49 protein-coding genes (1 of these 49 running past the window's edge) are annotated in these 57,671 nt (G+C 36.5%); 32 read left to right on the top strand and 17 right to left on the bottom strand.

The genetic code is table 11. The features are described from left to right. Together L1967_RS17115 and L1967_RS17110 are read left to right on the top strand one after the other, a co-directional pair. Positions 1-447 carry the 3' portion of an alpha/beta hydrolase gene (locus tag L1967_RS17115; protein WP_249602724.1) on the top strand. Its footprint begins 189 nt before the window's first position, so the window shows 447 of its 636 coding nt (coding positions 190-636); its start codon lies off the left edge, out of view; its stop codon occupies positions 445-447. Positions 448-1,126: 679 nt separating this feature from the next. After that, on the top strand, positions 1,127-2,413 hold the full coding sequence (locus tag L1967_RS17110) for an NRAMP family divalent metal transporter (RefSeq protein WP_249602723.1): 1,287 nt from the start codon (positions 1,127-1,129) through the stop codon (positions 2,411-2,413). Positions 2,414-2,494: 81 nt separating this feature from the next. Here L1967_RS17110 and L1967_RS17105 read toward each other — a convergent pair whose 3' ends face one another. The 4 genes from L1967_RS17105 to dnaK all read right to left on the bottom strand — a co-directional run bounded on the left by L1967_RS17105 (position 2,495) and on the right by dnaK (position 6,336). Further along, entirely contained in the window at positions 2,495-3,136 is a 642-nt protein-coding gene (locus L1967_RS17105; protein WP_249602722.1) for a hypothetical protein, read from the bottom strand. Positions 3,137-3,240: 104 nt separating this feature from the next. Beyond that, the gene (locus tag L1967_RS17100) at positions 3,241-3,822 is read right to left on the bottom strand and encodes a hypothetical protein (RefSeq protein ID WP_249602721.1); all 582 of its coding nucleotides are present in this window, start codon (positions 3,820-3,822) and stop codon (positions 3,241-3,243) included. A gap of 139 nt (positions 3,823-3,961) precedes the next feature. Beyond that, a complete protein-coding gene (locus L1967_RS17095; RefSeq protein WP_249602720.1) occupies positions 3,962-4,312 on the bottom strand; it encodes a hypothetical protein in 351 nt (116 codons plus the stop codon). A gap of 104 nt (positions 4,313-4,416) precedes the next feature. Beyond that, complete coding sequence (gene dnaK / locus L1967_RS17090; protein WP_249602719.1) at positions 4,417-6,336, bottom strand: molecular chaperone DnaK; 1,920 nt, start codon at positions 6,334-6,336, stop codon at positions 4,417-4,419. A gap of 232 nt (positions 6,337-6,568) precedes the next feature. Between dnaK and L1967_RS17085 the strand changes: the two genes are divergently transcribed. The 4 genes from L1967_RS17085 to L1967_RS17070 all read left to right on the top strand — a co-directional run bounded on the left by L1967_RS17085 (position 6,569) and on the right by L1967_RS17070 (position 10,356). Beyond that, a complete protein-coding gene (locus tag L1967_RS17085) occupies positions 6,569-8,002 on the top strand; it encodes an L-serine ammonia-lyase (protein WP_249602727.1) in 1,434 nt (477 codons plus the stop codon). A 43-nt stretch (positions 8,003-8,045) separates the two neighbouring features. Then, positions 8,046-8,504, top strand: a complete 459-nt coding sequence (locus L1967_RS17080; protein ID WP_249602718.1) for a GNAT family N-acetyltransferase — start codon at positions 8,046-8,048, stop codon at positions 8,502-8,504. A gap of 153 nt (positions 8,505-8,657) precedes the next feature. Then, positions 8,658-9,293, top strand: coding sequence for a CPBP family glutamic-type intramembrane protease (locus L1967_RS17075; protein WP_249602717.1), 636 nt, complete (start codon positions 8,658-8,660; stop codon positions 9,291-9,293). Positions 9,294-9,351: 58 nt separating this feature from the next. Further along, entirely contained in the window at positions 9,352-10,356 is a 1,005-nt protein-coding gene (locus L1967_RS17070; RefSeq protein ID WP_249602716.1) for an alcohol dehydrogenase, read from the top strand. 57 nt (positions 10,357-10,413) lie between these two features. Here the strand turns inward: L1967_RS17070 and L1967_RS17065 are convergent, their stop codons facing one another. Further along, a complete protein-coding gene (locus tag L1967_RS17065) occupies positions 10,414-10,866 on the bottom strand; it encodes a nuclear transport factor 2 family protein (RefSeq protein WP_249602715.1) in 453 nt (150 codons plus the stop codon). A gap of 84 nt (positions 10,867-10,950) precedes the next feature. On the opposite strand from L1967_RS17065, the gene L1967_RS17060 reads away from it, so the two are divergent. From L1967_RS17060 to L1967_RS17045, 4 genes are all read left to right on the top strand, one after another. Beyond that, positions 10,951-12,072: a glycoside hydrolase family 18 protein gene (locus L1967_RS17060; RefSeq protein WP_249602714.1), complete on the top strand. Its 1,122-nt coding sequence runs from the start codon at positions 10,951-10,953 to the stop codon at positions 12,070-12,072. A gap of 368 nt (positions 12,073-12,440) precedes the next feature. Next, positions 12,441-13,259: a 3-methyl-2-oxobutanoate hydroxymethyltransferase gene (gene panB / locus L1967_RS17055; RefSeq protein WP_249602713.1), complete on the top strand. Its 819-nt coding sequence runs from the start codon at positions 12,441-12,443 to the stop codon at positions 13,257-13,259. A gap of 27 nt (positions 13,260-13,286) precedes the next feature. Beyond that, positions 13,287-13,787, top strand: coding sequence for a cupin domain-containing protein (locus tag L1967_RS17050; RefSeq protein ID WP_249602712.1), 501 nt, complete (start codon positions 13,287-13,289; stop codon positions 13,785-13,787). A 54-nt stretch (positions 13,788-13,841) separates the two neighbouring features. Next, positions 13,842-14,540 carry an RluA family pseudouridine synthase gene (locus tag L1967_RS17045; protein WP_249602711.1) on the top strand — a complete coding sequence of 233 codons (699 nt, stop codon included), beginning with the start codon at positions 13,842-13,844 and terminating at the stop codon, positions 14,538-14,540. A 278-nt stretch (positions 14,541-14,818) separates the two neighbouring features. Here the strand turns inward: L1967_RS17045 and L1967_RS17040 are convergent, their stop codons facing one another. Further along, the gene (locus L1967_RS17040; protein ID WP_249602710.1) at positions 14,819-15,685 is read right to left on the bottom strand and encodes a DMT family transporter; all 867 of its coding nucleotides are present in this window, start codon (positions 15,683-15,685) and stop codon (positions 14,819-14,821) included. Positions 15,686-15,696: 11 nt separating this feature from the next. Continuing rightward, positions 15,697-17,241 (bottom strand): hypothetical protein, encoded by a 1,545-nt coding sequence (locus L1967_RS17035; RefSeq protein WP_249602709.1) that lies wholly within the window; start codon positions 17,239-17,241, stop codon positions 15,697-15,699. 147 nt (positions 17,242-17,388) lie between these two features. On the opposite strand from L1967_RS17035, the gene L1967_RS17030 reads away from it, so the two are divergent. The 4 genes from L1967_RS17030 (at position 17,389) to leuB (ending at position 21,774) form a co-directional block, all read left to right on the top strand. Continuing rightward, on the top strand, positions 17,389-18,561 hold the full coding sequence (locus tag L1967_RS17030) for a 2-isopropylmalate synthase (protein ID WP_249602708.1): 1,173 nt from the start codon (positions 17,389-17,391) through the stop codon (positions 18,559-18,561). A gap of 70 nt (positions 18,562-18,631) precedes the next feature. Beyond that, positions 18,632-20,014 carry a 3-isopropylmalate dehydratase large subunit gene (leuC, locus tag L1967_RS17025; protein ID WP_249602707.1) on the top strand — a complete coding sequence of 461 codons (1,383 nt, stop codon included), beginning with the start codon at positions 18,632-18,634 and terminating at the stop codon, positions 20,012-20,014. Beyond that, on the top strand, positions 20,014-20,628 hold the full coding sequence (gene leuD, locus L1967_RS17020) for a 3-isopropylmalate dehydratase small subunit (RefSeq protein ID WP_249602706.1): 615 nt from the start codon (positions 20,014-20,016) through the stop codon (positions 20,626-20,628). Before leuC ends, leuD begins: the two co-directional genes overlap by 1 nt. Positions 20,629-20,661: 33 nt before the next feature. Then, on the top strand, positions 20,662-21,774 hold the full coding sequence (leuB, locus tag L1967_RS17015; protein WP_249602705.1) for a 3-isopropylmalate dehydrogenase: 1,113 nt from the start codon (positions 20,662-20,664) through the stop codon (positions 21,772-21,774). Positions 21,775-22,110: 336 nt separating this feature from the next. On the opposite strand, the gene L1967_RS17010 is transcribed toward leuB, so the two are convergent. Further along, positions 22,111-22,530: a nucleoside-diphosphate kinase gene (locus L1967_RS17010; RefSeq protein ID WP_013071167.1), complete on the bottom strand. Its 420-nt coding sequence runs from the start codon at positions 22,528-22,530 to the stop codon at positions 22,111-22,113. A 78-nt stretch (positions 22,531-22,608) separates the two neighbouring features. Beyond that, entirely contained in the window at positions 22,609-23,613 is a 1,005-nt protein-coding gene (locus L1967_RS17005) for an alkaline phosphatase D family protein (RefSeq protein WP_249602704.1), read from the bottom strand. A 287-nt stretch (positions 23,614-23,900) separates the two neighbouring features. Here L1967_RS17005 and L1967_RS17000 point away from each other — a divergent pair, with 287 nt between their 5' ends. From L1967_RS17000 to L1967_RS16990, 3 genes are read left to right on the top strand one after another with little or no spacing between them, the layout of a single operon-like run. Then, positions 23,901-24,917, top strand: coding sequence for a DHH family phosphoesterase (locus L1967_RS17000; protein ID WP_249602703.1), 1,017 nt, complete (start codon positions 23,901-23,903; stop codon positions 24,915-24,917). Continuing rightward, complete coding sequence (gldI, locus tag L1967_RS16995; protein WP_249602702.1) at positions 24,914-25,468, top strand: gliding motility-associated peptidyl-prolyl isomerase GldI; 555 nt, start codon at positions 24,914-24,916, stop codon at positions 25,466-25,468. The genes L1967_RS17000 and gldI overlap by 4 nt, the downstream gene beginning before the upstream one ends. A 39-nt stretch (positions 25,469-25,507) precedes the next feature. Next, complete coding sequence (locus L1967_RS16990; RefSeq protein WP_249602701.1) at positions 25,508-26,626, top strand: peptidylprolyl isomerase; 1,119 nt, start codon at positions 25,508-25,510, stop codon at positions 26,624-26,626. Between the two features lie 60 nt (positions 26,627-26,686). Here the strand turns inward: L1967_RS16990 and L1967_RS16985 are convergent, their stop codons facing one another. The 3 genes from L1967_RS16985 to L1967_RS16975 all read right to left on the bottom strand — a co-directional run bounded on the left by L1967_RS16985 (position 26,687) and on the right by L1967_RS16975 (position 31,597). Further along, positions 26,687-27,877 (bottom strand): Pycsar system effector family protein, encoded by a 1,191-nt coding sequence (locus tag L1967_RS16985; RefSeq protein ID WP_249602700.1) that lies wholly within the window; start codon positions 27,875-27,877, stop codon positions 26,687-26,689. 146 nt (positions 27,878-28,023) lie between these two features. Beyond that, entirely contained in the window at positions 28,024-29,484 is a 1,461-nt protein-coding gene (locus L1967_RS16980; RefSeq protein ID WP_249602699.1) for an aminoacyl-histidine dipeptidase, read from the bottom strand. A 250-nt stretch (positions 29,485-29,734) separates the two neighbouring features. Beyond that, positions 29,735-31,597, bottom strand: coding sequence for a DUF4859 domain-containing protein (locus L1967_RS16975; RefSeq protein ID WP_249602698.1), 1,863 nt, complete (start codon positions 31,595-31,597; stop codon positions 29,735-29,737). A gap of 155 nt (positions 31,598-31,752) precedes the next feature. Here L1967_RS16975 and L1967_RS16970 point away from each other — a divergent pair, with 155 nt between their 5' ends. From L1967_RS16970 to L1967_RS16935, 8 genes are all read left to right on the top strand, one after another. Next, complete coding sequence (locus L1967_RS16970; protein WP_249602697.1) at positions 31,753-32,826, top strand: DUF3810 domain-containing protein; 1,074 nt, start codon at positions 31,753-31,755, stop codon at positions 32,824-32,826. An 82-nt stretch (positions 32,827-32,908) separates the two neighbouring features. Continuing rightward, positions 32,909-35,902: an amidohydrolase family protein gene (locus L1967_RS16965; RefSeq protein WP_249602696.1), complete on the top strand. Its 2,994-nt coding sequence runs from the start codon at positions 32,909-32,911 to the stop codon at positions 35,900-35,902. A 12-nt stretch (positions 35,903-35,914) separates the two neighbouring features. After that, on the top strand, positions 35,915-37,228 hold the full coding sequence (locus L1967_RS16960; protein WP_249602695.1) for an amidohydrolase family protein: 1,314 nt from the start codon (positions 35,915-35,917) through the stop codon (positions 37,226-37,228). 74 nt (positions 37,229-37,302) lie between these two features. After that, positions 37,303-38,109 carry a TrmH family RNA methyltransferase gene (locus tag L1967_RS16955; RefSeq protein ID WP_249602694.1) on the top strand — a complete coding sequence of 269 codons (807 nt, stop codon included), beginning with the start codon at positions 37,303-37,305 and terminating at the stop codon, positions 38,107-38,109. A gap of 42 nt (positions 38,110-38,151) precedes the next feature. Next, positions 38,152-39,384, top strand: coding sequence for a M48 family metallopeptidase (locus tag L1967_RS16950; protein WP_249602693.1), 1,233 nt, complete (start codon positions 38,152-38,154; stop codon positions 39,382-39,384). A 216-nt stretch (positions 39,385-39,600) separates the two neighbouring features. Then, entirely contained in the window at positions 39,601-41,811 is a 2,211-nt protein-coding gene (locus tag L1967_RS16945; protein ID WP_249602692.1) for a RelA/SpoT family protein, read from the top strand. Positions 41,812-41,841: 30 nt separating this feature from the next. After that, on the top strand, positions 41,842-42,297 hold the full coding sequence (locus tag L1967_RS16940) for a Fur family transcriptional regulator (RefSeq protein ID WP_249602691.1): 456 nt from the start codon (positions 41,842-41,844) through the stop codon (positions 42,295-42,297). 11 nt (positions 42,298-42,308) lie between these two features. Then, positions 42,309-43,583, top strand: coding sequence for an adenylosuccinate synthase (locus L1967_RS16935; protein WP_249602690.1), 1,275 nt, complete (start codon positions 42,309-42,311; stop codon positions 43,581-43,583). A gap of 108 nt (positions 43,584-43,691) precedes the next feature. On the opposite strand, the gene L1967_RS16930 is transcribed toward L1967_RS16935, so the two are convergent. Next, positions 43,692-44,537 carry a ferritin-like domain-containing protein gene (locus L1967_RS16930; protein ID WP_249602689.1) on the bottom strand — a complete coding sequence of 282 codons (846 nt, stop codon included), beginning with the start codon at positions 44,535-44,537 and terminating at the stop codon, positions 43,692-43,694. A gap of 28 nt (positions 44,538-44,565) precedes the next feature. Further along, on the bottom strand, positions 44,566-45,351 hold the full coding sequence (locus L1967_RS16925; protein ID WP_249602688.1) for a ferritin-like domain-containing protein: 786 nt from the start codon (positions 45,349-45,351) through the stop codon (positions 44,566-44,568). Between the two features lie 262 nt (positions 45,352-45,613). On the opposite strand from L1967_RS16925, the gene L1967_RS16920 reads away from it, so the two are divergent. The 7 genes from L1967_RS16920 to L1967_RS16890 all read left to right on the top strand — a co-directional run bounded on the left by L1967_RS16920 (position 45,614) and on the right by L1967_RS16890 (position 55,138). Continuing rightward, positions 45,614-47,455: an OstA-like protein gene (locus L1967_RS16920; protein WP_249602687.1), complete on the top strand. Its 1,842-nt coding sequence runs from the start codon at positions 45,614-45,616 to the stop codon at positions 47,453-47,455. After that, positions 47,448-48,635, top strand: a complete 1,188-nt coding sequence (locus L1967_RS16915) for an aspartate aminotransferase family protein (RefSeq protein ID WP_249602686.1) — start codon at positions 47,448-47,450, stop codon at positions 48,633-48,635. The genes L1967_RS16920 and L1967_RS16915 overlap by 8 nt, the downstream gene beginning before the upstream one ends. 99 nt (positions 48,636-48,734) lie before the next feature. Next, positions 48,735-50,132, top strand: a complete 1,398-nt coding sequence (locus tag L1967_RS16910) for a tetratricopeptide repeat protein (RefSeq protein WP_249602685.1) — start codon at positions 48,735-48,737, stop codon at positions 50,130-50,132. A 37-nt stretch (positions 50,133-50,169) separates the two neighbouring features. Next, positions 50,170-51,108, top strand: coding sequence for a DUF368 domain-containing protein (locus L1967_RS16905; RefSeq protein ID WP_249602684.1), 939 nt, complete (start codon positions 50,170-50,172; stop codon positions 51,106-51,108). Continuing rightward, a complete protein-coding gene (locus tag L1967_RS16900; RefSeq protein WP_249602683.1) occupies positions 51,095-52,132 on the top strand; it encodes a DUF368 domain-containing protein in 1,038 nt (345 codons plus the stop codon). The genes L1967_RS16905 and L1967_RS16900 overlap by 14 nt, the downstream gene beginning before the upstream one ends. A gap of 63 nt (positions 52,133-52,195) precedes the next feature. Next, entirely contained in the window at positions 52,196-52,927 is a 732-nt protein-coding gene (locus tag L1967_RS16895; RefSeq protein ID WP_249602682.1) for a shikimate dehydrogenase family protein, read from the top strand. 117 nt (positions 52,928-53,044) lie between these two features. Then, entirely contained in the window at positions 53,045-55,138 is a 2,094-nt protein-coding gene (locus L1967_RS16890; protein ID WP_249602681.1) for a DUF349 domain-containing protein, read from the top strand. 197 nt (positions 55,139-55,335) lie between these two features. Here L1967_RS16890 and lgt read toward each other — a convergent pair whose 3' ends face one another. From lgt to L1967_RS16875, 3 genes are all read right to left on the bottom strand, one after another. Then, positions 55,336-56,166 (bottom strand): prolipoprotein diacylglyceryl transferase, encoded by an 831-nt coding sequence (gene lgt / locus L1967_RS16885; protein WP_249602680.1) that lies wholly within the window; start codon positions 56,164-56,166, stop codon positions 55,336-55,338. A 28-nt stretch (positions 56,167-56,194) separates the two neighbouring features. Beyond that, complete coding sequence (gene mazG / locus L1967_RS16880; protein WP_249602679.1) at positions 56,195-56,968, bottom strand: nucleoside triphosphate pyrophosphohydrolase; 774 nt, start codon at positions 56,966-56,968, stop codon at positions 56,195-56,197. 64 nt (positions 56,969-57,032) lie between these two features. After that, entirely contained in the window at positions 57,033-57,494 is a 462-nt protein-coding gene (locus L1967_RS16875; protein ID WP_249602678.1) for a hypothetical protein, read from the bottom strand. Positions 57,495-57,671 lie beyond the last annotated feature (177 nt).

Raw genomic sequence — 57,671 nt, 5'->3', positions numbered from 1 at the left:
AAATATTACCTGAAAGATGATTACCGGCATGTAGGCGCTTCCTGGTTAACAAAAGAAAATACAGAAAGTGAAATTGACAATGTGCTGAGTTATTTAGACGAAGTCTATGCTGAAGAAAACTTAGCAGAAGTTCCAAACCTCATCATTTTGGGCTATTCGCAAGGTGTTTCTGTAGCTACTCGTTTTTTAGCTAGACGGAAAATAAATTGCGATCAACTGATTTTACATTCCGGCAAAGTTCCTGCTGAAATCACTGCTGAAGATCTTGAATTTCTGAAAGATACTAAAGTGACTTATCTCTACGGAACAGAAGATGAATATCTAAAAAAAGGTATTATTGAAGTGGAAGAAGAACGCCTAAAATCCCTGTTTCCGCATAATCTTGAAATCCTAACCTACCACGGCGGACACGAATTTAATACTGAAATTATTGAAAAACTGAGTTGATTTGAAAATCTGATAATGTATTGAAAAACAATCAATTAAAAGTAAACAATTATCAATAAATCATGTTCAGTTTTTCGCTGAACGCTGAAAGCTTAAAAGCTTTTCTGCTAACTTTGATTAAAATTTGTCTTTTCGAGCGCAACGAAGTGAAGTCGAGAAATCTTTACTCTGTTTCAAAAAAGATCTCTCCACTTCGGTCGAGATGACAAAGCCTGGTTCTATTGCTTTCCCTTTTTCTATTGAAATGTAATCATTATTTCACGTAAATCTAATCATCACAAACATAAGGTGACAAATTCTAAAAATGTCACTTCCAGTGTTTTATTGTATAGCGTAGCGAAGATATAAAATGTATCGAGAAGTCTGTTACAGTTAGTAGGCGCAGTGGACAATAAGCGATGAGCAATTAACAGTAAACAATTATCAATTAACGTTTTTCGTTTTAAAGACTATTTTTGGGCTGAAAGCTGAAAAACTTTTCTATTGATAACTAAACCTAAACTTTAGTTAGCACTTGCAACGGCAAGTCACTAAAAATAATATATACCTCTAAAATACCAAGATTCCAATATTCTAATCTACCTTTCTCTTGTCTCCTAAAGAACTCAACTCACAAACAGATTTCCATTTTTTTCTGAATAATTTTAAATATTTTCGCTAAATCTGATTTAGAACTATAATGCAACCACAACAAAATTCAATAAAAGCAAAAAAGACTTCAATTTTAAAGAATATCGGTCCGGGTTTTTTACTTGCAGGTGCCGCTATTGGTGTTTCACATTTGGTGCAATCTACCCGAGCAGGAGCCGATTATGGTTATATTCTTATTTGGGCGTTGTTATTGGCCTGTATTTCTAAATATCCATTTCTAGAATTTGGCCCAAGATATGTTGCGGGAACAGGGAAACATCTGATCGCTGGTTATAAACAGCTGGGGAAGATTCCCTATTATCTATTCATATTTATTACTGTAGCCAGTATGTTTATCATCCAGGCAGCGGTAACGATCGTAACCGCTGGTTTAGCCGAACGTCTTTTTAATTTTGGACTTTCGCCTTTTATATGGAGTTTTATCATTTTTGGAGCCTGCATTGCGCTTTTACTAATCGGTAAATATCCGGGGTTAGATAAAAGCATGAAAATTATCGTGAGTTTACTTACACTTGCGACTTTAGCCGCTGTCTGTATGGCATTAGGAATTCATAAAGATCCGGTAGAAACCATTGAAGTTCCGTCTTTATGGACTACCGCCAGCCTCGGCTTTATTATAGCTTTTATGGGCTGGATGCCTATTCCTTTAGATGCTGCTGTTTGGCATTCGATCTGGACCAAAGAAAAAGCACACGGAAATAATGAAAAGCTCAGTTTAAAAAGCGCTTTTTTAGATTTTAATATTGGTTATTTATCTGCCTGCTTTATTGGAGTTTTGTTCTTCCTGCTAGGTGTTTTGGTGATGTTTGGAAGCGGAGAAAGTTTTAGCAGTAATAGCGTAGAATTCTCTTCTCAACTTATTAATCTTTACGGAAGGACTTTAGGACAATGGAGCAAACCGGTGATTGCCATAGCTGCTTTTGTAACTATGCTGAGTACCGTAATTACAGTTACCGATGCTTATCCGCGTGTAATCTCTGAACTTTTTCATCCAGAAAAACCGAATGAAGCTGATAGCGATAATCGGAAAAAGCGTTGGCAGTTTTATAAAATATCGATATTTATCATCCCCATACTTTCATTGGGCATCCTTTATTTTACCTCAGGATCGTTTACCATTCTTGTCGATTTTGCCGCCGGTTTATCTTTTTTATCTGCCCCGATATTGGCCTGGTTTAATTATAAACTGGTTACGGGTAATGAAATGCCAGCAGCAGATCGCCCGGGTAAATCCTATAAGATTTTCACGATAATATGTTTTGTGTTGTTGCTGATTTTTAATGCCGTTTATCTGGGATATCATTTTATGGTATAAAGTCATAAAGAAGCTGGTGCAGCTATTTCTTTTTTTAATAATATCAAGGCAAGACTTGCTGAATCAACCATCAGAAAAGGATTAAACACAGGCATTTTTATCAAATTCTGCAACCTCTTCTGCCAAAATTGAAATAGTACCATCATAATCTATTTTTAAATGAAATCTATTGGTCTGGAGTGGTGTACAGTATTTCACCGTTTGTAACATGATTAATTCAAATCCATCCTCGGTTTCTTTTATCGCTCCGTTAGCAATATCGCTTAAGTCCCAATAATAACCATTAGTACGAACCCACAATAGCGCGTCGCCAGCAGTATCTATTGTTCCCAAGAAGTCTTTTAATCCTTCTTTAGAATTAATAACGCTGAATTGATCGTTTTTTTGAGTTTTTATATAATTAAAACATGATCCTGGCAAACAATCGGGTCCAAAACCTCTATCCGCAGTCATTTGCTCAAAATTGGTTTTACAGGTTTCTGCTGAGCACAATTCCCCTGATGAAGACAAAATGTATTCATTATTTGGTACTTCTGGAGAATTAACAATTGCTCTTATCAACTCAAAATAATCAAAATTCGTTGCAGGATGAAGATCTTCAAAAGGAAAGTCTTCGGTTATTGCTTCAAAATCATCCAGGTTTACTTTAATTCCGTTGTCATCATCGTCTGAACAAGAAAACAGGAAAAATGTAAAGGCTAAAATTGATAATTTTTTGATCATAATAGTTAATTAATTTTTAAGTAAATGCAGAAAACTCAAAGAGGTTATCTGTAAAAAGTCACTGAAAAATCAACGTTTACTCATCTAAAATTATTTTTCAAAGCTTACTCAAAACAAAAACTTAAATCTATACTATATTTTATATCTGCATCAATAGTTTCAGCACACATACCACCAACGTCACCACTGTAACAATCTGCATCATCCGAGATAGTTGTTTTTGAAATCTTATTTGTATACCCAAATAATGTTACATTTAAAACTCCATTTTCAAAACTATTGATTCTGAAGTTAGCTCCTTCTCCAGTAGTTTCATTTAAAGTTCTGATAGGATTTAGAGTACTGTAATAATAGCTAACATTTTCGTTCGAGTGCTCTGGAAAACGAAATACAAAATTCATATAATTAAAATTTTCACGAATACTCTCTTCAGAAAAATTATTAATGATGTCTGTATCGAAACTTATATAAATTTGAAAATCCTCATCCGAATAGCTATAAGCACGATAACTATAGTTCTCGTCACAAGTGACGCCACTGGGGCAAGCAACTTCAAGCATTGAACAATTACTTAAAGAACCAAGGCTCAAATTATATGGCTCATACCTAAAATTTGTTGAATCATCATCATTACTACAAGATAGGCTAAGACAGGTTAATAGACATAGAAGTAAAAGTTTTTTCATTTGTAATTTGAATTTAGTTATTTGATATTTTTAAGTATTTCTTTAAAAGATACTAGTTTTTTAATCCTAAGAATCTGTACAAAGCGTGTAAATTTAAGTGAGTTAAAGTATGGAAAAGTGGACATCACTGTGTTATCGTTTAATCTGAAGAAGAGCAGGTAAAAACCTTTATATCATCCCGGCCTTCATTTTCTAAGTACGCATTACTTTCTTTTGCAGTTAATTCGGCTACAACATTTCCGCTGCAGTCGTAAAATGTTATTATTGCTTGAAAATTTACTGTAGGATCAGTTATTAATTCATAGTAAACAATCTGTCCCTCATAATCACCTCTAAAAATCGATACTTCAGTTCCGCAATTAGCGTTCAGTTCAGATTTAAAACTAGTAAACCAAGTTTCATTTATTCCACCGGGACAATTAGAATCATCATCGTCTGAACATGAAAATAGTAACATTGCTACTATTAAAATTGGTAGTTTTCTGATCATAACATTTGATTGATTTATAAGTAGATGCTAAAAATCCTAAAAGGTTGCGTACAAAAAAAGCCGCTGAAAAATCAGCGGCTTTTTATCAAATATCTGGATGAAGCTTATTTCACTTCCTCGAAGTCAACATCTTCTACATCATCTCCACCTTTGGCTTCTCCGCCTCCGGCTTGACCTCCTTCAGCTCCGGTTGCTCCTTGTTGAGCACCACCCTGAGCTTCAGCTTGTGCCTTATACATTTCTTCTGAAGCTGTTTTCCATGCTTCATTCAATTTGTCTAATGCTGGCTGAATAGTTTCAACTTCTTTAGTTTCGTAAGCTTTCTTAAGTTCTGCTAAAGCGTCTTCGATAGGCTTTTTCTTATCATCAGAAAGTTTATCTCCAAACTCTTTTAATTGCTTTTCTGTCTGGAAGATCATTCCATCAGCTTCATTAAGCTTATCTACTTTTTCTTTCGCTTTCTTATCGGCATCAGCATTTGCTTCAGCTTCCTGCTTCATTTTAGCGATTTCTTCTTCGGTTAATCCAGAAGAAGCTTCGATACGGATATCCTGAGATTTTCCGGTTGCTTTATCTGTAGCACTTACTTTGATAATACCGTTGGCATCGATATCGAAAGTTACTTCAATTTGAGGAGTTCCTCTTGGCGCTGGTGGAATACCATCTAAATGGAATCTACCAATCGTTTTATTATCGGCTGCCATTGGACGCTCACCCTGTAGTACGTGAATTTCTACTGATGGCTGATTATCTGCCGCGGTAGAGAATGTTTGGGACTTTTTAGAAGGAATAGTTGTATTCGCTTCGATAAGTTTAGTGTTTACACCACCCATAGTTTCAATACCTAAAGAAAGTGGAGTAACATCTAATAACAATACATCCTTAACATCACCAGTTAGTACACCACCCTGAATTGCAGCACCAATAGATACTACCTCATCTGGGTTTACTCCTTTAGAAGGTTTTTTTCCGAAGAAACTTTCTACTTCTTCCTGAATTTTAGGAATACGGGTAGAACCACCTACTAAAATTACCTCATCAATATCGCTTTTAGAAAGACCTGCATCCTGAAGCGCCTTTTTAACCGGCTCCATAGATCTTGTAACTAGTTCGGCTGCTAACTGCTCAAACTTAGATCTTGTTAATGTCTCTACCAGGTGTTTTGGTCCACTAGCTGTAGCGGTAACATAAGGTAGGTTGATCTCTGTTTGAGAAGATGAAGACAATTCGATTTTAGCTTTTTCCGCAGCTTCTTTTAGACGTTGTAACGCCATAGGATCTTTTCTAAGATCGATATCTTCAGCTTTCTGGAACGTATCTGCTAACCAATCGATAATTACTTCATCAAAATCATCACCACCAAGGTGGGTATCACCATTTGTAGATAATACTTCAAATACACCATCACCTAGTTCCAGGATAGAAATATCGAAAGTACCACCACCAAGGTCATAAACCGCGATTTTTTGGTCAGTTGATTTTTTATCCAAACCGTAAGCAAGTGCAGCAGCGGTTGGTTCGTTAATAATACGTCTTACTTTAAGACCAGCGATTTCACCGGCTTCTTTGGTAGCCTGACGCTGAGAATCATTAAAATAAGCTGGTACTGTAATAACAGCTTCAGTAACATCCTGCCCTAAATAATCTTCAGCAGTTTTCTTCATTTTCTGAAGGATCATTGCTGAAAGTTCCTGCGGAGTGTAAAGACGACCATCGATATCTACCCGAGGGGTATCATTATCTCCTTTTTTAACTTTATAAGCCACACGTCCTGCTTCTCTTTCAGATTCAGAGAATTTATTTCCCATAAATCTTTTAATCGAAGCGATTGTTTTCTCTGGATTGGTTACGGCCTGTCTTTTTGCAGGGTCCCCAACTTTTATTTCACCACCTTCTACAAAAGCAATTACAGAAGGTGTTGTTCTTTTACCTTCGGCATTAGGGATTACCGTAGGCTCGTTACCTTCCATAACTGAAACGCAGGAGTTAGTTGTACCTAAGTCAATTCCAATTATCTTACTCATAACTTTATACGTTGATTTAATATTTTATTCATTGTTTCGCTCTCTAAAAGTCAATCTTTATGCCAGCAAAAAACTTATGACAGGTTGGCAGAAACATTGTTGAACACATCGATTTTGAAGAAAAATCAATGAAACTTTTGCAGAGTCTTCAATCAATTGTGTATAATTAGGCAGTTACTACTAACTTTTTATTTCTGAATCTGTGCCTTAAATTATACATTTGTTTGCATAAATTTTCGATATGGAATGTATTAGCGTATTCGACATGTTAAAGGTTGGCGTAGGCCCGTCCAGTTCTCACACTTTAGGACCATGGCGTGCTGCCCAACGATGGATCTTAGAGCTTAAGGCTAAAAATCTATTTAATGAGGTAGAAAAAATTCATATCGATCTTTACGGCTCGCTTTCTTTAACAGGAAAAGGTCATGCTACAGATGTTGCGACTTTATTAGGTTTATGCGGTCACGACCCGGTAACAATGGATATTTCACTAATTGAAACCGAGATTTCAGCAATAAAAGAACAAAAGATCCTTTCCTTTAATAAAGAAATAGATCTTCCTTTTAATTTTGAAACCGATATAAAATTCAATCGTAAATTTCTGGATTTTCATCCTAACGGAATGATTTTTAGGGCCACCCTTAAAAATGGCAAAAAATGCTCGTCGTCTTTCTTTTCTATAGGAGGTGGATTTGTAGTTAAAAAGACCCGAAAAAATGCGAAAAAGAAACAGGATAAATTTGAGGAATTTCCTTTTCCGGTAGAAACTGCGAATCAACTTTTAGATTACTGCAACGCTGAAGACCTTAGCATCTCTCAATTGGTATTGCAAAATGAACGTTCTTTAAGAAACGATGAGCAGATCGATGCCGGCCTTCAACAAATATGGAATACCATGCTGGAATCGATGTATATTGGCTGCCATACTGAAGGCACTTTACCAGGTGGATTAAGTGTAAAACGTCGCGCTTTCGAAATGCATCAACGTCTTATTGGCGAAGAACAATACGATTCTCCTGAAAGCTGGATAAATGCCATTAGAAATACCGAAGTAAAATTTCGCCAAATCTTAAAATGGGTAAGTTGCTTTGCCCTAAGTGTAAACGAAGTTAATGCCAGTTTAGGGCGCGTGGTAACGGCACCAACAAATGGTAGCGCCGGTACAGTTCCTGCCGTGATGATGTACTATATGGTCATCGAAAATCATGAGGCTACTTTTGAAGATATGAAACGTTTTATGCTGGTTGCCGGAGAAATTGGTAGTTTATTTAAAAAAGGAGCCACCATCTCTGCCGCAATGGGTGGATGCCAGGCAGAAATAGGTGTCTCCTCGGCGATGGCCGCCGGTGGATTAACCGAATTACTTGGCGGGACACCAGCGCAGGTTTTAATGGCCAGTGAAATCGCTATGGAACATCACCTTGGTTTAACCTGTGATCCTATTGCCGGATTGGTGCAGGTGCCATGTATAGAACGTAATGCCATGGGAGCCATTAAAGCGATTAATGCTGCCGAAATTGCCCTAGAAAGCGATGCTACAAAAGCAAAAGTGCCATTAGACAAAGTAATCGCTACCATGTGGGACACGGCAAAAGATATGAATTCTAAGTATAAAGAGACCAGTGAGGGCGGACTTGCAGTAAAAGTAAGTCTTAGTGACTGTTAATCGTACTAATGCATTTATTTTTTGATCTTAAAAATATGGTGTCTTGAATATAAATGTTAGAGAAGCAAATTATAGTGATCTGGAAGAAATGCAAGACTTATTTTTGGAAGCTATCAAAAATATTCCCAACAGCGATTACAGCGAAAAACAGACTGAAGCCTGGGCGAGTACTGTGAAGAATAAAGAACGTTGGAAATCCATGCTGGCTAACCAGTATGTTTTAATTGCTGAAATTAACCGTAAAATAGTTGGATTTGGATCCTTAGATAAGGATTATATCGATTTTATGTATGTTCATAAAGATTTCCTGAGGAAGGGAATTGCCAGTAAGATATTTGAAGGCCTTCAACGTAAATCGATAGAACTTGGTTGTAATCAACTAACTTCCAACGTTAGTAAAACGGCAAGACCATTTTTTGAACGTAAGGGCTTCAGCATCATTAAGGAAAATAATAATATAATTAATGATGTAGAAATTATTAATTATTATATGAGTCAGTAAATTACCTAAGAGCAAGCCCATAAGGTAGTTATTAGAAAATTATTTTTTTATTTCGAGTCATCTCGATTATCGAGCAAAATACAGCAAAAATCATTGTACACATTAAGCCCAGCTTCCAAAATAAAAAACCTTTTTCGTCATTATTTTCTAACTATGGCGTGCTACTTTCTGTTTTTTATGGGAATGGGCGTTTTAAATACGATATTTCCTGAATTAGATTTCGATCGTTATCAGCAGACAGAAATCTATGAGATGATGACCGACAATCCGTTGGTATTTTTTATCCTGGCTGTAATCATCGCGCCAATCATGGAAGAGTGTCTTTTTAGAAGTCTCATTAAGCCTTCGCAAAATGAAATCCTGGTCTTTATCTGTTCGTGGATTTTATTTATAAGCCTTCCTTTTATTCCTGCCGAAGCGCATTTGATTTTAAAATACAGTTTACTCCTATTAACTGTTTTTATCATCTTTTTATTCCTGAAATCGATTATTCCTGAAAAGAAGATGAAAAAACTCCAATATTACCTTCATAAGTATTACCGGTTAATCTGGATACTTTCAGCCGTAATTTTTGGCTATGTGCATGTTTGGAATTACGTTTCAGGTTTCGAATTTAATCTTATTTTATTTATCCTGATTTTCCCCAGAATCATTGCAGGATATTTCTTCGGAAGATTAAAGGTCCAAAATCGGGAATTATATTGGCCTATGTTGCTTCATGCAATGAATAACGGTATCGTAGTACTTATCTCTTCTAAAGCTGATGAAATCACCGATATATTTATTTAACAAAGACTTAGAAATCTTCACTATCTGATTTTGTAAATTAAGTCAGTAAAAAAAGTGAATGATGAAAGCAGTACAAGTAAAAGAAAAAGGTGGTGAATTTGAATACGTCGATGTGGACAAACCTTCACCAAAAGAAAACGAGGTTTTAATTAAAATTGAAGCATGTGGTATTTGCCATAGCGATGCCATTACCAAAGAAGGGGTGATGCCTATTGAATATCCAAGAATCCCGGGACATGAAGTTGTAGGAATCGTCGAACAAGTAGGAGAACGTGTTACCCAATGGAAAGAAGGACAACGTGTTGGTGTGGGTTGGCATGGTGGTCATTGTTTTGAATGCGAACCCTGTCGACGTGGTGATTTTATCAATTGCCAGAATGCAAAAATTAGTGGTATTTCTTATGATGGCGGCTATGCCGAATTTATGACGGCACCACAGGAAGCGATTGCCAGTGTTCCGGATGAGTTATCTTCTGCTGAGGCTGCTCCGTTACTTTGCGCAGGGATCACGGTTTTTAATGCGCTAAGAAATTCAGGAATCAAACCCGGTAATGTAGTCGCTATTCAGGGAATTGGTGGATTGGGCCATTTAGCCATTCAATATGCCGCAAAAATGGGCATGCGTACCGTTGCCATCTCCACCAGCGATGATAAAAAATCATTAGCTTCAGATCTTGGTGCGCATCATTTTATAAATGCAAAAGAGCAGGATACTGTAGACGAATTACAAAAATTAGGAGGTGCATCATTAATTTTGGCAACAGCACCAAATAGTGAAGCAATTAGTAGTGTAGTTGATGGGCTGGGACCAAACGGTAAACTTCTTATCGTTGGTGCTACCGGCGATCCACTTTCGGTTTCTCCATTTCAATTAATCATGGGAAAAAATGCGGTTGCAGGTTGGGCAAGCGGAACAGCCATGGATAGTGAAGATACTTTAAATTTTAGTGCCTTAAGCGGTACAAAACCAATGATCGAGGAATATCCGCTTTCTGATGTTAAAAATGCTTACCAGAAAATGATGGATAATGAAGCCCGGTTTAGAGTGGTTCTAAAACCATAAAAAGAATAAATCCAAAAGTTTATATTAAAGCCATCATTTATTTTATTTGATGGCTTTTTATTCACATCCTTCTTTTCTGCGCGTATCAATAATATAAATTATTTGCCATTTACCGTTGATCTTTACTAATTGAAAAGAATTTACTCCACAATGACTAAATCTGCCTTTAAAATAAAAATTATAAGGTGTCCAAACATTGGCCATATTCCCATCAATCGAAATTTGATAATCCAAAAGCTCTTCTTTAAAACTAACCTCCTTGGGAATACTGGCAATTGCCTTTAAAAAGTCTGAAAGCGAAGTTTTGTGTATCCCCACTGCACCTTGCTGATTCTCTCCTACCGATTGGATGATTACCTTTTGGGAGACAAAACTTTTCATGCCAACAGAATCCTGAGCGTGGAAAGAATCAAAAAAAGAATCGATCGTTTTTTTTACATTTTCGGTTTCACTTTGTGCATTTACCACACTAAAAGCAAACAGAAAAACTACGTATAAAATCGCTTTCATATAAAACAAAGTTAAGATTATCCAGCTTTATCAAACTTAGCCTATATTTTTTCTAAATTTAAAAAAATCTTGAAAATCGGCTTAATGAAAATCGCAAAGCATACCTTCCTTTTCTTCATATATTTCTTTGGAAATCTACTTGTTGCACAGCAACACACCTCTAAAGAATACAAAATTATTGGCTATGTTTTTGGAGACCTGATGGAAAAATCTGAACATCCTATTCATGCTGAAAAACTAACGCATTTAAATTATGCTTTTGCCAAAATTGAAAACGGAGAAATAAACATAACCAATGAAGATGACCCTAAACATTTTAAAACCCTAAATACCTTAAAGTCTAAAAATCCAACCCTAAAACTGCTAATTTCGGTTGGGGGTTGGGCCAATGCAGCAAGTTTCCCTTCTGTAGCCAGTAGTGATAGTTCCAGAACACGATTTGCCAATAGTGCGCTTCAGTTTTTGCAGAACTATCGATTAGATGGAATCGATTTAGATTGGGAATACCCTAAAAACAAAGAAACCAGCGCATTTCTGCCAGAATACAAAGAAAATTTCACGCTCTTACTCGCTAAAATTCGGCAAAAATTAGACTCTTTTTCAGCAAAAACAAACAATCAATATTTATTAAGCGTAGCTACTGCTCCTAAACCGGATTATTTAAAACATATTGAAATCGATAAAATTGCTAAAGTTGTGGATTTCATTAATATCATGTGTTATGATTATCATGACGATTGGCATACTTCAACCGCTCATCATACCAATTTATCGACTTCAGAAACAGACCCTAAAAAATATAAACAAAGTACCGCACAGGTGGTTAAAAGCTATATCGAGGCTGGTGCAGATCCCTCTAAATTAGTTATTGGCGCACCTTTTTATGGGCGCGGCTGGAAGAAAGTAAACCCTAAAAACAATGGATTATATCAACCAGCAAAAGGCCAGACATTTTCTTTAAATTATTCTTCGATAAAAGATAGTTTACGTTCCGGGAAATATCATCGTTACTGGGACGAGGCGGCACAGGCCCCTTATTTATGGAATGCGAAAGACCAGATCTTTATTACGTACGATGATCCTGTATCTTTAAAAAAGAAAGCCGAATTTATCAAAACTGAAAACCTGGGTGGTGCCATGTTTTGGCAGTATCATGGTGATGATGGGGAACTTTTAGAAAGCCTTTTTCTCTATTTAAAAAAATGAAAATCGAGAGGAATAAATTAAACAACTGGAGCTTTAATTTCAGAATCTATTGTTGCACCGCCTTGGTTACATTCTTTGTCGCATGCAATACGTATATGCCGCCGAGTTCTAATCATGCTGGTATAATTCCTTATGTATTCCCCTGGATCTTACTATTTGTAGGGTTTCTCCTTTTTGCCATCAGTAAGGTTTTTCTAAAAAAATGGAATTGGTTCATCACGCTGATTACAGTTTTATATACGCTGTATTTTTCTTTAAATTTCTATTTTAAAAATCGTATTTAAAACTTTGACTTTCCAAATTCTTGGCAATATCTTAATTAGTCTCTCATTAAAATCCTATTTTTACGCATATAAAAATTTAGATGAATGTCTGTTGCTAAAAAAGAATATAAAAGAATTACCGTTAAGTCTTTAGTTGACATGAAAAAACGTGGAGAGAAAATCTCTATGTTAACCGCCTACGATTATTCCATGGCAAAAATCATGGATGGCGCCGGGATCGATGTGATTTTGGTTGGAGATTCTGCCAGTAATGTGATGGCCGGATACGAAACTACCCTCCCAATGACGCTAGATCACATGATTTATCACGCTACAAGTGTGGTAAATGCTATTAACCGTTCTTTGGTCGTTGTGGATCTTCCTTTTGGTACTTACCAAAGTGATCCTAAAGAAGCTTTACGATCCTCGATAAGAATTATGAAAGAAAGTGGTGCACACGCCATAAAACTTGAAGGTGGTAAAGAAATAAAGGAGTCTATAAAACGAATCTTGCATGCCGGGATTCCGGTGATGGGACATTTAGGATTAACGCCGCAATCTATATATAAATTTGGTACTTACACTGTTCGTGCAAAAGATGAAGAGGAAGCAGAAAAGCTTAAATCTGATGCTAAACTTTTGGAAAGGTTAGGATGTTTTGCAATAGTTTTAGAAAAAGTGCCTGCAAAATTAGCCAGAGAAGTTGCTGAGAGCGTAAGCATTCCTATTATTGGTATTGGTGCCGGTAATGGTTGTGACGGACAGGTTTTAGTGGTGCACGATATGTTGGGAATGACCAAGGAATTCCATCCACGATTTTTACGCAGGTATTTAGATCTTCATACCGAAATGACAGGGGCTTTTCAGCGGTATGCTGAAGATGTAAAAAGTGGTGATTTTCCTTCTGAAGATGAACAATATTAAAGCTTTTGTTTAAAAGATTTTTACAGAATGAATACTGCTGAAAAAATTATCGATCGGTTAAATTTACAACCTCATCCAGAAGGTGGTTACTTTAAAGAAGTTTATCGAAGCTCAGATATCATCGAAGCCGATGCTTTACCTGAAGTTTTTAAAACCGAACGACATTATTCTACCAGTATTTATTTTCTGCTGACTTCAGAGAATTTTTCAGCATTTCATAAAATAAATCAGGAAGAGGTTTGGCATTTTTACGATGGCTCTCCTCTTCTTTTATATAGCATTTCCCCTTCTGGAGAACTTTCAGAAATAAAAATTGGTCGCAATCTGGAAAACGGTGAAGTTCCTCAATATGTGGTTCCAAGAAATTACTGGTTTGCGGCAAAAGTTATCGAACAAAACCAATTCTCTTTTGTAGGTTGCACCGTGGCACCGGGATTTGATTTTAATGATTTTACTTTAGCGGATCGTGCATCTTTAATTAAAGAATTCCCTAAGCATGAGGAGATCATCACTCATTTTACCCGATAATCAGATTAGCATTCACTGAAATTAGTTGTTTATCTTTAAGTTTTAAATTCAATTTTGGCAGATAAGTTACTTTCCAATAAAAACAACCTAAAGGTTTTACACGAAGATAATCATATAATCATCGTTAATAAACGTGTGGGTGATATTGTACAGGGCGACAAAACCGGTGACAAACCACTCAGTGAAGTGGTAAAATCTTATATTAAAGAAAAATACAACAAACCGGGTAATGTATATTTGGGCGTAGTACATCGTTTGGACAGGCCAACCACTGGTATCGTTTTATTTTCTAAAACTTCAAAAGCTTTACCCCGACTGAATAAATTATTTCAGCAAAAAGATGCGAAAAAAACCTATTGGGCCGTGGTAAAAAACCGACCGCCAAAAGATCATGACACCCTGATACATTATCTTAAGCGCAACCCAAAACAAAACAAATCTTTTGCCCATAAAAACGAAGTTCCAGATAGTAAAAAAGCGATTTTGGAATACCGAATTTTAAAAGAATTAAACAACTATTTTTTACTGGAAATCGATTTACAAACCGGAAGACATCACCAGATCCGTAGTCAGCTTTCTGCCATTGGCTGTCCTATAAAAGGCGATTTAAAATACGGTTTTGATCGCAGTAATAAAGATGCCGGAATCCATTTACATGCACGAAAATTAGAATTTATACATCCGGTTAAAAAAGAAGCTATAAAAGTAATTGCTGAAGTTCCAGATGAACCCTTATGGCAGGCTTGTAACTAGATAATAGTTAAAAGTTGAAGGTTTCAAGGTTAAAAAGGAATTATTACCGTATTAAAAACATACAATTTTAAGGTAGACCACAACTTCACTAATTATCTTCATGTTCAGAGGAAATCATGAAAAGTTGACGATTAGCATAAGCTTTTAGTTTCAGGCCTAACAATTTTTCATTGCTTAAGAAAAGATTTCTCCATTCCGCTTCTCTTCACCTGCCGGCAGGATTGGAATAACGAAAAAAATGCATAGAAAAAACAATAGCTAATATTATATAATTTCAGCTACTTTTTAAAACTCCTAAAAATTTCTGCAAAAACAGCGGTAGCAATTAATACTCCGCCTATCATCGTATTTGTGGATGGAATCTCATTCAGAATAAAATAACCCATTACAATACCATAAATAGGCTGAGCACTGCTTATAATACTGGCGGTAGTGGCAGAAAAATATTTAAAACTGCTCACTAAAAGAGTGTGCCCAACCGACGTAGTAAATAACCCCAATATTAAAACAGGCGCCAGTTGCGATGGAATAACCGATAAATCAAAGAAAAACAAGACCGGCAACAACAAGCCGCTAACCACAAACATCTGGTACAGCATTAATACCGAACCATTATATTTAGCAGATTCCTGTTTCATTAAAATATTGCGAAGCGAATATAAAAATGCCGAACCAACCCCAAAACAAACTGCAATGGTTTGCTGGTTATCTAAACTAAATTCTGGCACCAAAAAGTAGACGCCCATTAAGACCAAAATCCCTAAAAGAAAGTGTATTTTATTAAAGCCTGTTTTTCGAATAAGAGGCTCTAAAAAAGTGGTGATTACGGGATAAGTATAAATAGAAAGCATCCCAATGGCTACACTGGATAATTTTAACGACTGAAAATAAGTAAGCCAGTGAGCGCACATTAAAACACCGGCAAATAAAACTTTTAGAAGGTCTTTTTTATTTGCAAAACCCAGATTAAAACCCCTAATCTTACAAAAAATGAGCAACGCCCAAACAGCGATAAAAGACCTAAGGAAAATGATTAAAAAAGGGCTTAAATCTATATATCTGCCCAAAGTACCAGACGTACTAATAATAATAACCGCCAGGTTTAATTGGAAGATATGTTTTAAATAGGCTCTTTCTTCAACCAAATTATAGCATTTTATCTTGCGTAATCACTTACTTTTTCTTTAATCACATCGGCCACAGGGCGATTATCGATTTTACTTTCCAGCCACGAAATAATATCAAGATATAAAAAAGCACGGCGTTCAAATGGATGATCTTCATACTGTTTTAATGTGGCGTGAAGCTTTCTAAATTCATCTTTGATATCAAGCGGACTAACATCTGGAAGATTCCTAAGAAACTTGATCATTTCTTTTTGAACCTCGTGCAAATCGTTCATCCTGATTAAAAATTTATAGGTAGATTTTATAAGGCGCTCTAAATGATAATCCATACCCGCCTCATAATGCGCAACCAGACTCAGGATCCGGGAAAAACACATTAAATCTTCTCGCATTTCTAAAGATTTATTATGAATGATTTTCCCTAAATATTCGATACATTTTTTATTATTACCATCACCAAAATAAAGCGATGCGATTTTATAATAAAACACCATAATATGATGTTCGTCGATTTTCCCTTTAAATCGTTTAATTTTCTGATCGATTTTTTCGACAAGTGTTTCTCCGCCATGAAACTCGCCTTTCATAAACCTTAGGTTCAGCTTATTTTCATATAAGTATAAAAAGGACAAAGAAGCTATATTATCGTCATCAGGAATTTTTGGGTTCTTAAGCGTATCCTCAAAGCGATGTAAAACCTTCTCGAAAGTTGGAGTATGGTTTAAATAGAATAACGATTCTAATAAGTAATGATTTCCTTTTAAATAAAAAACAGGATGTACCGGGATTAAATGCGGATTATCATTAAAAAGATCGATCCATTTGGAAGAATATTTAAAAGCATTTAAGAAGTTCTGCGTAATAAAACTATACCATAAATGGGCCTGAAAAAGCCACAATTTCTCTTTAAATCCTAAATCTGCGAATGTATATTCAGGTAAATGCGTTTCAAAATAAGTATTTATCGTTATGGCCTCATCTTCAGTACGTGCATATCCCATTTTTAAAAAAATACCGTACAGCTGAAGCGACAGGTTAGACAATTTACTGGAAATCTGATTAAGATAAGTAAGTTCTTCTGTTTGCTTGATTAAAATTTCGGCCCTGTTTTCAATACTTCTGGTAATGTATTGCGACTCGATGATTTTTTCGAGCTCCAAAATCTCATAAGCAATATTTTTCTCTTCGTATGCCAAAGCAGTGGCCTTGGTTTTATCCAACAGTTTTAAACTTTGCTTGTAAAGTCCTTTTCGGTATAAAATAATGGCAAAATCCAGTTGTTCTCTAATCTGAATTGGAATACTTTGATGTGCCGGGTTAAGGCGCAAACTAATTAAGATCTGCTTATAAAGATGAGCCTTAATATTCGATAATTGTAGCTTGGTGATATTGGTGTTTTTAAGCACTAATTTTTCATCGTATTTCTTTTGCTTGCTTAAAACCTTAAACAGGTTAAGAAATTTACTGTCTGAATTCACACCAATTCTTCCAACATACAACGAAAATTGTCTTTTTTCAGAAGGAGAAAGTGATTTAATTAAAGAAAATAGGTTATCCGTTAAATCGTTGGTCATTGTAACAAGATACTTTTTAAATAACTGATTATCAGATGTATTACAAAAATACAACTCATTTAATTATCGTAACACCTAAATAGGTTCACTACGCCAGCAACAGGCTTTATTATACTTTAGTTAAAGATAAAGCAAAAAAATACTCTTATGAGCGCAGAAAAGGTAGAAATTTTTGACACAACTTTGAGAGACGGTGAACAAGTTCCCGGATGTAAATTGAATACGGCACAAAAATTAAAAATTGCGGCAAGACTGGATGAACTGGGTGTAGATGTAATAGAAGCCGGATTCCCTGTATCAAGTCCTGGTGATTTTCAATCTGTTACCGAAATATCAAAAATCGTAAAAAACGCTGCCGTTTGTGGACTCACCAGAGCCGTAAAACAAGATATTGAAGTTGCTGCCGAGGCATTAAAATATGCCAAAAAACCTCGTATTCATACGGGTATAGGAACATCAGAATCTCATATTAAATATAAATTTAATGCCACGCCAGAGCAGATTATAGAACGCGCGGTAGAAGCTGTTGCTTACGCTAAAAACTTTGCTGACGATGTCGAGTTTTATGCAGAAGATGCCGGTAGAACAGATAATGCGTTTCTTGCGCAGGTCTGCCAGGAGGTCGTCAATGCCGGGGCTACAGTTTTAAACATTCCCGATACTACAGGATATTGTCTTCCTGAAGAATATGGGAAAAAGATAAAATATTTAAAAGATCATGTGGTAGGTATCGATAATGTTACCATTTCCTGTCACTGCCATAATGATTTAGGTTTAGCTACAGCTAACGCCATTGCCGGGGTGGCTAATGGTGCCCGCCAAATTGAATGTACTATTAATGGTATAGGTGAACGCGCCGGAAATACCGCCTTAGAGGAAGTGGTGATGATTCTTCGCCAACACCCAACTTTAAATCTTAATACAGACATTAACCCAAAATTACTATTTGAAGTAAGTAAAATGGTTGCTAGAGAAATGGGAATGTTTGTTCAGCCAAATAAAGCTATTGTAGGAGCAAACGCTTTTGCTCACAGCTCTGGAATTCACCAGGATGGCGTAATTAAAAATCGTGAAACTTACGAGATTATCGATCCGGCTGATGTTGGTGTAACCGAATCTGCCATAGTTTTAACTGCCCGAAGCGGTCGTGCTGCCTTAGCCTATAAAGCTAAAAAAGTAGGTTATAACCTTACTAAATTAGAATTGGATGCTGTTTATGCCGAATTTCTTAATTATGCAGATATGAAGAAAGAGGTACTAGACGAAGATATCCATGAAATTATGGCTATCTCTAAAGATAAAATTAAAGCAACCGCATAACTACATCATAATAAGTTACAGAAAACTTATCATAACACAGCCCTCGTGCTGTGTTTAAAAATTTAAAGAAATGAAGAAAACCCTTTTTGATAAAATTTGGGATGCCCACGTGGTAGAGTCGATTCCTGATGGTCCAGACATTTTGTATATCGACCAGCATTTAATACATGAAGTTACGAGTCCGCAAGCCTTTAACGAATTAAAAGAGCGGGAAATCCCTGTTTTTAGACCTAATAAAATCGTTGCTACGGCAGATCATAACACACCAACAGAAAATCAGCATTTACCGGTTAAGGATCTGCTATCCAGAAAACAATTAAAAGAACTTTCGCAAAACTGCGAAGAAAATAATATTACACTTTACGGATTAGGACATCCTTATAACGGGATTGTTCACGTAATGGCTCCTGAACTGGGGATTACCCAACCAGGAAAAACAATGGTTTGTGGCGATAGCCATACCTCTACGCATGGTGCTTTTGGTGCAATTGCTTTTGGTATAGGTACCAGTCAGGTAACTCAGGTTTTCGCTTCACAATGCTTATTAGTAGAAAAACCAAAAAGACTGCGTGTAAATGTAAACGGAGATCTAAGAAAGGGAGTAACTCCAAAAGATGTTATTCTTTATGTGATCAGTAAACTGGGAACCAACTCAGGTACAGGTTATTTTTGTGAATATGCCGGTGATGTTTTTGAAAACATGTCGATGGAAGGTCGTATGACGGTTTGTAACATGAGTATCGAGATGGGAGCTCGTGGCGGATTAATAGCGCCAGACCAAACCACTTATGATTATGTTGAAGGAAGGGAATTTGCACCCAAAGGAGAAGAATTCGATAAATTAAAAGCGTACTGGGAAACCTTAAAAACCGATGAAGGCGCCGAGTTTGACCAGGAATATTCTTTTGATGCCGAAGATATCGAACCAATGATTACCTACGGAACCAATCCTGGAATGGGAATTAAAATTACGGGTTCCATCCCGGTTGAAGGTGGTAAAAGTGATGCCAAAGCATTAAGTTATATGGGCTTTAAACCCGGTGAAAGTTTAATCGACAAACCTATTAATTATATCTTTATTGGCAGTTGTACCAATAGCCGTATTGAAGATTTTAGAATGGCTGCAAGCTATATCAAAGGAAAGAAAAAAGCTGAAAATGTAAATGCATTAATCGTTCCGGGAAGTAGACAGGTTGCCGCTCAAATTCAACAAGAAGGTTTAGATAAAGTTTTTGAAGAAGCAGGATTTAAACTTAGACAACCTGGATGCTCTGCGTGTCTGGCCATGAACGATGATAAAATTCCGGAAGGCGAATATTGCGTTTCTACCAGTAATAGAAATTTTGAAGGAAGACAGGGACAAGGTTCAAGAACCATCTTAGCCAGCCCGCTAACCGCCGCAGCAACCGCCGTAGCCGGAAAAATAACCGACTTTACAAAAAGCTTGAATTAATGGAAAAATTCACCACACTACAAGATACAGCCGTCCCATTAGAGGTCGAGAATATAGATACAGATCAGATCATTCCTGCCCGTTTCCTAAAGGCAACAGATAAAGCAGGTTTTGGCGAAAATCTTTTTAAAGACTGGCGTTTTGATAAAGATGGAAAACCTGTAGAGGATTTCTCTTTAAATCAGGATCAATATTCAGGGCAAATTTTAATCGCCGGTAATAACTTTGGTTGCGGCTCTAGTAGAGAACATGCTGCATGGGCCTTAAAAGCTTATGGGTTTAAGGTAGTCGTTTCTAGTTATTTTGCCGATATTTTTAAAGGCAATGCGTTGAATAATGGTTTGCTTCCTGTTCAGGTTTCACCTGAATTCTTAGAGGAACTTTTCCTGGCCATAAGAAAAGACAATAAAGAAAGCTTTAAAATTGATCTTGAAAATCAAAAAATTGAAATTTTAAGTAGCGGAAAATCCGAGAATTTTGCCATCGATGCTTATAAAAAGACCTGTTTAATTAATGGTTTTGATGATATTGATTTTTTAGTGAGTAAATTAGATGCCATTAAGAAATTTGAAGAAAAACAAACGCAAATGCGTGAAGCAGCGATTCAGGAATAGGAACTGAATCTAAGAACTTTTAGAGAAAAAAATATGAAACTTAAAATAGCCGTATTAGCCGGAGATGGGATTGGACCGGAAATTACTCAGCAATCCATCAAAATACTTAAAGCTATCGCCGATCGTTTTGATCATGAATTTGAATTTGAAGAAGCGATTGTAGGTGCCGCTGCAATAGATTTACTGGATAATCCACTTCCTGAAGCTACTTTAGATCTTTGTAAAAAATCTGATGCTGTTCTTTTTGGTGCGATTGGTCACCCTAAATATGACAACAATCCAGATGCTAAAGTACGACCAGAACAAGGATTACTAAAACTAAGAAAAGAGTTAGGTCTTTATGCCAATATCCGTCCTGTAACCACTTATCCTAAACTTATCGATCAATCCCCGCTGAGACCAGAAAGAATTCAGGGAGCAGATTTAACGATTTTTAGAGAGTTAACTGGCGGAATTTATTTTGGTGAAAAAAGCCAGAGCGAAGATGGACAAAGTGCTACAGATGTATGTACCTATTCTGTAGAAGAAATCGAAAGAATAGCACATTTAGCGTTTAAAGCAGCACAACAGCGCCGTAAGAAATTAACGCTGGTTGATAAAGCGAATGTTTTGGAAACTTCCCGTCTTTGGAGAAAAACCGTGAAGAAAGTTGCTGAAGAATATAAGGATGTAGAACTTGATTTCTTATTTATAGATAATGCTGCCATGCAAATGATCTTAAATCCTAAGCAATTTGATGTGATTCTTACTGAAAATATGTTTGGGGACATTATCTCTGATGAAGCCAGTGTGATTGGCGGAAGTATTGGTTTATTAGCTTCAGCTTCAGTTGGTGGCGCTAATGCCATGTTCGAACCTATTCACGGCTCTTATCCACAAGCTACCGGTAAAGGAATTGCCAATCCCGTAGCATCCATCCTTTCCGCAGCAATGCTACTGGATCATTTTGGCCTTGTTGAAGAAGGTGATGTGATTAGAAAAGCAGTGGCTACAAGTATAAAAGTAAATGTATGTACCGAGGATATTAATAAAGATAATCCCTACAGTACTGAAAAAGTTGGAGACTTCTTAGAAGGCTTAATTAGTGAGTCTGAAAATAATATCAATGACGAAAATCTAAATTTTGGTCAAATGACCATTATCTAGTTTAGCGTTTGTAGTCTTAGTTATATTTAAAAACGGGTTAAGCCATACGACTCTAAAATTGTTTAAAGTTTATTTAGGAAAAGGGTTAGATTTATTAAAGTCTAGCCCTTTTTTCATAATAAGCATTTAAAATTGAGAAACACTAATTGAAAAGAGAAACTTCTTTAAAGGGCATAAAAAAGAGGCTGTCTAAAAACATCCAAAAACGTCATTCTGAACTTGTTTCAGAATCTCATCTCATTGATTTAAAAATCGTTATGAGAACCTGAAACAAGTTCAGGTTGACTAAAATTGAGTTTTTAGACAGCCTCTTCCTTTGTTTTATTAAAAATGTTCTTAGAACATTTCTCTTCCTGCAAAATGAAATGCACCTTCGATAGCAGCATTCTCATCGCTGTCACTACCGTGAACTGCATTCTCTCCTACAGAAGAAGCATATTTTTTTCTGATAGTACCTTCAGCAGCATCTTCAGGGTTTGTTGCACCAATTAACGTTCTAAAATCTTCAACTGCGTTTTCTTTTTCTAAGATTGCGGCAACGATTGGACCTCTAGTCATAAATTCTACCAATTCTCCAAAGAACGGACGTTCTTTATGAACCGCGTAAAAAGTCTCTGCATCTGCTGTTGTCATTTGCGTTAACTTCATGGCTACGATTCTAAAACCTGAAGCATTGATCTGATCTAAAATTGCACCAATATGCCCCTTTTCTACAGCATCAGGCTTAATCATGGTGAAAGTTCTGTTTCCTGCCATTTCGTGTTTTTTAAATTTTCAGCAAAAATAACCAATTCTCTTCCAAATACAAGGTTATTAAAACTTTATATCAACTTTCTAAAATTTCACGCTGGTTTCTTGCAAAAGCGCATTTTCAACACCTCGCATTTGCATATTAACGATCTCATTTTCAAAATCAAAGTTTAAAACACCAAAACTCAACTGAAAAACCACGTCACCTTCACGATATCTGTTAGGCTCACCATCAAAATCTTCATAAACGTGCGTCATTCCGCTAGAGGTGAAATCATAAAGTGGAGCTCCCAAACCTTCAATATCCATTTTAGAGAATTCTGAAATATGACGATCTCCGCTAATTATAATCGGTTTTTTAATTCCTGAACTCACAATTAAATCAAGTAAATGTTGCCGATCTTCCGGAAAATTCGCCCATTTTTCAAAACGATGCTGCCTGCTTAGCACTTGTATACTACTCATAATAATATGATAATCGGCAGTACTACTATTTAATTCATCTTCTAACCAATCCCACTGTGCATCTCCCAGAATAGTACCTTCCCTACCCTCATCTATAGGATCCCTAAAATAGCGGGTATCCAGCAAAATAACTTTTATCGTTTTTCCATCAGTCATTAAATCCTGTGCATAGTAAACACCTTCACGATTACGACGTACATCATCCTGTGGTACATTCATAAAATCAAGGAATAATTGCTGACTTTCAGCCTTTTTCTCCCATTCTTTTCCAGCATTATTTTTACCAAAATCATGATCGTCCCAAGTGCCCAACATTACAGCAGTATTTACCAGTTTTCGATAGCCTTCTACATTTTTCTGAAATTCATACATAGCTTTCATCTTCTCCATATCTGGTGTATCGGCATAAATATTATCGCCACCCCAGATAAAAGCATCGGGATGATGAGCTAATATAGGCTCCCATAATGGTTGGGCATTATCCTGATCGTTACAACTACCAAAAACAATAGTGAAGTCATAATCTTTTTGCGGTTGTTCCTGTTGTTCATTTTCTACTATCCCAGAAGTAGAATTACAGGCAACCAAAAATAAAATAAAAGAAAATCGTAAAATTTTAAGCATTTTTGTTGTTTTATATTTCATAAAAATACACATTGCCTGGGTAAGTTTTTAAAAGAAGCCATAGGTTTAACGTAATGGTAAATTATAATGGATTAAACTTTTATGATTTTAAAAACAACTTAGATTGCAGATGCCCTACTGGACCCTAATACCAGTATTTAAAAGGTGTTAATAATTTTAGGGCAAATATGCGAAGTAAGGACTGGAAAACATTTTATAAATCACAAACCAAGCTTCGAGGGAATTAACCCCTCTATGAGGCATTAAATTGTATCTTTACCAATCTTATGATAGAACAATATATTTTAGAAATAACGGCCGAATTATCTAAATCGAACAATATCGTTATTGTTCCTCACAAAGGCCCAGACGGTGATGCCATGGGAAGCACATTGGCTTTAATGCATTTCCTAAAAAACAAAGGACATAATGCCAATGTTATCGCCCCTAATGAATATCCAAATTTTCTAAAGTGGTTACCTGGCAACGACGAGGTAATTATATATGAAGAAAATAAAAAACAGGCAGACGATATTATTGAAAAAGCAGAGATTATTTTCACTTTAGATTTTAACGATCTTTCTCGTTGCGGTGATATGCAACAAGCATTAGAAGCTAGTGAAGCCACTTTTATAATGATCGATCACCATCAGGAACCGGCAGATTATGCCGATTATACCTATAGTGATACCAGCATGAGCTCTACCTGTGAGATGGTCTATCATTTTATAGAAAGGCTTCGTGCTAAAAACAAAATCACTCCTGAAATTGCCAGCTGTCTGTATACCGGGATTATGACCGATACCGGTTCATTCCGGTTTTCCAGCACGACACCAAACACCCACCGCGTGGTAGCCGATCTTATTGAAAAAGGGGCTAAAAACAGCAAAATTCATCAGGATGTTTTTGATACCAATTCTGAAAGTCGCTTACAACTTTTGGGCGTTGCGCTTCAAAATTTAAAAGTCAATCGACAGTTTAGAACCGCTTATATTACCATTTCTCAAGAAGAATTAGATGCCCATAACTTTAAAAAAGGTGATACTGAAGGTTTTGTAAATTACGGACTTTCTTTAGATGGAATTATTTTTGCAGCTATTTTTATCGAAAACAAGCAAGAAGGGATTATTAAAATTTCATTCCGTTCTAAAGGTGATTTTTCAGTAAATACATTCGCCAGAGCTCACTTTAATGGTGGCGGTCATAATAATGCGGCCGGTGGTAGAAGTGATTTATCTATGAACGATACGATTGTAGAATTTAATAGATTGCTTCCTGAATATAAAGAACAACTTCAGGCATGAAAAAAATAATCTTTAGTTTCTTAATTATTTCTGTAATAATTTCTTGTAAATCTCCAGAAGCTCGCTATCCCGTGAGTCAAAATTCTGGAAGTTATATCAACGAATCTGTGGCCAGAAATAAAAAGCTACTGGCACAGGAGGAATCTTTAATAAAAGATATAATTGCAGAAGATAGTACTACAAATTATATCGCAAGCAATGGCGGATTTTGGTATTTCTATAATAAAAAAGTAGCTGATTCGGTTTCTACCATAAAACCAGAATTTGGCGATATTGTTAATTTCGATTATCATATTAAAACTCTAAACGACCAGACCATCTACGCTGAAGGCGAAAAGCCCACAAAAGAATATGCGATAGATCAGGAAAATTTATTTAGTGGTTTAAGGGATGGTTTAAAATTAATGAAAGCCGGGGAAACCGTTACTTTCTTATTCCCATCCTATAAAGCTTTTGGATATTACGGCGATAAAGATAAAATTGGGACCAATATTCCTATAAAAACCACCGTTACGCTGCATTCAATCAGAAAACAGGATACTATAAACTAAAAATCTTATTTATTTTTACCTAAAATTAAAATCAACATAATGAAGAAATTTAGCCTTTTACTTTTAAGTGCTATTGTTTTGGCCTTTACAGCCTGTAAAGACGACTACCCAGATTTAGAAGATGGGATGTACGCGAAGTTCGATACCTCTATGGGGCCTTTTATAGCTGAACTTTATTACGAGCAAACCCCAATTACTGTTGCCAGCTTTGTGTCTCTTGCTGAAGGAACCAGCACCATGGTAGACAGTACTTATAAGAATAAGAATTTTTATGACGGACTCATTTTTCACAGAATAATTGATGGTTTTGTTATTCAGGGTGGTGACCCTACCGGAACGGGACGTGGTGGCCCTGGGTACCGTTTCCCAGATGAAACTATCGATAGTTTAAGTCATGATTCTAAAGGGATCCTTTCTATGGCCAATGCCGGCCCGGGAACTAACGGAAGTCAGTTTTTTATTACCCTTGCTCCTACTACAAATTTAGATGGAAGACATACCGTTTTTGGAAAAGTAATAAAAGGGCAGGATGTAGTTGATGCGATAGGAAAAGTAGAAATAGATGGTAATGATCGACCTATAAAAGATGTGGTTATCAACGAGGTTGAAATTATTCGAAAAGGAAAATCGGCCAAAAAATTTGATGCGCCAAAGGTTTTTGAAGAAGAGCTTGAGAAAATTAAAGAAGCTGAAGAGGAAGCTGCCAGAAAACTTGAAGAGGCAAAAGCTGAAAATAAAGCCATGTTCGATAAATATCGGGATGAAGCAACAACTTTAGATAGCGGACTGGGAATTTACATTCTTAAAGAAGGTGATGGACCAAAACCTAAAATTGGGCAAAATGTAGGTGTAGATTACGAAGGTTACTTTTTAGATGGTGGCATCTTCGACACCAGCAAAGAAGATTTAGCTAAGAAATGGGATATTTTTAACGAGATGCGCAGCATGCAGGGTGGCTATGCGCCACTAAATCTAGTTTATGGACCAGATTCACCAATGATCGCAGGATTTAAAGAAGGCATTATGGAAATGAAAATTGGCGATAAAGCTATTTTATATATCCCAAGTCATTTGGCTTATGGAGAAAGAGGAATGGGACCAATAAAACCTAATACCGATCTTGTGTTTATAGTTAAATTAACTGAAATTCAGGAATAAAAAAGATCATCATCGATATTCTTTAAAAGCCGGACATTTTTTTGATTCGGCTTTTTATTTTTAATACGTTATGTTATAAGCGATAGCATAAGCAATTACAGATACCACAATACCAATTACAAAAACGGTATATGCAATTCGTAAAACCTGATATTTTCTAGCCACTACCTGCCCTAAATTATATAAATCCCTGGTTAATGAATGGTAAATTAAATCTTTATCTTTCATGATTTCGCTTAATCCGAGTTCAAAATCATCAAAATCCATATTATAAAAATTTCCAAAGAATAAAATATTCTTATTCCTTTCTGAAATATCTTTTTTACTGAACTTGCCTGAATTTACCTGAGGTCGCGTAGCTATAACCGATAGAATAATACCGATAACTGCTGAAGTTAAAAAAATTACTGTAGGAATATACAAATATTGATTAGAGGGGCTATCGAGCTTTGGGAAAAGTCGCGACAGCAGCAAAGAAAGTATTATCGAATTTACCGATAGTAAAATATGAGCTTTCCGATCAGCATTTTCGCTTAACGAAATATGGTTTCTTAGCGTAATTCGGTATAAATTATTTACCCCTTTGTCGGTTTCTTTGGATTGTTGTTTCTTTTGCTTTTCTTCTAATTTAGCATCTGAATTTTTAGTTGCCTTTTTAAGTAATTTCAACAGGTTTTTCTGCTTTCCGATTTGCCAGTTAGTAATGGCATAGGTGGTTTGAAAATGATGCCGTTTCTCAAGAAAATCGACCGCATTTTTAGTCACATCCTGTTTTTCATTGCTATGGGAAAGTCTTTTTTGCTCTTCTTCAAGCAATGCCAATCGATCTCGATAATCAGAGAAAGTGATATAAACCGTCGCTAAATCGAATATGGCTTTATCGACCATCGATTGTAGGTTTTCTTCACTTTCTGAAACCAAAATGGCATGGGTAACCGTCTTTATTTGTTGCTTCGGAATATGGTGCTCTTCTAAAAAATTAGTTACAATATTTACAGCTTCTTGAAGCGGATTTTTTCCTTTCTTCACATAGCCGGTATTCAGAAACCAACAGGCTAGAAGTACTAATTGAGCATCTGTGGGCGATAAGTCTTCTGCATTAACTAATTTTTCAGCTTCAGAAATTATTTCAACGGTATACGAATAATTATGAAAAAAAAGATCAACAGTATAATTACTATTAAAAAAATCGAATACAAATTGCTGAGCGCTGGCTAGTAATTCATCGGAATAAGTATCAATATTAGCCAATTTTACATCATTTTTTTACATCCAGTTAATATCCTTAAAATTACACTCATTTATCTAAAAAAACTAAAATTTATTATTTCTATTTAAACATAAAAAACCGCCCGAAAAGGCGGTTTTTGAATCTATAGGATACTTTTTATTTATTCTTATTTCTTCGGAATATTTTTTAGGACCTCTAATGTAAAATCCCAAAATTTTTGAGTCGAATAAATACTTGCCCTCTCATCGGGAGAGTGCGCTCCTTTAATGGTAGGGCCAAAAGAGATCATATCCATCTCTGGATAATGATTTCCTATAATTCCGCATTCCAAACCTGCATGGCAGGCAGCGATATTGGCCTTTTCCCCATGTTGTTTTTGATAAATTTCATCTAAGACTTTTAAGATTGCTGACGCTGGATTTGGTGCCCAGCCAGGATATTCACCAGATTGCTTTACTTTAAATTTAGCCAGCTCGAAACTTGCCTGTAAACTATGGGCAAGATCACTTTTTGAAGATTCTACAGAAGATCTTGTAAGACATTTAATCTTAGCTTTTCCATTAGCCACCACAACATTCGCAATATTATTAGAAGCTTCAACCAAAACTTCAATATCGGGACTCATTCTATAAACGCCATTATGTGCAGATGCGATCCCTTTTAGAATTTCCATTTGATCTTCAACCTTCATCAACTTTCCATTAATTTCAGCTTCAGAAATGCTAATATCCATATTGGGTTCCAGACTGGCATATTCTTTTTTAATCTCGTCTATCCAAACCAGCATTTGCTGTACAAAAAAGTTGGTATCTTCTTTATCAACAACTACAAAAGCTTCACTTTCACGCGGAATGGCATTTCGTAATCCACCGCCATGTAATTCAGATACCCGTAATCCAAAATCGCGATAAGCCGTATATAATAATCTGGCCATTAACTTATTGGCATTTGCCAGACCTTTGATGATATCCATGCCTGAATGTCCGCCCTGCAATCCTTTTACTACAATTTTATACCCAACACTATTATCTGGAATATTCTCTTCTTCGTATTCCCGTAAGGCCGTAATATCGATACCACCGGCACAGCCTATACCAATTTCGTCATCTTCCTCGGTATCCAGATTCAATAAAATATCGCCATTTAATAAATCTGGAGAAAGTCCTTTTGCGCCGGTCATGCCTGTTTCCTCGTCGATGGTAAAAAGGGCTTCGATCGCAGGATGTGCAATATCATCACTTTGCAAAATAGCCATAATCGTAGCAACACCAAGACCATTATCGGCTCCAAGAGTGGTCCCTTCAGCTTTTACCCAGTCGCCATCTACATACATTTTTATTCCCTGTGTATCAAAATCGAATTTGGTATCGTTATTTTTTTGATGCACCATATCTAAATGGGATTGCAAAACTACCGTTTTTCGATCTGCTAAACCTTGAGTTGCCGGTTTGCGAATCACCACATTACCAGTGTCATCAACCTGAGTATCCAGCCCTAACTGCTCCCCAAAGTTTTTGATAAACTCGATTACCTTTTCTTCTTTTTTAGACGCTCTGGGCACTGCATTTAAATCGGCAAAGTTATTCCAAAGTGCTTTGGGTTGTAAATCCCTTATCTCATCATTCATTTTTATATTTTTTGATGTATTTTCAAAAATAACGCTATTTAACTGAGAATTAAAGACAAGAATTATAATAATATCTTAATTTAAGCATGAAAACTAAATAGGCTGTCTAAAAACTCAATTTTAGTCAACCTGAACTTGTTTCAGGTTCTCATAACGATTTTTAAATCAATGAGATGAGATTCTGAAACAAGTTCAGAATGACGTTTTTGGATGTTTTTAGACAGCCTCGTCAATTTTTAGAATAAAAAAATTATTCTATCGTGATATTAAATGTTATCATAGCCTGAGTAAATTTGCCAGATTCGTATTCATATACCAGCACCTGTTTTATAGTATACGTGTCTCCTAAAACAGAATGTCCCGGATATTGCCCAATTTCAAAATTAAAGTTGATTTCATCAAATTCTGAATATACTTTTGCGGAATCGCCCCAGCCTATTACATCGCCCGCTGCATCGAACCAGTGACCATATCCATTGGCTGTAGTTTCAGAAATTAAATCTCCGTTACTGTTCATTGCATAAAACATAATAGCGTTACCTATTTCATCTGAGATTTGCTTAGGCTGCATTAAAAAAGCTTTCGCTAACTTTTCTTTATTTAAAGAAACCGTAGTGCCGGTATAATTCTCATTATCTAAAGGAAAAGAAACATCATAATTAAAATCTACATCTTGTGGCTCTTCCCCTTCATCAATATCTACTACTCCTAACATATTTGTGTCAGAAAAAGAAACTTTATAGGGCCATTGGTCATCGTTACTGTTATCATCGTCCCAGGCATGGGGTTTATATTCGGTTGGTGCACCGGTCACCACTAACCAAAGATGCGTGGTATTTTCGGGTACCACAAACGAAGCGTTTCCCAGACTTGCCTGATTCATCGTTCCATAAACCCTTGTTGCGTTTTCCTGTAAGGCTACAAAACCGTAACGCCAACCCGCTATAGAAGCATCTACACTATTAAACCCACTTGCATTGGGAAGCCCTGTAAAATCTACACTTACTTCAGTATTAGCTTGGGGAACGTTTAGCGGAATTACATTATAACCTGTAGTTTGTGGAACATAATCCGGGCTTACGATATGGCTACCATCATCCTGGGTAGTATAGTTATAATGCTGTGCTCCTATATGATCCTCGCCATAAGTTCTTAATGGCTCTAAATCCCAGGTTACAAATCTTGTAGCAGCCTCATAAATTTCATCATTAAATTCGCTCACACTAATTCCTGTTAATCGCATATAAGCCTGTACAGGATCTTCTGGCTCCTGAGCTTCTCTCCATAAACGACCAATAAAATCATGACCATGCAAAAAGGTCCAGTAATAGTGAATAAAATAGCTCGCATATCTATAATCTTCGTGATGAATATGCTTATTATAATTATTGATGTATTCACTAAAATCGTATGTTTCAAAAACTTGTTCTGGATAAGATTGAAAACCCTGCCATTGGGCTGTTTGCTCCCAAAATGCATTCCCTCCATTACCGCCAAAACCGTATCTAAATCCGTGTCCGTTGGCCAGATCTGCAAACACCTGATACTGGAAACTATGTCCTATTTCGTGTGCGATGGTATGCCCTACAGGCTGGGCGGTATTGGGGCTAATCCATAAAGCACCAATGGTATCATCGTAACCCGATCCCGTGGCAAGCCAATCCTCCTGATAATACAAGAAAATCATCATTTTGTATTGATTCAAATTCGAATTCCCTGTCCCCGTTTCTGCGAATCCTAAATCTCCGGTATTAAGTGCATAAAAGTCCTCAGCTTTTGCTAAAAGGTCATCGATATCTACACGATATTTTGAGGCTGTGCTTTGAGATCCCGGATCATTATCGCCATAGCCTTTGCCCCAAAACATAATAAAATGTTCAGATTCACGGCTTCGACTATAAGCCCAGGTACTTTCTGGGTCTTCAAAATCCATATCACTAAATTCGTTAGGAATGTAAATTGAAAGCCCTTCTTCTGTGGAGACCTGCTGCTCCCCGGTTCCTTCTTCTGTTGGTGCTGGTTGCTCTTCTTTAACAACCTGTTCATCAGAAGAACAATTCACAAGCAAAAGATTCAAAAACAGAAGAATAGTAAATTTTTTAAGCTTTATCATACATAAAAAGTATTAAATTGGTTAAATTCTCATATCAATATTATAAACTATCCCAAATTTAAACTGCTACTATATTCCCTTATGGTTCAATTAAATTAGCATATACCTAAAAAGTAGTACTATATTCTCCATATAAAAGTCCTATTTTTGAAATTGTGAAAAAGAAATCTCAAATAATTCTGGCTATTTTACTGCCTGTACAAATCATTCTCATTAAACTATTAGCAGGGAACGAATGGCTGATAGAAAGTTGGTACAGTCGTGGGATTTATCCATATATCTCTAGAATGATGCGATGGTCACTGGGTATTCTTTCATTTTCGTTTGGAGACCTGTTATATACGATTCTTATCATCTTTATCATCCGATGGCTATTAAAAAGGATTAAAACACGCTTTAAAAAACCAAAGGAATGGATGGCCGAAATGTTTGCTACTCTTTCTATCGTCTATTTTTGTTTTCATCTTTTTTGGGGGTTTAATTATTACCGTTTGCCCCTTCACCAATCTTTAGATATTGATGACGAATATTCTAAAGAAGAGCTTGTTTTGCTTACAGAAAAGCTAATTAAAGAATCCAATAAAATTCATCTTGAAATTGTACAAAATGACACTATAAAAGTTGATATTCCCTATTCTAAAGCAGAAATTTTTGACGTTACCGTTCAGGGTTACGATCATATAAAAAAAGATTTCCCAGAGTTAACTTACACAGGACGAAGTTTAAAAAGATCGTTATTTAGCTGGCCGCTAACCTACATGGGATTTAACGGATATTTAAATCCGCTTACTGCAGAAGCTCAGGTAAACACTACTATTCTCCCCTTTAAAATACCCACTACAGCAAGCCATGAAGTTGGGCACCAGTTAGGTTTTGCCAAAGAGAATGAAGCCAACTTTATCGCCTGCCTGGTGACCATTAATCATCCCGATCCTTATTTTAGATATTGCGGATTCACTTTCGCACTTCGCTATTGTTTGGCAGAACTCTTTAGAAGAGATAAAGAAATGGGCGAAGAATTAATTAAAAAATTACATCCCGGGATTCTAAAAAACTATCAGGAAGTCGAAGATTTCTGGCTTCAGCATCAAAACCCATTCGAGCCTTTATTTCAGGCGTTTTACAACCGCTTTCTTATGGCAAACAATCAACAGGATGGCTTACGTAGTTATAGTTATGTGGTTGCTCTTCTTGTTAATTATTATGAAGACACAGAAAATGCTTTTTAAAAATATTAAGCTTTCATTAATTTTTTCTTAATTTTCTGCTTTTTATAATTTCAACCACATTTTAACCAAACCCCTAACATTTATGAAATATAAATTTCTACTATTTTTTTTATTTCTGGGAATGATCAATTTGTCTGCTCAGGAATATTTTCCCACCAACTCGGGAGTCAAAACAACCAACACCAATTACACCGTATTTAAAAATGCAAATATTCATGTAGATCCCACGGCTACTATAGAAAATGGAATGCTTGCCATTCAGAAAGGAAAAATTACCGCTGTTGGAAAATCGATCACCATTCCCAAAAACAGCGTAGTTATCGATCTAAAAGGCAAAGATGTTTATCCTTCTTTTATCGATCTTTACAGTGAATTTGGGATTAAAAAACCAGAACGGGAATCTGGCTCTGGAAGATCGGGACAATATGAAGCCAGCCGAGAAGGTTATTACTGGAACGACCATATTAGGCCAGAGCAAAATGCGATAGAAAGTTTTAGCTACGACCCCAAAGAAGCCGGTAAATATCATAACGGCGGATTTGGAGTGGTAAACACACATATACCAGACGGTATTATTCGCGGAAGTGGCGTTTTAGTAGCGCTAAACCCTAATGGAACTGAAGGTGATCGAATCTTAAAAGATCGTTCTGCTCAATATTTATCATTCGATAAAAGTGTAAAATCTCAGCAATCTTACCCTTCATCAGTAATGGGAGCTATGGCTTTAATAAGACAGGTATACCTGGATGCAACATGGTATGCAAAAGGTAATGCAACTAACAGAGATCTTGCTTTAGAAGCGGTAAATAGAAACCAAAACCTTACCCAGATTTTTACAACAGATAATCTTTTAGACCAGCTAAGAGCAGCCAAAATAGGTAACGAATTTGGTATTGCATACACCATTCTTGGGAGTGGTTTTGAATATGAAAAACTAGATGAAATCAAATCATCGGGAGCCACTTATATTGTTCCGTTAAGCTTTCCGGCAGCTTATGATGTTGAGGATCCCTTTATGGCAGAATATGTGAGCCTTTCTGAAATGAAAAGATGGAATCAGGCGCCTGCCAACTTAAAAATGCTTGCCGATGCCGATGTGCCATTTACCATCACCACAAAAGGTGTAGATCCCGCAAAAGAATTTAAGGAGAATCTATTAAAAGCCATAGAATACGGACTTTCTAAAGAAGACGCCCTTTCAGCATTAACCACAACCCCGGCTAAAATCATTGGCCAGTCTGGAAAATTAGGGGAACTTAAGAAAGGAGCCTGGGCGAACTTTATTATTACCTCTGGTGATTACTTTGAAAAAGATACCAAAATCTTCGAAAACTGGGTTCAGGGAGAAAAAGCCGTGATCAGCACGATGAATACAACCGATATTACCGGCAAGTATAACCTTAAATTAGAGGATAAAAACTACACTTTAGAGATTACCGGTTCTGCCGAAAAACCAAGTGCAAAATTAGAAACCGACGATGTTAAAGTGGGTTCTAAATTGAGTTTTGAGGATAACTGGATGAACTTACTGATTTCTTCTCCAGATACTACTAAAACCGAGTTTATTAGATTATCGGCCCATGTCCCTTCAGTCTCAGATAAGATTAGCGGTAAAGCAATATTACCAAACGGAGACACCACCGTTTTTACGGCAACCAAAAAATCTTCAGAAGAAAAATCGGATAAAGACAAAAAAGAAAAAGACGAAGACGAAGAAAAAAGTAAACACCCGGAAGTTTTACCGGTAACCTTCCCTAATGAAGCTTATGGTTTTGAAGAAATGCCAGAAGCCGAAGATATCCTTTTTAAAAATGCTACGGTTTGGACCAACGAAGAACAGGGGATTTTGGAAAATGCCGATGTTCTTGTAAAAAAAGGAAAAATCGCCAAAATTGGTAAAGATTTAAAAGCCAGCGGTGCTACCGTTGTAGACGCCACAGGAAAACATTTAACCTCTGGGATCATAGACGAACACTCGCATATTGCGCTTTCTTCCATCAACGAAGGCGGTCATAACTCTTCAGCTGAAGTTAGTATGGAAGATGTGATAGACCCATCTGATATTGCGCTTTATCGCGATCTTGCCGGCGGAGTAACCACTGCTCAATTACTGCATGGTTCTGCAAACCCAATAGGTGGTAGATCTGCTATCATTCGTTTAAAATGGGGAGCTTCTGCCAATGATATGATCTTCCCGGAGTCTCCAAAATTCATAAAATTTGCTTTAGGAGAAAACGTAAAACAATCCAACTGGGGAAGCGGTAATCGATTCCCGGTAACCAGAATGGGTGTAGAGCAGGTCTTTATAGATTACTTTGGCCGTGCCAAGGATTACATGAAAAATAAAGAAGCTAATCCCGATTCTTATCGTAAGGATATCGAAATGGAAACGCTTGCCGAAATATTACGTGACGAAAGGTTTATTAGCTGCCACTCGTATGTACAAAGTGAAATCAATATGCTTATAAGTGTCGCCGATAGTATGGATTTCAGGATTAATACTTTTACGCATATCCTTGAAGGCTACAAACTTGCTGATAAAATGGCTGCGCGTAATATTGGCGGTTCTACTTTTTCAGACTGGTGGGCGTATAAATATGAAGTTGAAGATGCCATCCCTTACAATGCCGCCATCATGAATAGCCAGGGAGTTACCGTTGCTATTAACAGTGATGATGCCGAAATGAGCCGTCGCTTAAATCAGGAAGCAGCAAAAACAATGAAATACGGTGGTGTTTCTGAAGAAGAAGCCTGGAAATTTGTAACTCTAAATCCAGCCAAATTACTTCATATAGATGATAAAGTAGGAAGTATTAAAGAAGGTAAAGATGCCGATTTAGTACTTTGGAGCGATCATCCACTATCGGTATATGCTAAAGCTGAAAAAACAATGATTGAAGGTGTTGTTTATTTTGATATCGAACGTGACAAAGCGATGAGAAAAGATATTCAAAAACAAAAAAGTGAATTGATCACACAGATGCTTCAGGCAAAAAACCAGGGCATGAAAACTCAGCCTGTAGTAAAGAAAGAGAAAATTGAAGCACACTGTGACACCATGGAAGCAATCCGATAAAAATTCAGAAAAATGAAATTATTTAATATTACCTATATACTTGCATTTATTGCTGCTTTAGGATTAAATGCACAACAAATGCCTGCTGCCAAGCAGGCTGAAGCTGTTAGCATCGTTGGCGCAACGGCGCATATTGGCAATGGCGAGATTATCGAAAACAGCCTTATTATTTTTGAAGATGGGAAAATTACAATGGTGGGTGACGCCACTGCCGCCGCTTCCCAGGCTAAAGGTGAAATTATCAATGCCAAAGGAAAACACGTTTATCCAGGTTTTATAGCCCCAAATGCTACTTTAGGTTTGGTAGAGATCGATGCCGTTAGAGCAACAGACGATGAAGATGAAATTGGTGAAATGCTACCGCATATTCGTAGTTTAATCGCTTATAATGCCGAAAGTCAGGTTACTGAAACGATGCGACCAAATGGCGTTTTATTAGGCCAGATCGCACCAAGAGGCGGATTTATCTCTGGCACCTCATCGATTGTACAGTTTGATGCCTGGAATTGGGAAGATGCCGCTGTAAAAAACGACGATGGCCTGCATATTAACTGGCCAAACAGCGTACGCCGTGGTCGCTGGTGGATGGGTGAAGATCCTGGAATAAAACCGAATAAAGAATACCAGGAAAATATCATGAATCTAAAGAGCTTTTTTGCTGAAGCTAAAGCCTATCTGGCTGGAGATCGAAAAGAAAGCAACCTCCCCTATCTTGCGATGGAAAGCGTTTTTAACGGCGATAAAAAAGTATATGTTCATGTAAACGGAGAAAAAGAAATGCTTGATGTGATTCAGTTTAAAAAAGATGAAAAACTGGATGATCTTGTCATTGTAGGGGCTTATGACGCCTTAAAAATTGCAGATGAGCTAAAAGCCAATAGCATTTCGGTGTTAACGGGCAGACCACATAGCTTACCCAATCAGGATGACGACGATTATGATTTACCCTACAAATTAGCTGCCAAATTATCTAAAAAAGGAATTCTGGTAGGTATTGAAGGTAGCGGTAGCATGGAACGTATGAATTCCCGAAACCTGCCTTTTTATGCCGGTACCGCAGTGGCTTATGGTCTTAACAAAGAAGAAGCTTTAAAACTAATCACCAGTAACACCGCTAAAATTTTGGGCATCGATGATTTTGCCGGAACATTAGAAGAAGGCAAAGACGCCACACTTTTTATTAGCGAAGGCGATGCCTTAGATATGAGAAGCAATCTTCTTACCGATGCTTTTATTCAGGGAAGAAAAATTAGCCTAGATACCCGGCAAACCAAGCTTTGGAAACGCTATATGAAAAAATATGAACGACAGGAAGCTGGAAAATAATCGATAAAAACTTCCTTTAAATTCAACCAAAAGCTGTCCGAAATCGGGCAGCTTTTTTTAGTATTTTTGCAATTATGAATACAGCAATTTCGAGCACTCAGAATAAACGCGTTAAACATCTTTTACAGCTTCAGGAAAAATCCAGAAACCGCAGAAAAGAAAACCAGTTTGTAGTAGAAGGTTTACGGGAAACAGGTCTTGCTCTTCAGGGTGGTTTTAAGCTTTTGGAAGTCTATTTTTGTCCCGATTTTTTTTCTAAAAATGAGTTTAAAGCAATTCCCGATTTTGAACATACTGATGCCGAAATTATCGAGATTTCTTCAGAAGTTTACCAAAAACTGGCCTACCGTTCGAGTACAGAAGGTTTAATTACGGTATTTGCTTCAAAAGAAAACAGCCTTAAGACCCTGAATTTCAAAACCAAAAACCCACTTATTTTAGTGGCTGAAGCGCCTGAAAAACCAGGTAATATAGGAGCAATCCTTAGAACCGCAGATGCGGCGAATGTTGATGCAGTTTTAATCGCCAACCCAAAAACCGATCTGTACAATCCCAATATCATTCGATCTAGTGTAGGTTGCGTTTTTACCAACAATATCGCTACGGGAACTACTGCTGAAATTATTGAATTTCTTCAGCAAAAAAATATCACTATTTACGCGGCTGCTTTACAGGCTTCAGAAATTTATACCAAAATGGATTTCACAAAAGCATCGGCTATCGTTGTAGGCACTGAAGCAACCGGACTTAATCAGGAATGGCGAGATGCTGCAAAACAAAATATTATCATCCCAATGAATGGAGCTATTGATAGTATGAATGTTTCTGTAGCTGCCGGAATTCTTATTTTCGAAGCCAAAAGACAACGATCATTTTTGTAGATTCGGCATTTAATTTGCTATTCAATTTTTAAAATTCTCAATTTGAATCCTGAAACTTTATTTTACATTATTGTCGCGCTTATTTTGGCCGATTTTATTTTCGATAAAATACTGGATACTCTAAATGCGCGTCATTTTGATGATCCTCTCCCTCCCGAATTGTCTGATGTTTACGACAAAGAAGAGTACGAAAAATCACAACACTATAAAAAAGAAAACTATAAATTTGGGATCTTAATTTCGGGGTTTTCACTTGTTTTAACCTTGGGCTTTCTATTTTTGGATGGTTTTGAATGGGTGGATCATATCGCCAGAGGATTCTCTGATAATGAAATTGTAATTTCGCTTATCTTCTTTGGCATTATAATGATTGGCAGCGATATTCTCACCACGCCTTTCTCCTACTATGCTACTTTTGTGATCGAGGAAAAATATGGTTTCAATAAAACCTCAAAATCCACATTTTTTATAGATAAACTAAAAGGATGGCTATTAATGGCCATTCTCGGTGGCGGCATCTTAGCGCTTATTGTATGGTTTTATCAATTTGCAGGCTCAGATTTTTGGTGGTACGCCTGGATTCTGATCGCTGTATTTTCCATATTCCTGAATATGTTCTACGCCAAACTTATTGTGCCGTTGTTTAATAAGCAAAGTCCGCTTGAAGATGGCTCCCTTAGAGTCAAAATCGAAAATTACGCTAAAAGTGTTGGCTTTCAGTTAGACAATATTTTTATTATCGATGGCTCTAAAAGAAGTACCAAAGCCAATGCCTATTTTTCTGGTTTTGGCAGCGAAAAAAGAGTGACGCTTTACGACACTTTGGTAAATGATTTAGAGGAAGAAGAAATTGTTGCGGTACTGGCACACGAAGTTGGACATTACAAAAGAAAACATATCATTTTTAATTTGGTGGCTTCAGTATTAACAACTGGTTTTACGCTTTGGTTACTAAGCTTATTTGTGGGGAATGCGGTATTATCACAAGCTTTAGGTGTAGAAACACCAAGTTTTCATATTGGTTTAATCGCCTTCGGAATTTTATACAGTCCTATTTCAGAAATAACCGGACTCATAATGAACCTTATTTCCAGAAAATTTGAATATCAGGCCGATAATTACGCCAAAGAGACCTATAACGCCAAAGATTTAATTAGCAGTTTAAAGAAACTCAGTAAAAACAGTTTAAGCAATTTAACACCTCATAAAACTTATATTTTCTGGCACTATTCACATCCCAGCCTTTTACAGCGCTATAGGAATTTGATGAATTAGGGTTCGATTAGATACTAGATATTAGATGTTAGACGATAGATCCTAGATAAAAATACCAGAGAAAAATAGCTCGATTTAATTGACAAACATTGAATTTAAAAGAAGCTAGAAACTGAATATCGATATTCGATGTTTTAGAGTGATCTTTTTTAAATGATTATTGTTTATTGCTAATTGAGCGTTGTTTATTGAAATTTGTTTATGTATTTTTAAAATATGACAGAGGCAGCTATAGAAAAAGAAAACAAAGAAATCGCACAGCAGTACAAAGAACTGCTAAGGATTAGCTATCAAACCTTAACCGATGAGGATAAAAAACTCATTAGATCGGCGTTTGATACGGCTGTTGACGCGCATAAAGATCAGCGTCGAAAATCTGGCGAGGCATATATTTTCCACCCCATTGCGGTGGCAAAAATCGTGGCTTCAGAAATCGGTCTGGATGCCACCTCTATTGCCGCTGCCCTACTTCATGATGTTGTAGAAGACACCTCTTACACTCTGGATGATCTGGAAAGAATGTTTGGGGAAACCGTTGCTAAAATCGTAGACGGACTCACAAAAATTTCAAGTCTTAAAAAAGATAAAGATGTTTCTCTACAAGCCGAGAATTTCAGAAAAATGCTGCTCACGCTAAATGATGATATTCGGGTAATTATCATCAAAATTGCAGACCGTTTGCACAATATGCAAACAATGGATGCCATGCGTAGGGATAAGCAGTTAAAAATTGCTTCAGAAACACTTTATATCTATGCTCCTTTAGCCCATAGAATTGGACTTTACAACGTAAAAACGGAACTTGAAGATCTTGGCCTAAAATATACCGAACCAGAAGTTTACCAGGATATTTTAACCAAGATAAAGGAAAGCAAAGAAGAACAGGATGCTTATATCAATGAGTTTTCCAGAGTCATTCAGGATTCTTTAGATAAAGAAAATCTTGACTACGAAATAAAAGGACGACCAAAATCCATCTTTTCGATCCGTCGTAAAATGAATGCACAAAACATCAGTTTTGATGAAGTTTACGACAAATTTGCGATCCGTATTATCTATAAAAGTGATCAGGCTAACGAGAAGTTCCTGGCCTGGAAAATCTACTCGGTCGTAACCGATCATTTTAGACCAAACCCTACCCGTTTACGCGATTGGATTTCTTCCCCTAAATCTACGGGATATGAAGCTTTGCACATTACCGTAATGGGGCCAAAAGGTCGTTGGGTAGAAGTACAGATTCGTAGCGAGCGAATGCACGAAATTGCCGAAAAAGGTTATGCCGCGCATTATAAATATAAAAATGCCGACGAAAAAGAAGAACAGGGTATCGAAGAATGGTTAAACCGACTACAGGAAGTTTTAGAAAACCCTACGGTAAACGCCGTGGATTTTGTAGAGCAATTTAAACTCAATTTATACTCTAAAGAAATATTTGTGTTTACACCCCAGGGAGATTTAAAATCCCTGCCAAAAGGTTCTACCCCACTCGATTTTGCGTTCAGTATTCATACTGAAATTGGAGCTCACACCCGTGGAGCACGTGTAAACAATAAATTGGTTCCGCTAAGTCATGTGTTAAAGAGTGGTGATCAGGTAGAAATTATTACCTCAGATAGTGCTAAACCAAATATCAACTGGCTGGATTATGCTACTACCGCAAGAGCAAGGGCCAAAATAAAATCGTCTTTAAAAGAAGAGAAAAAGCAAATTGCCGAAGAGGGAAAAGCAGTTTTAACCAGAAAATTAAGAGCACAAAAAATTCCATTTAGCGAGAAAACGGTAAATGAACTTGTAGTCCATTTTCATCTAAAAACAAGTCTGGATTTATTTTATCGCGTAGGTATTGGAAAAATTGATAACCAGGCCCTAAAAGAATTCGCAGCCTCCAGAAGCAATGCACTGGTTAGTTATATTAAACGAAAAATAAGTAAAAAGCCAGAAGTTAATCACGATCTTAATAAAGACGAAATTACCGCAAATTACGATCAGTTAGTTTTTGGAAAAGAAGAAGACGAGCTGGGATACAAACTTGCCAATTGCTGTAATCCTATCCCAGGAGATGATGTTTTTGGCTTTGTAACGGTAAATGAAGGAATCAAGGTACATAAGGTCGATTGCCCCAATGCCATACAATTACAAAGTAATTATGCGTATCGCATTATTCAGGCAAAATGGGTAGATAGTTCTCAGCAGGACTTCAAAGCAGTAATTAAACTAAACGGAATAGATAATATTGGTCTTGTTAGCGATGTAACCCGGGAAATTTCGAGTAACATGCATGTAAATATGAAGAATATTAATTTTGAAAGTGACGACGGAATTTTTAGCGGCCGTATTACCGTGGTGGTTAAAAACAATGATATTTTGACCAAAATTATAAATAGACTTAAAAAAATTAACGGCATAGATAAGGTTACCCGTGAATAATCGCATACCTTTGTGCGGCAGTAAAAAATTATGAGTAAAAAAGTTGTAAATAAGAACGACCAGGCAGTAGTTAAAAACGTATTCACCAAGTTTTTAGAAGATAAAGGGCACCGAAAAACCCCTGAACGTTTTGCTATTTTACAGGAGATCTATGATAATGATGAACATTTTGATATCGAATCTTTATATATCAAAATGAAAAATAAAAAGTATCGCGTTAGCCGTGCTACATTATACAATACCATCGAATTATTATTAGAATGTGGCCTGGTACGTAAGCATCAATTTGGGCAAAATCAGGCACAATACGAAAAATCCTATTTCGACAGGCAGCACGACCATATCATTCTTACCGATACCGGCGAGGTGATCGAGTTTTGCGATCCTAGAATTCAATCTATTAAACAAACCATAGAAGAAGTGTTCGATATCGAAATAAACAAACATTCTTTATATTTTTACGGCATTAAAAAATCAACTAATTAAGTATAATTTTCATGGCGGTAGATTTACTACTCGGGCTTCAATGGGGTGACGAAGGCAAAGGAAAAATTGTCGACGTATTTACCTCTAAATATGATATTATTGCTCGTTTTCAGGGTGGTCCAAATGCAGGACATACGCTAGAATTCGATGGGCAAAAACACGTATTACACACCATTCCTTCAGGAATTTTTCACGAAAATACCGTAAACCTTGTGGGTAACGGAGTAGTGATCGATCCTGTAATTTTTAAAAGAGAATTAGATAATCTGGCAAAACATCATGTAGATTATAAAAGCAGATTATTAATTTCCAGAAAAGCACATTTAATCTTACCTACGCATCGATTATTGGATGCAGCTTCTGAAGCTTCTAAAGGTAAAGCCAAAATTGGTTCTACCCTTAAAGGAATTGGTCCTACGTATATGGACAAAACCGGAAGAAACGGAATTAGAGTTGGTGATTTAGAATTAGATGACTGGAAAGAACGTTACCAAAGTCTTGCGGATAAGCATGTAAAGATGATCGATTTTTACGATGCAGATGTGCAATACGATCTTAGTGAATTAGAGAAAGAATTCTTTGAAGCGGTTAAAACCTTAAAATCACTTCAATTTATTGATAGTGAAGAATATTTACAACAAGCCCAGGCTGAAGGTAAAACTATTCTTGCTGAAGGTGCACAGGGATCGCTTTTAGATATCGATTTTGGTACTTATCCATTTGTAACTTCCTCAAATACTACTGCTGCCGGGGCATGTACCGGGCTTGGAGTATCTCCTAGGCAAATTGGCGAAGCTTTTGGTATTTTTAAAGCGTATACCACACGTGTAGGTAGCGGGCCATTCCCTACCGAGCTTTTTGACGAAGACGGTAAAACCATGGGAAGAGTTGGTAACGAATTTGGAGCAACTACAGGTAGACCAAGAAGATGTGGCTGGCTGGATTTAGTAGCGCTTAAATATGCCGTACAGGTTAACGGGATCACTCAGCTTATCATGATGAAAGGTGATGTTTTAAGTGGTTTTGACACTTTAAAAGTTTGTACTTCTTATAAATATCGTGGAGAAGAGATAAAACATCTTCCTTATAATATTGAAGAGCAAAATGTATCGCCTGTTTATACCGAATTAAAAGGATGGTCTGCAGATCTTACAGGAATGACTGAAGCTTCACAACTTCCAAAAGAGTTTAACGATTACGTAGACTTTTTAGAAAAAGAACTAAACGTACCTATTTCGGTAGTTTCGGTAGGGCCAGATAGGACTCAGACAATTACTAGAAAATAGATCGAAATTATCGATTTTTGATATTAAAAAAGGCCGTTTTTCAACAGCCTTTTTTATTTTCTTACTTTTCATGGAAAGTAATAAAGGGAAAACTACCTGAAGGTATGTCTAGCTTACTATAAATAGTCCCGCAATAGTACTTGCTGTTTCTCCGCTCATTGGCTCATCAAAAGCCTGAGTCACCGCCACTGTTTTATCTCCTACAAGAGGCGAATCTCCATAATCATATCCTACTAAGTCTATATCTGCCTGCATAGTTACTTCTTCCCCATTATAAACATCCTGAGTAGCTTCTGGCATACCATCACCTCTTTGATTTCCGGTAATCCAACCTTTTAGCCCTCTAATTCTTCTAATTTCTGAAGCATGTTTCGCTTCTACAGAATGAATTTGAAGTGCTGGCTCCAAAAATGCTGTTCCCATCAAATTAGCTGCCTGCCCTTTATAGGCTCTTACTCCGGTATCTTCAAACGCCTGTGCTAAAGCCAGCATTTGAGCTCTGGAAACCTCCATAGAAGTATCACCATCATTAAAAGGATCAAAAGAACCTCCAGCGGTAAAATCGAAAGTTGGTTTGGCAACAGGTTCTACTCCAGCACCTTCTAAACCACTAATTAAAAAATCTACATGAGCAGATTCATGTTTTGATATTTGCATAAAAGCAATTTCAGATCTGGATCCTCCTTCTAAAACATCAGATTCTAATGCCATCATATAAAATTCAGCTTCAAGATACTCTAGTGTCAATGCCAATTGTAAAGCATCTACTGCACTATTCCCACTATCCTGAAAAGCAGCTGCTTTCGCTTTATTGGTAGCAAGTCCAAAAGGTACCGCGGCGATAGCGGCTTTTTTACCAAAAGAACTTAATGTTCCAAACATATCTCTTCTGGATGATTTTTTATTCATTAAATTTTCAGAAGAAAATTCATCTAACATCTTTATAATACTCATAATTTTTTTCGTTTTAAGTTAGTAGTTTCTATGATTCGTGTTGTGGAGCAGGTAAATTATTGGCTGTAAATGGAGTGGCAACTACACCAAGATCTACAACTGCATTATAGATATCTCCTGGATCTGCAGCTGGATCTAATCCATTCACATCAATCACATCATCTCCCGCAAAATCAGCTGAATCTGGATTAAGTAGAGATCTAATTGCCGAGGCATGTCTAGCTTCTACAGAAACTATTTTACCTGCAATTACTAAATAAGCTGCCGTTTCAATACGGTCTCCAGCTCCATTATAAGCACTAACCCCTGTATCTTCCAGTAGTTTTGCTGTCTGAAGAACACTATCCCGATTATTAATATCTATACCTGCTCCTTCTAAATTAAATTCCAGATCTGGTAACATGGCATCAGGATTATCCGCAGTTGCCGCCGCTATTGCGGTTCTAAAAAACTCTCTGTGAATCACCTCGTGATTATATAAATCATCGAATAATTCTTTTTCTTCATCTGGAGCACCGGCATAGTAATTGCCTGTTCTTACCGCTGTATAAAAAGCAGCTTCGAGTTGTTCTAAAGCATAAGCATAATTTAAAATTCCTAAATCTCCACTTCCTAAATCAAAAACTTCTGGCTCAGGCTCAGGCTCAGGTTCCGGTTCAGGTTGCATTCCGGGATTAAAATCATCATCTTCACTACATGCGTACAACAAAGTTGAGCCCGCAAATGCCAAACCGCCCATTTTAATAAATCTTCTTCTGGAATTTCCCTGACCCTTTTTATCATCAAATTCCAACTTAACAACTGGTTTTTTCATAATTAAATTTTATTAGTTTATATTAAACTTACGCAGGGAAATCCCCTTTGGTTTTCATTTAATCGTTAATCTTTTATTAAAGCAGTCCTTAAAAACTTAATTATTCACAATTTTTAGAAACATTTATTATCTATTAAGAAATAATTTATCATTGTTGAGGTCTAAAATTTAAAATATTCTCAATTTACAACGTTATCATAATTAAAAACCTTGTTTCAGCTGATCCAATCATTTTCGCTATTTTTGCACAAATTTTAGAATCTTGAAAAATTACCTCTATATCTTACTTTTTCTTTTTAGCATAAGCTTTGCAAATGCGCAGGAGAACGGTCGTAAAATCGATTATGAAAACGACCGTCAATATCGCGATGAAGAAAGATATCCGGGTGCTTTGGTGATGAGTAAAGTAACCAACCAGGTTCATTTTATCCATCAGGGGATCGAAGTGTGGTGTAATAATGCAGTATTTTACGAAAACGACAATTTCTTTAAGGCTTATGGCGAGGTAAGGATGAAACAGGGAGATACCGTTAGCATGAATAGCGATTATGCTGAATACAACGGCAACACCCAATTTGCTTTTGCCAGTGGAAAAGTAAAAATGAAACGCCCGCAAACTACCCTGGAAACAGACTCCTTATTTTTTGATCGTATAAAACAGGAAGCTTATTATAGAAGCGGTGGTAAAGTTACCGATACCGCCAGTGTTCTTACCAGTACCATAGGAAGGTATTATTTTGAAGAAGATAAATACACCTTTTTATCAAATGTAAAAATCACCAATCCCGATTATATTGTAAATTCAGATCATATCGATTTTTATTCTGAAAGTGGTCACGCTTATCTTTACGGCCCATCGACTATAGAAGGAGAAGAAAGTACAGTTTATTGCGAACGTGGCTTTTATGACACTCGGGGTGATACCGGCTATTTTGTAAAAAATTCAAGAATAGATTACGATAACCGAACGGTGTTAGGCGACAGCCTTTATTTTGATCGTAATACCAGTTTTGCTTCGGCTACCAATAATATTCAGGTAATCGATACCGCAAATAATAGTAAAGTAACCGGCCATTATGCCGAAGTTTTTCGGGAAAAAGATTCGGTAATTATAACAAAATGGCCTGTTGCAGCCAGCCTTCAGGATCAGGATTCGGTATTTATTCATAGTGATACGCTCTTAGTGACCGGTAAACCTGAAAATCGGATTCTACGCGGATTCTACGATGTTAGAATGTATAAGAGTGATATGAGCGGTAAAAGTGATTCTATATACGTAAACCAACAAGCCGGAATTACAAAACTGATCAATATTAATCCGGGAGAAAATTCGGCAACCTCCGTAAAAAGAAATCCGGTGCTATGGTCCGGACTAAACCAGATGACCGGGGACACAATTCAGATTATCAGTAATAAAGAAACCGAACAGTTGGATAGTTTAAAAGTATATAACAATGCCTTTCTGATCAATAAAGATAGTATTGATGGCTACAATCAAATTAAAGGACAGTTCTTGATAGGCTTATTTGAAGAAAATGAGCTTTATAAAGTGAATATCGATAAAAATACAGAGACATTATATTACAGCCGAACCGAAAATAACGACCTTATTGGAATTAATAAAACCCTATCAAGCAGAATCGAGGTTTTTTTTAAAGACCGCCAAATAGAGGACGTATATTATTATCAGGCTATCGATGGCACTTTAAAACCTGAAGAACAAGTATTAAAAAGTAATCGAACGCTGCAAGGTTTTAACTGGCGTGGCGACGAAAGATTAGAAAAAAAACAAGATTTGTTTAAAGGTAAAGAGCTCCCTGAACTCGTAAAAATTGAGGGGATCCCACTACCCGAACAAATCGAAGATTTCTTTGATGAACGTGAAGAAGGCGATATGCTGTTAAATGAAAACTCAAGGTTAAAACCGCAAGACTTAAAAGATAAGGTGCAGGATAGCATTCCCAGCGTACAATCGATGATTCCACAGGGCGTTCAGGTAAAACCCGCATCCTTTTCGCCATCTGAAGGGAAAGAATCTAAAATAACACCTGAAACCAAAAAAGATAGTCTGGAAACCCCAAAAGCTCCGCTTAAGATTGAATAAAGATTTTTTAAAATATCAGGCACAAACAACGCCCCATCCTTTAGGTTTAGAAGTTATCGATGCGAAGGGATCTTATATTTATACTTCAGACGGGCAAAAACATCTTGATTTTGTGGCCGGTGTTTCGGCTACAAGTTTAGGACATTGCCATCCTGCGGTAATCACTGCTATAAAAAAGCAGGCCGACAAATATCTGCATGTTATGGTGTATGGGGAATATGCGCAGGCTCCGGCTGTAGATTTCTCAAAACTTTTAGCGGAAAGCCTTCCTAATCCATTAAACAAAGTTTATCTGGTAAACTCCGGTACCGAAGCTATTGAAGGTGCTTTAAAATTAGCCCGACGTGCCACCGGCAGAACAGAAATCCTGGCGGCTAAAAACGCCTACCACGGAAATACTATGGGTTCTTTAAGTTTAATGAATTATGAAGAACGGCAGAAACCCTTTAGGCCTTTAATTGGTGACATCGATTTTATTGAATTTAACAATGAGGATCATTTAAATCGAATTACAGAAAAAACCGCAGCGGTTATTTTAGAAACCATTCAGGGTGGCGCCGGATTTATTCAGCCTGAAAATGATTATTTAAAAAAGGTAAAAGCACGCTGTACAGCAGTAGGCGCATTACTGATTTTAGATGAAATTCAGCCTGGTTTTGGACGAACCGGAAAATTATTCGGATTCGAAAATTACAATGTTGTACCAGATATCATGGCGATAGGCAAAGGAATGGGCGGCGGTTTACCTGTTGGAGCTTTTGTCGCCTCAGAAGCGTTAATGGATTTGCTTTCAGATAATCCAAAAATGGGACATATTACCACTTTTGGCGGAAATCCACTTGTGGCAGCTGCCTGTCATGCCACCTTAAAAACAATTCTGGAATCTGAATTAATGGCAGAAACCTTAGAAAAAGAAAAACGCTTCAGAGAATTGCTTGTCCATCCTTTAATTTCAGAAGTAAGAGGAAAAGGATTAATGCTTGCAGCTATTGTGGCCTCTGAGGATATAGCCAATAAGATCATCTTAAATTGTAAAGAAAAAGGAGTAATTTTATTCTGGCTTTTATTCGAAAAAAGAGCTGTAAGAATTACCCCGCCACTAACAATTTCTATGGAAGAGATTGAAGAAGGTTGTGGCATTATAATTGACGTTTTAAACAAAATAAAAAACAAAGCTTAGGTTGTTGATTACTTTGTTAACAACAATTAAAGCATCTGCGATACTCGGTTAAATCGTTTTTTAACTTTAGTAAAGTAGGAATCCAGTAACAACTTGCTTATGCAGTTAAGTCATAACGAAGATAACAATTTCTCACTTTCCCGTTTCGAATCTATGCTTAAGACCAATGATGTTTTATTCTTTGATTCTAACGAATTCGAAAACATTATTCATCATTATTTAGAAATCGGAAAGATAAATCTTGCTAAAAAGGCCGTTAAATTAGGTCTTTCCCAGCATCCATCATCAATCAACCTTAAACTTCTTAAAGTTGAAATTCTTGTTTTTGAAGACAAACTAGATCTTGCCGATGGTCTATTGGCCGAAGTACAGGATCTGGAAGCCAATAACGAAGAAGTGTATATCCAAAAAGCACAAATCTTTTCTAAGCGAGATGAACATCACAAGGCCATCAACGTTTTAGAACTGGCTTTAGAGGTTACCGATGAAGCGGCTGAGATCTACTCGATGATTGGCATGGAATACCTTTTTCTTGAAGATTTTGAAAATGCCAAGATCAATTTTATGAATTGTCTTGAAGCCGATGAAGAAGATTATTCTGCCCTATACAATGTAATGTATTGCTTCGATTTTCTTGGTGAAAAAGAAGAAGCTATAGAGTACCTTAATATGTACCTGGATAAAAACCCATATTGCGAGGTAGCATGGCATCAAGTAGGAAAACAATATTTTGATTTAAAAGACTACAAAAAAGCTTTAGCCGCTTTTGATTTTGCCATTATTAGCGACGAATATTTTATAGGTGCTTATTTAGAAAAAGGAAAAGTACTGGAAAAACTGGAACGTTATGTAGAGGCTATAGAAAACTATAATGTTACTTTAGAACTAGACGACCCTACTTCTTTCGCCTATTTGCGAATTGGTAAATGTTTTGAAAAACTGGGTAATGATAAACTGGCACTTTCAAATTATGAAAAAACGGTTCATGAAGATCCACTTTTAGATAAAGGCTGGATCGCAATCACCGATTTTTATATCAAGAAGAAAAATTTTAAAAAAGCGCTCTACTATATCAACAAAGCAATCAATATCGATGAAGAAAATGTGCTGTATTGGAAACGTTACGCAAAAATCAATAACCGTTTAAATTTAGACCGGGAAGCCGAACGTGGCTATCGTAAAACTTTAGATCTTGGAAATTACGAATTAGAAACCTGGATTAGACGTTGTGATATCTTAATTAACCTTGCAGAATGGGAAACTGCCGTGCAAAATTTGTTGCAGGCTAATGAATTTTATCCTGGTATTGCTGAAATTGAATATCGACTAAGCGGGCTATATTTTATGCTGAATAAAGCCGATCTTGCCTATAAACACCTGGAAAACGGTTTAAAAGCTGATGCTGAATATTATATTATCATCGAAGAACTTTTCCCTGAAATCTTTAAAAGAAAAAGCGTTAAACAATTAATAGATTCTTATCAAAAGGCTTCATAGTAATTTCCTAACTTTGGGCGAATCTAATTTTTAGGATATGCAAAGAAGCTTACGAGAATACCTAAGCATTACTTTAAAAGGTATGGCTATGGGAGCCGCAGATGTTGTCCCTGGAGTATCGGGAGGAACCATCGCTTTTATTTCAGGAATTTACGAAGAATTGATCTCTACCATTAGTGGTATCGATCTTTCTCTTTTAAAAACCTGGAAAACAGAAGGCTTTAAAGCAATGTGGCTTCAATTAAATGGCGGTTTTATCGTTTCGCTGTTGCTAGGAATCCTTATTAGTTTATTCACACTAATGCGACTGGCAAATTATTTGCTACAAAACCACCCTGTATTAATCTGGTCATTCTTTTTTGGATTGGTGCTGGCAAGTATCTGGTATGTTGCTAAACAAATCCCAAAATGGAATTTTAAAATTGTTATCGCACTAATTCTTGGGGCTGCGGTAGCGCTTTATGTTACATCTCTGCCACCTATGGGAAGTTCAGAGAGTAGCGTTTTTATGTTTATTGCCGGAGCTATTGCCGTTTGCGCGATGATCCTGCCCGGAATTTCAGGAGCGTTTATCCTGGTATTACTGGGGGCCTATCGCCCCGTAACCGAAGCTGCCCACAACTTCGATATTAAAACTCTGGCTATCGTTGGTGCTGGTGCTATTTTTGGGTTACTTAGCTTTTCCAAAATTCTAAAGTGGCTTTTTACCCATTATACCAGTATTACTCTAGCCGTCTTAACTGGTTTTATTGCAGGCTCACTAAATAAAATATGGCCCTGGAAAAAGGTATTGGAAGTCGCCAGATTTGAGGATAAAGAAATTGTGATTAATGAAACTTCTGTTTTACCGTGGAATTTTGAGGGCGATTCTCAATTATTATTTTCAGTAGTCCTGATGTTAGCAGGATTCGGACTCATTTTTCTTCTGGAAAGCTTAGCAGGCAACCAATCCGAAGAATCTAATGCAACAAACTAGAACATTAACAGATAAATTATTCCTTGTATTAAAAGGATTAGCCATGGGAGCTGCCAATAAAGTTCCTGGGGTTTCTGGTGGTGTTGTGGCTTTTGTTGCCGGTTTTTACGAAGAATTTATTTATTCATTACAAAAGATAAACCTTAAGGCTGGTAAACTTTTAATTGCCGGCCGTTTTCGCAGTCTTTATCATTATATAAATGGGAAGTTTTTAGGCCTACTTATTTTGGGGATGCTTATTAGTTACTTCAGCATTTCCAAAATTTTAGATTATCTCATCGTTCATTACGAACTTTACGTTTGGTCAGCTTTCTTTGGGATGATTATTGGCTCGATTTATTACATCAGTAAAGATTTTGATGAATGGAGCCGCCGCAGTATATTATTTGTTAGTTTAGGGATTGCTTTTGGCGTTGCCATAAGCATGTTAGAGCCTGCACGCGAAAATGATAATTTATGGTTTGTTTTCTTCTGCGGAATAATTGGTGTCTCGGGTATGACATTACCGGGATTAAGCGGGTCTTTTATCCTTATTTTACTAGGAAACTATGTGTTATTACTGGTAGATTCGGTTAACGCATTGTACGATACCTTAGCCGATATTCTTAGTCTGGACTTTAGTTTTACTGCTAACCCATCAAGGATGCATTTGCTACAGGTGATGATCGTTTTCGCTTTGGGATCCCTGGCAGGCTTGGTTTCCCTTTCGCATTTGCTAGGGTTTGTATTAAAGCATTATAAGAAAGACACCTTTGCAACCATCATTGGCTTTATTACTGGTTCTTTGGGCGTTGTCTGGCCCTGGAAAATCAAAACATATAAAACCGATACGGCTGGTAATTTATTATTGGATAGCCACGGTGATAAAATTATAGATAATTACAATAGATTTTTTCCCGACTTTACAAATAGCGAAACTTACCTGGCCATATTCTTTATTCTGGTAGGTATTTTTATTGTCCTGGGACTTGCATTCTACGAGAAAAAAGAACATGCAAAAAAGAAAGCCAGAGTGCCAAAGTAAGAGCTCTACACAATGTTTTTTGAGAAAAAGATCAGTAAATAGAGATTCAAAAGCAACCAAAAAATGAAGAAATTCGGACTGTTAGGTAAAAACATAGCCTATTCATTTTCAAGAAAATATTTCAACGAGAAATTTGAAAAAGAAAAAATTGATGCTGAATATGTCAATTTTGATATTCCTGAAATTACCGATTTCCCACTGGTAATTACTAAAAATCCTACACTTTCAGGAATGAATGTTACGATTCCTTATAAGCTGGAAGTGATGAAGTTTTTGGATGATCTCTCTGAAGATGCTAAAGAAATTGAAGCTGTAAACGTGATCAAGTTTGAAAACGGCGGAAAATTAATTGGTCATAATACCGATTTTATAGGTTTTAGGGATTCTTTAAAACCTCATCTTAGGCCTCAGCACACGCATGCACTGATTTTGGGCACGGGTGGCGCATCAAAAGCAGTTGCATACGCTTTAAAAACCATGGGGATTTCATACAAATTCGTTTCCAGAAATCCGCTTCAGGAACAATATGCTTATACCAACCTAAACGAAGAAATTATCCTTAAATATTCTCTGATCGTTAATACTACGCCATTGGGAACATTCCCAAACATCGATAACTGCCCGGATATTCCTTATCACTTTATGACGAAAAACCATCTTGTTTTCGATTTGATTTATAATCCTGCCGAAACAAAATTTATGAGTAACAGTAAGAAAGAGGGGGCTACCGCTGTAAATGGCCATAAAATGCTCGAATTACAGGCCGAAGCAGCCTGGGCAATATGGAATTCTTAAAAATTTGAGGATTTTCGCGGTTATTTTATCATAAAAGATTTGGTTTGCTTGCCCAATTTTCGTGTAGTTGTTATCTTTCAGCTTTATTAAACATACAGAACTTTAACATTGAAAGATATGTCTCAATCAGATAACGAAAACAAGAAAGAAGAACTTTCCAAAAAAGAGACTCCTGAAACTACTGAAACCACTCAGCAGCAGGATACCTCTTCAGAAAGTACAACAGAAGAAAAGAAGGTAGAGGAATCTTTTTCGGAAGAGGTTGAGCATCCAAAAGCTACAGCTAACGAGCTTGAAGAAGCTATGGTAGCCGAATCTACTTTTGTTCAGGATACCGAAGATCACAAAAAGGCAAATGCTGACGGTACCGAAGATATTAAAGAAGACGATGAAGACGATCATGAAGATGCCATGATCGAAGAGCATAAAAAAGGAGTAGATGATTCTCTTGCCGAGGATAGTGAGGATGAAAGCGCTACCGAGCGCCACACCATTCCTAAAAAAGATTATCATTCGATGAGCAAAGAGCAACTAACCGATGAGTTAGAACGATTGCTAAAGAATGAAAAAATACAGGCGATAAAAGAGCACGTAATCGAAATTAGAACCGAATTTAATGCTAAATTCGATGAAGAATTAGAGGAAAAGAAAGAAGATTTCCTTGCCGATGGTGGTAATATTATCGACTTCCACTACTCTACCCCGCTTAAAAACCGTTTTAATTCGCTGTATTTTGATTATCGTGAAAAACGAAATAAATATTACCAGCAGTTAAAACAGGATCTTAACGCGAATCTTAGTAAACGTCTTGAAATCATTGAAGAATTAAAAGGCTTACTTGATGTTGAGGAAAACATCAATACTACATATAATCACTTTAAAGATATTCAGGATAAATGGCGTACTGCCGGCCCGATTCCTCGTGATAAATACAACAATGTATGGAATACTTATCACCATCACGTAGAGAATTTTTATGATTTTCTTCACCTAAATCGTGAATTTAGGGATATGGACTTTAAGCACAATTTAGATCAAAAACTTAAGGTTATTGATCGTGCTGAGGAGTTAGCACAGGAACAGGACATTAACCGTGCCTTTAGAGAGCTGCAAATGCTTCATAAGATGTGGAAAGAAGAGTTGGGGCCTGTCGCTAAAGAATACCGTGAAGAAATATGGGAACGCTTTAGCAATGCCACCAAAGTAGTCCATGATCGCCGTCAGGAATATTTTGAAAATCTGGATAAAGAATTCGAGAAAAACTGGGAAAATAAGCAGCAAATTATCGAAAAGATCCGAGAAATAGCCGATCATGATTTAAGTAGTCATAATAAATGGCAGCAAAAAATTAAAGAAATTGAAGCGCTTCGCGAAGAATTCTTTAAAGCCGGTAAAGTACCAAAAAGTAAAAACGAAGAAACCTGGGCTGATTTTAAGGAGACCGTAAGACGTTTTAACCGTAAGAAAAATTCGTTTTATAAGAATCTTAAAAAACAGCAATACGATAATCTGGAAAAGAAAAAAGAACTAATCCAGATTGCTGAAGATAATAAGGACAGTGATGATTTTAAAACCATCACACCACTGATGAAAAAAATCCAGGCTGACTGGAAAAAAATCGGGCATGTTCCAAGAAAGGATAGTGATAAGGTTTGGAAACAGTTTAAGGCCGCCTGCAATTATTATTTTGATCGCGTTCACGAAAACCGAAGTGAAGAGAATAAAGAAGAAATGGAATCTTTTGGTAACAAAAAAGAGCTTCTGGATAAAATACGATCATTCGATCATTCGGGCAACAAAGAAGAGGATCTTAAAACCATCAAATCTTTTATTGCTGAATGGAAAACTTTGGGAAGAGTTCCGTTTAACAAGCGATTTATTGAAGGAAAATTCAATAAGGCCTTAGATCAATTATTTAAAAAACTAGATATAAATCGTACAAAAGCAGAAATGCTGAAATACGAAAATAAAATCCAGGCACTTAATGACGCCGATGATGACAATAAGATTAGAAATGAACACTTTTTCCTTTCTAAGAAAATTGAAGAAACACAGGCTGAAATTCGCCAATTAGAGAACAACTTACAATTCTTCTCTAATGTAGATGATGATAATCCACTGGTGCAGGAAGTACATAAAAACATTGATAATCACAAAGCTCAGCTAAAAGTTTGGCGAGAAAAACTAAAGAAAGTAAAATCACTTTACTAGTATTTGGATAGCATACAGAATAAAAAACCGTCGGTAATAATTACCGATGGTTTTTTATTTTCTTAAATATTGAAAAGCAAGAATATAAGAACAGTCTTTAGAGGTTTAAATCTTAAATCACTTTATATATAATTTAGATCTCCCAACTCCAAAATCTAAAGGAACTAACACGGGATAATTAAATCTATAATAAAGGCCTAAAAGATTTGCAGGTTTGTATGCTTTCTTTTACTTAAAAATATAATAAGGCTACCAGCAATTATAAATGGAATACTTAACCACTGCCCCATATTTAAAGCCATATTACTTTCGAATGCTACCTGATTTTCTTTAAAAAATTCAATGAAAAATCTGCTAAGAAATAATAAAATTAAGAATAGGCCAAAAATCTGCCCATTTCTAACTTTCATTTTAGTATAAATAACGTATAAAACTACAAAAATCAGTAAATAAGCAAAAGCCTCATAAAGTTGTGTTGGATGTCTGGGAATCATATCATCCCTAACAAATACCACTCCCCAATTGCCATTAGTAGGTTTTCCATAAATTTCAGAATTCATAAAATTCCCTAATCGAATAAAAGCACCGGTTACCGGCGTTCCTAAAGCGACCTTGTCCAGTATCCATAATAGCTTTACTTTATATTTTCGGCAATACAGTACAATTACTATAAAAACACCCAAAGCACCACCGTGACTGGCCAATCCCTGATACCCCACAAATTGATAACTCCCCTCAATCTTCTGTATAGGAAGGAACATTTCTAAAGGATGCGAAAAGAAATAGTCTGGCTGGTAAAATAAACAATGGCCTAATCTTGCCCCTATTACGGTTCCCAATATAATATAGGATAACAAACTATCTAGATTTTCAACGGGAATATTCTCTTTTTTATAGATATTTCTAACGATTAAATAACCAAGCATCAGCCCGGTTACAAATAATAAACCGTAATACTTCAACGGAAAAGTAGCTGTGATCCAAAACAAGACGGGATCTACATCCCAATAAAAAATAGCATCCTTCACGATTATCTAATATTGATCATTAAATACCCTATAACTTCTTTGCTTCAATCCAATAAACATCCATTTCAGCAAGGCTCATATCTTTTAATGCGGTATTATTTTCAGCAGCCTTTTCTTCAAGATATCTAAAACGGTTTATAAATTTCTTATTGGTCCGTTCTAAGGCGTTTTCAGGATTAATTTTTAGAAAGCGTGCGTAATTGATCATAGAGAACATAACATCACCAAATTCGGCCTCCATTTTATCCTTATCAGCTTTATCTACCTCTTCCTGTAGTTCGCCTAACTCTTCCTGTAACTTTTCGAACACCTGCTGCGGTTCTTCCCAGTCAAACCCAACGCCTGCAACCTTATCCTGAATCCTACTTGCCTTTACCAATGCGGGTAAAGATCTTGGGACCCCTTCTAGAACGCTTTTCTTTCCCTCCTTTAGTTTTAGGTTCTCCCAATTCCTTTTAACGTCTTCTACATTTTCTACTTTTACATCCCCATAAATATGCGGATGTCTGGAAATTAGCTTTTCACAAATTCCGTTGGCAACATCAGCAATATCAAAATCATTGGTCTCACTTCCTATTTTTGCATAAAAGACAAGATGCAACAATAAATCGCCTAATTCTTTTCTAATTTCATCAGTATCTTTATCTAAAATGGCATCACCAAGTTCGTAAGTTTCTTCTATGGTTAAATGCCTAAGACTTTCCATGGTTTGTTTGCGATCCCAGGGACATTTTTCCCTAAGTTCATCCATTATAGTAAGTAATCTGTCGAAGGCCTTTAGTTGTTCTTCTCTGGAATTCATATCGTACTTTTAAAAGACCAAAATACAATATTAGCGTTAGGAAGACCAGTGTGACTCAATTAATTTATTGTTTCTTAAATTTATAAGAACAGCCTTCTGTACATATTGGTCCTTTATAAGTAGGATGATAAACCAAATACTCATCATCTAAAACCTCTATACCCCAATATGATTTATTATCGGGATAAACAGCCTGGTCCAGATCACAGGAATAAGTAAGTTCTATCATTTGTTTGCCCTCATATTCTGGATGCGCTACAACACGATAAGTCCCGGTTTCACAATTACCGTCATTTTTTATAAAAGTAGCATCAGCTAAAAATTTTATGGTATAACTTTGTGATACCGGCGACCATGATACTTGTCCGCCCGGGCTAACTTTAGATTCTACAAGCTTCCACTCTCCAACTAATTTATCACTATTAATGGCGATTAAAGGTAAACTTTCTAATTCATCCTTTTCATTATCACCACAAGCAAAAAGACTAAAAAAGCATATTAAAAATAATAAGGTATATTTTTTCATAATATTGGTTTTTAATGAGATACTAAAAACCGTAAAAGGTTGCGTAAGGAATTTATTAACTAACTCGAGTTTCCTAAAAAATAAAAAAGAGGAGCATAAAATAAGTCCTTAATTTTGAGATATCTAACTTCAAAATGCACTTACTATGCTCCAGGACAAAGTTATAGCAATTTATTG

This window comes from Zunongwangia pacifica (assembly GCF_023499215.1).
Lineage (GTDB): Bacteria > Bacteroidota > Bacteroidia > Flavobacteriales > Flavobacteriaceae > Zunongwangia > Zunongwangia pacifica.
Note: the sequence above shows the minus strand (reverse complement) of the source record. Positions and strands in the feature narration are given on the sequence as shown.

Excerpts from the sequence above, each read along its gene's own strand:
- L1967_RS16980 (WP_249602699.1), bottom strand. The coding sequence starts at position 29,484 with ATGAATGATGAGATAAGGGATTTACAACCCAAAGCACTTTGGAATAAC.
- L1967_RS16925 (WP_249602688.1), bottom strand. The coding sequence starts at position 45,351 with ATGAAAAAACCAGTTGTTAAGTTGGAATTTGATGATAAAAAGGGTCAG.
- gldI (WP_249602702.1), top strand. The coding sequence starts at position 24,914 with ATGAAAAAAATAATCTTTAGTTTCTTAATTATTTCTGTAATAATTTCT.
- leuC (WP_249602707.1), top strand. The coding sequence starts at position 18,632 with ATGAAGAAAACCCTTTTTGATAAAATTTGGGATGCCCACGTGGTAGAG.
- dnaK (WP_249602719.1), bottom strand. The coding sequence starts at position 6,336 with ATGAGTAAGATAATTGGAATTGACTTAGGTACAACTAACTCCTGCGTT.
- L1967_RS16890 (WP_249602681.1), top strand. The coding sequence starts at position 53,045 with ATGTCTCAATCAGATAACGAAAACAAGAAAGAAGAACTTTCCAAAAAA.
- L1967_RS16935 (WP_249602690.1), top strand. The coding sequence starts at position 42,309 with ATGGCGGTAGATTTACTACTCGGGCTTCAATGGGGTGACGAAGGCAAA.
- L1967_RS17100 (WP_249602721.1), bottom strand. The coding sequence starts at position 3,822 with ATGAAAAAACTTTTACTTCTATGTCTATTAACCTGTCTTAGCCTATCT.
- L1967_RS17065 (WP_249602715.1), bottom strand. The coding sequence starts at position 10,866 with ATGAAAGCGATTTTATACGTAGTTTTTCTGTTTGCTTTTAGTGTGGTA.
- L1967_RS16975 (WP_249602698.1), bottom strand. The coding sequence starts at position 31,597 with ATGATAAAGCTTAAAAAATTTACTATTCTTCTGTTTTTGAATCTTTTG.
- panB (WP_249602713.1), top strand. The coding sequence starts at position 12,441 with ATGTCTGTTGCTAAAAAAGAATATAAAAGAATTACCGTTAAGTCTTTA.
- L1967_RS17010 (WP_013071167.1), bottom strand. The coding sequence starts at position 22,530 with ATGGCAGGAAACAGAACTTTCACCATGATTAAGCCTGATGCTGTAGAA.
- L1967_RS17075 (WP_249602717.1), top strand. The coding sequence starts at position 8,658 with ATGGCGTGCTACTTTCTGTTTTTTATGGGAATGGGCGTTTTAAATACG.
- mazG (WP_249602679.1), bottom strand. The coding sequence starts at position 56,968 with ATGAATTCCAGAGAAGAACAACTAAAGGCCTTCGACAGATTACTTACT.
- L1967_RS16945 (WP_249602692.1), top strand. The coding sequence starts at position 39,601 with ATGACAGAGGCAGCTATAGAAAAAGAAAACAAAGAAATCGCACAGCAG.
- L1967_RS17105 (WP_249602722.1), bottom strand. The coding sequence starts at position 3,136 with ATGATCAAAAAATTATCAATTTTAGCCTTTACATTTTTCCTGTTTTCT.
- L1967_RS17070 (WP_249602716.1), top strand. The coding sequence starts at position 9,352 with ATGATGAAAGCAGTACAAGTAAAAGAAAAAGGTGGTGAATTTGAATAC.
- L1967_RS17050 (WP_249602712.1), top strand. The coding sequence starts at position 13,287 with ATGAATACTGCTGAAAAAATTATCGATCGGTTAAATTTACAACCTCAT.
- L1967_RS16930 (WP_249602689.1), bottom strand. The coding sequence starts at position 44,537 with ATGAGTATTATAAAGATGTTAGATGAATTTTCTTCTGAAAATTTAATG.
- L1967_RS17005 (WP_249602704.1), bottom strand. The coding sequence starts at position 23,613 with ATGCTTAAAATTTTACGATTTTCTTTTATTTTATTTTTGGTTGCCTGT.
- leuD (WP_249602706.1), top strand. The coding sequence starts at position 20,014 with ATGGAAAAATTCACCACACTACAAGATACAGCCGTCCCATTAGAGGTC.
- L1967_RS16900 (WP_249602683.1), top strand. The coding sequence starts at position 51,095 with ATGCAACAAACTAGAACATTAACAGATAAATTATTCCTTGTATTAAAA.
- L1967_RS16910 (WP_249602685.1), top strand. The coding sequence starts at position 48,735 with ATGCAGTTAAGTCATAACGAAGATAACAATTTCTCACTTTCCCGTTTC.
- L1967_RS17095 (WP_249602720.1), bottom strand. The coding sequence starts at position 4,312 with ATGATCAGAAAACTACCAATTTTAATAGTAGCAATGTTACTATTTTCA.
- leuB (WP_249602705.1), top strand. The coding sequence starts at position 20,662 with ATGAAACTTAAAATAGCCGTATTAGCCGGAGATGGGATTGGACCGGAA.
- L1967_RS16905 (WP_249602684.1), top strand. The coding sequence starts at position 50,170 with ATGCAAAGAAGCTTACGAGAATACCTAAGCATTACTTTAAAAGGTATG.
- L1967_RS16965 (WP_249602696.1), top strand. The coding sequence starts at position 32,909 with ATGAAATATAAATTTCTACTATTTTTTTTATTTCTGGGAATGATCAAT.
- L1967_RS16895 (WP_249602682.1), top strand. The coding sequence starts at position 52,196 with ATGAAGAAATTCGGACTGTTAGGTAAAAACATAGCCTATTCATTTTCA.
- L1967_RS17030 (WP_249602708.1), top strand. The coding sequence starts at position 17,389 with ATGAGCGCAGAAAAGGTAGAAATTTTTGACACAACTTTGAGAGACGGT.
- L1967_RS16940 (WP_249602691.1), top strand. The coding sequence starts at position 41,842 with ATGAGTAAAAAAGTTGTAAATAAGAACGACCAGGCAGTAGTTAAAAAC.
- L1967_RS16960 (WP_249602695.1), top strand. The coding sequence starts at position 35,915 with ATGAAATTATTTAATATTACCTATATACTTGCATTTATTGCTGCTTTA.
- L1967_RS16875 (WP_249602678.1), bottom strand. The coding sequence starts at position 57,494 with ATGAAAAAATATACCTTATTATTTTTAATATGCTTTTTTAGTCTTTTT.
- L1967_RS17110 (WP_249602723.1), top strand. The coding sequence starts at position 1,127 with ATGCAACCACAACAAAATTCAATAAAAGCAAAAAAGACTTCAATTTTA.
- L1967_RS17000 (WP_249602703.1), top strand. The coding sequence starts at position 23,901 with ATGATAGAACAATATATTTTAGAAATAACGGCCGAATTATCTAAATCG.
- L1967_RS17060 (WP_249602714.1), top strand. The coding sequence starts at position 10,951 with ATGAAAATCGCAAAGCATACCTTCCTTTTCTTCATATATTTCTTTGGA.
- L1967_RS17035 (WP_249602709.1), bottom strand. The coding sequence starts at position 17,241 with ATGACCAACGATTTAACGGATAACCTATTTTCTTTAATTAAATCACTT.
- L1967_RS16990 (WP_249602701.1), top strand. The coding sequence starts at position 25,508 with ATGAAGAAATTTAGCCTTTTACTTTTAAGTGCTATTGTTTTGGCCTTT.
- L1967_RS16955 (WP_249602694.1), top strand. The coding sequence starts at position 37,303 with ATGAATACAGCAATTTCGAGCACTCAGAATAAACGCGTTAAACATCTT.